Below are 50,200 nucleotides of genomic sequence, written 5' to 3' on the forward strand. Positions count from 1 at the left end.
TGTTCAGGAAGCTGGGGTCGAGGAACAGGCCGGAGACGCTCGTCATCGCGTACCAGCTGGGGGTGCGGCTGGGCGTGCAGGAGGACCGGATGGAGGCGGGCGGCGGCCCGCCTCCACGAGAGGGTCGCTAGCCGCGGGCGCAGCGCGCGTTGTTCAGCGTGAAGTCAGGCGGCTCCGCGTTGGCCGCGTCGTCCCACCTGGCGTTGAACCCGATCCCCGACAACGTGCCGCCGGCCGGGATGGTGGCGTTGTAGCTCTGGTTGACCACCGTCGCGTTCACCCCCGACTGGGAGGCGACGCCGTTCCACAGGTCGGTGAACGTCTGCCCGTTCGCGAACCGCCAGCGCAGGGTCCAGCCCTGTATGGGGGCCGTGCCCTGGTTGGTGATGCTCACGGCCGCCTGGAAGCCGCCCGGCCAGCTCGTGCCGACCGCGTAGGCGATCCGGCAGGTCGTGGCCGGCAGCTCGTCGTCGGAGACGAGGAAGACGTTGTCGTTCAGCTCGGCGGCCGGGATGTCGGTGTTGGCGGCGATGAGCTGGCCCAGCGTCCGCCGGAAGTCGATCCCGTACTGCTGCCTGATCGTGCTCAGCCCCATGTTGTTGCCGAAGTAGAAGCGGTCGGCGTCACGCAGCGCCTGGAACTGCCGCGTCCAGATGGCCAGCTGGAGCTCGCCGAACTCGGTGCCGGGCACGTGCGGCTCGGCGACCATGCCGACGAACGCGTCCACGTTGTTCACGTTCCCGTAGATCGCGCGCAGCCGCGCCGCCGTCGTGGTGCGGCGGACCGACCGCGTGGCTGAGGCGTCGTCGTCGGCCGGGAGCGCCGTCCCGTCGATGTCGAAGAGCTGGAGATGGGTGAGGCTGTCCGGGTCGTTGATCTCGTTGCCGGGGGTCAGCGCCGGGTCGGCGGGGAAGGCGTCGGTGGCCTCGCCGGTGATCGCGGTGAAGCTGGTACGCGGCGCCAGCCCGTACGCCTGCCGCAGCTCGTTGTACGCCGGCATCCCGTGGTCGCGGGCCCGCTCGGTGTCGATCGCGCCGAGGTCCACGACGCCGCGGAAGCACTGGGGCAGCGTGGGACCGTCCAGGCAGCCGGGGTTGCCGGCGACCGGGATCTGGAACAGCACGCTGCGGAGCTGGTTGTCGATCTGGTCGTCGTTCTTGTACTCCGACTCCAGGCCGATGGCCTGCAGCAGCGGGCCGAGCTGGAGCGCGGGCACCAGGTCCGGGTTGAAGAAGGCGACGTTGAGCGGGATCGCGAGCGCCACTTCGTCGTCCACGGTCTCGACCTCGATGCCCTGGTTCGCGAAGGCCTGCAACTGGGCGGCCGAGTAGCGGGCGGCTTCGGTCTCCACCTCGGCCTCGCCGTGAATCTGGCTGTGCGCGCGGTAGCCGACGGTGGCGAACTCGTTGCTGAGGTTGGTGTTCACGCCCGGCTTGTAGCCGGTGTACGGGGGCAGGGTGACGCCCACCGAGGGCAGGAACTCGTTGTAGGTGATGTACTGCTGCTCCGCGATGACCACGCGGCGGGCGATCTGGAACTTGTCCTCCTCCGGCAGGGAGGCGGGCAGCAGCGACACGATCCTGTTGTGCTCGCGGGCGAACAGCGTCTGGGTGGCGGTCAGCGCGATGTTCTCGTTGGCCCGCACGTCACCGGCCACCATCGCGTTGCCGGGCGTGGGCCGCAGCCTGCCGTCCGCGTCCATGGCGGGCGCGGTGGCCGCGTTCCCCCGGCTGGTGCGCCGGGGCAGGTACCCGCCGGGCATCAGCAGGCGAGCGCCGTTGTTGGCGAGGGTGCCGTCCACGGGGCCCTCGCGCAGCCATTCGAGCCGCTCGTTGGTGCCGCCGTAGACGGCCCACGCGTCGAGGTACGAGCTCACCGTGTTGGTCTGCTGGCGTGGGTTGCCGGTGCCGGTGCCCGTGCCCGCGGTGGCCGCCGAGCGGGTGAAGGCGATGCTGCCCAGGTCGTTGACGAAGCTTTCCACCGGGTCGTTCGCGTTGAACGGGATGTTCGCCGCGGTCGCGGTCGGGCCGGCCCCGTCGCGCAGGCCGACCGTGTGGTCGATGAACTGGCCCCAGGTGAAGGCCCACTGGGTGATCCGCCGCTCGGAGAAGAGGTTCTGGTTGACGTCGTTGAAGACGCGGTTGCTGATGAACCGCGAGTTCGGTCCCGTTCTCGGGGCGCCCACCCCGTCGGCGTAACGGGCCGGGGCCACCCGCGAATAGGCGGTGCCCACCTTCCCCCACGTCGGGTTCGCGACGTTGTTGCCGGTGCCGTCGAGCGTCTCGACCTCGAAGGGGACGGACGCGTTCGCCTCGGGTGCGGTGGCCACGCCGCTCAGGACGAGCAGCGTGGCGCAGGCGGCGGACAAGGATCCCCGGCGCAGCCCCCGCCGTTGGCGGGCGCCGGAATGGTGGTGTCGCATCTGGTCTCTCCACCCGGTCTTTTTCGCGAGTCTTTCTCCGCGACGTGAACCGTCTTTCTCATTCGCACGTTGAGAGGAGGACGGGCATATCGCGAGGCGTCAGCACGCGGGGGCTCGGGAGCGCAGCAGGGCCCTGGGTGTGACAATCTTGGAACAGCGGACTCCTGGCCGGAAACCCTGATCTCCGCCACAAACCTCCAGGTCGGGCAGGGCTCAGGCATCTCGCGGCAATGCTGTGCTCCCGATCAACGACCGTCAATGGACATGATCGGGCGAGTCACCCTTGGGGGTGATTAACCCCTGGGGGGAATTTACGCGGACCGGCGAACGCGAAGGCGGCGGCCGAGTTCGGCGGACCGGGGATTCGCCGGGGCCGGAACAACGCGGCAGCGATTCGGGATGAAACTTTCATTCGAGCGGGTGCGCCGGGACGGCATATGGTGCAGCGCATGGCTGATCAGATTTTCGCGCATCCCCGGCTCGCCGCGATCTACGACGTACTCGACCCGGACCGCGGTGACCTGGAGGCGTACGCCGCCATCGCCGTCGAGCTCGGCGCCCGCACCGTGCTGGACGTCGGCTGCGGCACGGGGACGTTCGCGCTGCTGCTGTCCGGTCGCGGCATCGACGTGACGGGCGTGGACCCGGCCGGCGCCTCCCTCGACGTGGCGCGCGCCAAGCCGGGCGCGGAGCGGGTGCGCTGGATCCACGGCGACGCGACGGGCCTGCCGCCGATGCGGGCCGATCTCGCGACCATGACCGCGAACGTCGCCCAGGCGATCGCCGAGCCGGACGACTGGGCGGGCACGTTGCGCGGGATCCATGACGCGCTGCGACCGGGCGGGCATGTCGTGTTCGAGACCCGCGATCCGGTGAAGCAGGCCTGGCTGGGCTGGAACCGCGAGGCGACACATCGGGTCGTGGAGATCGACGGCGTCGGCGCGGTCGAGACCTGGACCGACCTGATCGACGTCAGCGGGCCGCTGGTGACGTTCCGCGGCACGTGGGTGTTCGCGGCGGACGGGCAGGTGCTGACGTCGGACTCGACGCTGCGCTTCCGCGAGCGCGACGAGGTCGAGGCGGTGCTGGCCGGGAGCGGTTACGCGGTGAAGGAGGTCCGCGAGGCACCCGACCGGCCGGGGCTGGAGTTCGTCTTCCTCGCCCAGCGTCTGGAGGACTGAGCTGGCCAGATCGGGAAGTACGTACTATTCTCCTTCAATATTATGAAGGATGTACAGAAATTTGAGACCGATCTGGACGGCACCCTCTACGATCCACGGGCCAGGGCCGCGATGGCCCGGTTCGCCGGTGAGGACGGCGACCTGCCCGCCTTCGAGGCGAGCGCCGCCGTCCGCACCGCCTATCAGTCCATCGAACGCATGCGTGCCCATGGCTCCGAGGGCAGAGGGGTCAGCGCGGGCGCGCTCGATCTGCTGATCCGGCTGAGCGGGAGCGCGGAGGGGATCAGCATCGGCGAGCTCGCCAGGGCCGCCGGTGTCAGCTCCCGCAACGTCACCGGCCTGGTGGACACGCTGGAGAGCGCCGGGCTGGCGCGCCGGGTGCCGGATCCGGGCGATCGGCGTTCCGTGCTGGCCGAGATCACCCCTGCCGGGCGGGCCTGGATCGAGGCGTTCCGCAGGCCGTCGCAGCTCGCCATGCGGGCGATCTTCCAGGGGTTCAGCCCCGCGGAGCTGGTCGCGTTCCGTGACCTGTGCCTGCGGCTGGCCGGCAATCAGCGGCGTCTCGCCGAACACCTCGATCAGAACGGACCGCGCCGATGACCGCGACAGCGCAAGAGCAGACCCGCCGCACCGTGCGCGGCTATCACGAGGCCCGCTTCCGCGGCGAGGTCCCCGCGGCGGCGGAGCACCTGGGAGAGCCGTTCCGGTTCCAGAGCCCGTTCATCGACTCGGACGACAGGACCGGCCATCTGGCGACGTTGCCGGGGTTCGTGTCGATCGTGACCGGCGTCGAGCTGATCAGCGAGCTGTACGGCGAGGCGGAGGCGACCCTCGTCTACGACGTGCACACCGCGACACCCGTCGGCGTCCAGCGCACGGCCGAGCACTTCCGGCTGGCGGACGGCAAGATCGTGTCGATCCTGCTGGTGTTCGACGCCGCGCCCTGGCAGTCGATGAAGGCGCACATCGAGCCCTGAGCGGACGGCTACCCGTGCAGCAGCGCAGCCGGGACGGCGTCGGCCAGCGCCTGGTAGCCGGCCGGGTTGAAGTGCAGGTGGTCGCCCTCGTCGTACGCGCTCAGCAGCCGCCGCGGCTCGGCCGGGTCGCGTACGGCCCGATCGAAGTCGATCACCGCGTCGAACCGGCCGCTGCCGCGGATCCACTCGTTGACCGCCTGGCGGGCCGCCTCCCGGTGTCCCCGGGGATCGTCGTAGGGGTCGTTGCCGCCGAAGGGGGTGATCGTGGCGCCGTACACGAGGAGGTCTCTGGCGTGGGCCCGGACGACGATCTGCTCGTAGGCGGCGGTCAGGTCGTCGGCGACCTGCTTCTGCGCGGTCTGGGTGGCCTCCGCCGTGCCGAGGTCGTTCACGCCCTCGAAGACGATCAGCCACCGGACGCCGCTCAGCGCGAGCACGTCGCGGTCCAGCCGGGCCAGGGCGCTGGGGCCGAGACCGTCGTCGAGCACCCGGTTGCCGCCCGCGCCCTGGTTGGCGACGGCGACCCCGGCGGTGCGCGGGTCGCCGCGCAGCCGGTCGAAGAGCCGGTCGGGCCAGCGGTCGTTCCCGTTGGTGGTGGAGCCCCTGCCGTCGGTCAGCGAGTCGCCCAGCAGGGCGAGCACGGCCGTGGCGCGCTCCGGCCGGACCTCGATGCCGCTGAGCAGGTACCAGTGGTCGACCGGGGTCGCGCCGGCCAGGTCGGGTGCCTCGGTCTGGTTGCCGGGCGCCAGGTAGGAAGTGGTCCTGGAGCCGGGGTGCGAGGTGAGCGCGCCGGAGCGCTGGCCGTCCGCGAGGTGGACGGTGACGGTCAGGATCGAGCCGGAGGCCACGGGCAGGTCCAGCGGGTCGGAGACGTAGTGCGCCCCGACCGGCACGGTCGCGGACGGGCGGCCGGAGAACGTCACCGGCCGCGCGCTGCCGGGCTGGATCGCGCTCACCCCGGCCCGTCCGCCCGCGGGCAGCGCCACGGAGACCTGGGTGATGGGCAGCGGCGCGCCGCCGAACGCGTTGGAGAAGCGCAGCCGCACCTGCGGCCCGCCGGCCGACACGCGGACGGTCTGCCGCAGCGTGCTGCCGGCCAGCATCAGGCCGGCCTCCGAGTATGGTGCGGGCGGCAGATTGCCCGGCTCGGTGAGCTGCGGCATCGCCGTCCAGGAGCTCACCCAGCCCGCCTGCGCGAGAGCGATGTCCAGCGTGCCACGTCCTTCTCTGCCAGGCCGAAACTTTCGGCGAGAGAGTAAAAGGTATCACCGGAGGGCGCTCGTCGAAGGGCGAAGGGTGGCGGCGAATTGTCAGTGCATCCTGGTAAATAACAGGTACGCGATCAGGTCGGATTCGTCTATGTTCGTCCTGACCATGCGACCCCCAAGGAGATGTTCACTGTGCGGAACCCTCTCGAAAGAGCTCCTCTGCGCGTCGGTGTCATCGCAGCCGTCGCCCTGGCAGGCGGCCTGCTGACCTCCTCTCCCGCCGGCGCCACGGCGGTGACCGGCGAACGGGCCGTCGCCGCCGTCACGCTGACGGCCGACCCGGCCGCCGCCGCTCGCCCGCGCAACGGCCGCATCCTGTACCACCGCCTCGGCGGCGGCGCAGGCAGTCTCAAGATCAAGAACGGCTCGTCAAGGGACGGGGTCGTCACCCTGGTCAAGGGCAAGACCAAAGCGGTCAGCATCTACGTTCGCGCGAGGTCGACGGCGAGCATCAGGGACGTCAGGGACGGCACGTACCGGATCTACTTCACCACCGGCTACCGGTTCAGCACGTCGAAGCACAGGTTCACCCGGGCCGCCATCTACCAGCGCTTCAACGACAAGCTGAGGTTCTCCACGACCGCCACCAGGCGGACCATCTGGACGCTGACCCTCAACCCGGTCAAGGGCGGCAACGCGCGCACCAGTTCGGTCAACCCCAAGGACTTCCCCGCGTGAGCTGACCGGCTTACGCACGGACGGCCACGGGCAGGTCAGCCCGTGGCCGTTCGCGTGCGACGGCTATTTGCGCGGTCTGCCGTACAGGCCGACCGCCAGGGAGACGCCGAGGGCGGCGAGCGCGACCTGGATGGCGAGCTCGATCCAGTCGATGCCCCCGGTGTCGGCCACGCCGAGCGCGGCCGCGATCGCGGTGCCGATCAGGGCCGCGACCACGCCGATCACGATCGTCAGCCAGATGGGAATGCGTTGTCTGCCGGGAATGACCAGCCGCCCGAGAGCGCCGATCGCGATGCCGATGATGAGGCCGGAGATGATGCCGGTGATCTCCACGCTGAACTCCCCGCGAGTAGGTGGTCCGCCTACCTGGTCCAACGAAGACGTTCCTGGCCCGGTTCCGGTGTCGGGACGGCCGGGGCTCGTCGCTTCGATACGTTGGGGCATATGGCGACCGCTCCTACCGAAGCCCCTCAAGCCGTACAGACGGTGTCTTCTCGGCTGGCCTGGCTGGACGCGCTGCGCGGCATCGCCGCGCTCGCGGTGGTGGGCGAGCACCTGACGACGTGGGCCATGCCGTGGCTGCGGCCCGTCACGTTCAACCTGGGCGTCTACGGCGTTCTGGTGTTCTTCCTGGTCAGCGGCTACATCATCCCGACCTCGCTGGAGCGCCACGGCGACCTGCGGGCCTTCTGGATCGGTCGCGTCTTCCGCCTCTATCCGCTCTACCTCGCGGTCATCGCGCTGGTCCTGGCCCTGTCCTGGTGGATCCCGGTGCGCGAGGAAGTGCCCAGGGACGCCTCTTCTGTGGCCGCGCACGCGACGATGCTGATGGACGCGGTGGGCGCCGGGGCCGTGCTGAACACCATGTGGACGCTCTCGTACGAGATGATCTTCTACTTGCTGGTGGCGGCGCTGTTCGCCGCCGGGGTGCGGGACGGGCGTGGTCTCCTGCCCGTCGTCTTCGGGCTGCTGTGCGCCGGCGCCGCGCTCGCGTTCTCCGGGGCGCCGCTGTCGGGCGCGTGGCTGGCCTGGTCGTCGCTGATCGTGTTCGCCGCCGGGCTGGCCTGCGTGATCTCCGGACGGGGACGTACGGCCGCCGCCTTCGCGCTGGGCGTCATGGCGCTCGCGCTGGTGCTGCTGAGCAGCCGGGTCCCGTGGTTCGGGGCGGCGATCCTGGCCGTCATGTTCGCCGGCACGGCCGTCCACCGATGGGAACGGGGGAGCGGCCCGCTGTGGCCGCTCGGGCTCGCGGCGGCGCTGGTGACGCTGACCCCGCTCTGGGCGCTCAACGCCGGCTGGTGGTGGGTGCAGCCCGAGGTGTGGGCCCTGACCGTGGTCCTGGCGGGCGTCACCTTCGCCGGCGGCCTGCTCTGGCGCTCCCGCCGCGTCCCCGCCTTCCTCGCCTGGCTCGGCGCGATCAGCTACTCCCTCTACCTGGTGCACCTGCCGATCCTGCTCGTCGTCATGCAACTGGCGGGGGAGATGCGCTGGGCGCCGCTGCACCTGCAGCTCGGCGTCAGCGCGGGCTTCCTCGTGGTGCTGCTGCCGGGGAGCTGGCTGGCCTACCGATTCCTGGAGCGGCCGATGCAGCGGCTCGGCCGCCGCCTGGTCAGGCGCTACGCCGGCGTCGCACGCCCGGCGGCGACGTGACCTCGCACGCGGTCACGGGCGGGGTCACGCACGCGGTCACGGGCGGGGTTACGGCCGGGTCGTGAACGGGCCGCGCGGCGGCGGTCATGACGAGACCGGTGCCGTCGTGCCGGACGTCAGGGCCGCCTGGACGATGCGGATCGCCTCGCCCGCGTCGATGCCGACGCTGGCGATCACGGCCGCGTAGTCGGCGGCGGCCCGGCGGGCCCGCTCCCGCCCCTCCTCTCCGGCGGCCGACACGAACGAGCCCGCCCGCCCGCGCGTCTCGATCAGCCCCGCCTCCTCCAGCTCCCGGTAGGCCCGGCCGACCGTGTTGACGGCCAGGCCGAGGTCGGCCGCGAGGTGGCGGATGGTCGGCAGCCGGGTGCCCACGGCCAGCGTACGGTCCTGGATCTGCCGGGCGAGCTGGGCCCGCAGCTGCTCGAACGGCGGAACAGGCGAGGCCGCATCGATGACGATCATCGGGCCATCATGGCCCGCCGGGCCACCGTCGCGCTCGACGGCGCCCTGAGCCGGATGACGATGCACGCGGCCGCGCCCAGGAGCAGGTACGCGACCGAGGCGACGTTCCACCAGCCGGGCGCGGTGCCGAACAACAGCACCATGGGCAGCGACCACTGCACGCTCGGCATGGTGAGCTCGCGCGCGTCCTCGATGCGCATGATGACGTCGGCGGTCAGCGATTCCTCGTCCTCGGCCACGACCGGACGCCTGAGCAGGTGGCGCAGCTGCATGATGACGAGGGCGGTCACGCCGAGCAGGCCGATCAGCAGGACGATGGCGAGCTGCCGCACGGTGTGGTCGGGAACGGCCAGGGCACTCCCCGCCAGCGCCATTCCGCCGGCGAACGTGGCGATCGCGAAAATGACGTACGGCTGCCCGAGCAGGGCCCGCCAGCCGGGCTGGATCAGGTGAGCCGCCCTGCGGGACAACGTCGCGCCCGCCCGCTGGTCGACGCGCCGCACCCACCCGTCGAGCAGCGACTGGGCCAGCAGCAGCCCGGCGACCAACGCCGTCAGAGCCAGCAGCGGCACCTGGCGGTGCGGCTGGAAGCCGCCGAAGGCGGAGGTGGTGACCCGGTCGTAGACTGCGGCGAGCGAGGCTCCGATGATCAGCACGGCCAGCATGACCTGGGCGAAGAGGTGGGCGTGCCGCCGGACCGCGAGGCGGCTGGCCAGCAGGGCGGTCGGGTGGGTGCCGGCCAGGTCGTGCTGGTCCAGCCACGCTCGCGCCATCCGCAGGTCGGCCGTGCCCGCCGATGGGTCGGCGTCCGGTAGCGGGTCACATGCCATGGCTCCTCCTCTGTCCCAGCTTTTGTAGCAAGCTTTGTAGCAATATAGTGCGTCAAACCTTGCGACAAAGTCAACGGCTGGTGTCCGGATAAGGCCGGACCTGTCGTGTGCCGAGCCAGAACCATGTCCTTCATGACCTCGTCACAGAGGCGTACGCCGCTCTCGCCCGGGACCGCCCAGCTCGACCTGCTGGCCACCGGGGAGTCCGCGATCGACGCCACGTTCGCCACCGCGTACCGCATCCAGCTCGACGACACCTCGTGGGTCGAACACGTGCCGGGATGGCTGAGCGGCGGGCAGCGGCTGCTGGAGGCCCTCCTCGCCGGGGCCGGTTGGGAGCAGCGCGAGCGCTGGATGGTCAACCGGATGGTCGTCGAGCCCCGGCTGACCGCCGAGTACCAGGACGTCGCCGACGCCCCGGAGGCGGAGCTGCGCACGGCCGCCGCGATCCTGTCCCGGCACTACGGGGTGCCCTACGACGGCCTCTGGCTGAACCTCTACCGCGACCACCGCGACAGCACCGGCTGGCACGGTGACTGGTCCACGTGCAGGCGGGACGAATGCGTGGTCCCGGTGATCAGCCTCGGCGCCACCCGCCGGTTCCTGCTCAAGCCCCGGACGGGCGGGCGCAGCGTCACGCTGACTCCGGCGGCCGGCGACCTGGTGGTGATGGGCGGGCGCTGCCAGCGCGACTGGCGGCACTGCGTGCCCAAGCAGACCGCGCCGGCCGGCGTACGGGTCAGCGTGAACTTCTCCAGCCGCCTCCAGGCGACCAAACCGTCCACGACCTGAGCGGGCTGGGCGCTCAGCGGAGTCCGTCGCCGTGGACCATCAGGTGGACGGCGGCCAGCGCCGGCCAGGGCCACTCGCCGGGAGGCGCGCCCTGGTGGTCGATGCCCAGGTCCGCGAGCGCCGCGCCGAGCGAGGCATCGGCCCTCGGGAACGCCTCCCTGGCCCCGAGCCGGAACGCCACAGCATGCCGCAGGTCCACCTCCGCCCAAGTCAGGTCCGGGTCCGTCCAAGCCGGGCCCGCTTCCGGCTGAGCCGGGTCCGCGTCCCGAGCCGGGTCCGCGTCCCGAGCCGGGTCCGCGTCCCGAGCCGGGTCCGCCTCCTGAGCCGGGCCCGCCTCCTGAGCCGGGTCCGCCTCCTGAGCCGGGCCCGCCTCCTGAGCCGGGTCCGCCCAGGGCATGTCGGCCAGGGCGGTGACGCTCGTACCGGGGCGTAGTGCCGGGTGGCCCGCCGCCACGGCCGCCGCCAGCGCCGTGATCATGCGCGCGTCCCGATCGGGCAGGCCGATCGCGGCGAGCGCGTCCGCCGTCACCGCACCGGCGTCGGGGAACATGTGCGTCAGCCCGTCCGGCAGGCCGGGCACCGGCGTGCCCAGGCCGGTCACGATGGCCGCCAGCCACCCGCGCACGGTCTCGCGAGAGCGCCCGCCACGGCTCAGTATCGCCTGGACGCCGGTCTCGAACGGGCTCCACGCCCCCGGCACGACCAGCCCGGGACGCGCCTTGACCAGCGGCCCGAGCACCGGATCCGCCACCAGGGCGCGCACCCCCGCCGACGGGTCGGCGTCCGCGCCGACCAGCCGCCCGGCCTGGTCCACCACGTGGATCAGCCCCTCCCAGTACGGCAGGTGCGCCCGCAGCAGCAGCCACCCCGGACCGCCCGGCGCGATCTCCAGCACCCCGGGCGCGCCCTCAACCCCGACCGTGCGGCGATAGGTGTCTCCGTCGACGGCCTCCACGCCCGGCGCCGCCCGGACCGCCAGGAAGCCGCGCACCGCGTCCCAGTCGTAGCCCGGCTCGACCGGCAGCCGCAACGCCAGCCCGCCATCGGTGACCAGCCGATCCGCACGGTGCCGCCGCCTGCGCAGATCCGACGGCGAGTTGCGGAACACCTCCTGCATGCTCCGGTTGAACTGCCGCAGGCTCCCGAACCCCGACGCGAAGGCCACGTCGAGGATCGTCAGGTCCGTGTCGTCCAGGAGACGGCGCGCGAAATGCGCCCGCCGCGACCTGGCGAGCTGATCCGGGCTCGCCCCCACGTACTTCACGAACAACCGGCGCAGATGCCGCGCCGACAGGCCCACCCGCTCGGCCAGCTCGGCCTCGGTGCCCTCGTCGAGCACGCCGTCGATGATCATCTGCCAGGCCCGGCACACCAGCTCGGGCGATTCCGCCCCGATCGGCGCGGCCAGCCGGTACGGCCGGCAGCGCAGGCACGCCCGGAACCCGTCGGCCTCGGCCGCCGCCGCCAGCTCGTACGTCCGGCAGTTCGTCAGCAGCGGCCGCGCCCCGCATCCGGGCCGGCAGTAGATCCCGGTGGTGACGACAGCAGAGAACGTGGTCATAGCCCACATTTATGCCATCCCTGCGCACGTCGCTCGCCACATCCGGACATCGCCCGCCTCCCGGAACGTGTCCAGATATGGCCAGACCGGTCCCGAGCGCCACCTCCAAGATTGCTGTCATCCAACCCAGCGTCTTCCCCGGCGCCTGAATCCATAGGAGAAATCCATGCTCGCCAAGGTGTTCCCCATCCCGCTCAAGGACGGCATGCAGGCGAAGGCGGAAGAGGTCGTCCGCGAGTTCGCGCCCAAGGGGCCGGGAGCCGAGGACGGCACGCTGTCCTTCCGCGTCTACCGCGACCCCGCCAGGCCCGACTACCTGCTGTTCGTCGAGCACTTCGCCGACCAGGCCGCCTACGACGCCCACACCGGGTCGCCGGCGTACCAGGAGCTGATCGCGGGCCGGTTCGCGGATCTGATCGTCGAGTTCGCCGAGATCGACCATGAGCTGATCGTCGCGATCTGACCCGTGCCGGCAGGCCTGCCCGCACGGCGGCGGGCGGGCCCTTCCACTGGGCGGCCGCTCGGAGTATGAACGAATCACCGCACGCCTGAGCGGGTCCCCCTCGGAGGTGATGGCAGGTGCGCCGTCGGAGCCTGATCCTGTCCGCAGCGGCGCTGTCCGCCGTGCTGCTGGTCCCCGCAGCTCAGTCCTCGGGGGCCTCAACAGCGGCATCCACCCCGGGGGGAGTGCCGGACGACCAGCCGCTGCCCGGCTACACGGTCGACAACCCGCCGCTGGCGCCGGCGACCGTCGGCGGCCGGCCGAGCCGGGTCCTCCAGGGCGTGCACGGTCACGCGGCCTACGACATCGAGGTGCCGCCCCGCTGGAACGGCTCCCTGCTGATGTGGGCCCACGGATACCGCGGCGACACCCGGGTGCTCACCGTGGACCCGCCCGGCTACGGCTTACGCCAGAAGCTGCTCGACCAGGGCTACGCGTGGGCGGCGTCCTCCTACTACGGCAACGACTACGACGTCCGGGCCGGCGTGCGCAGCACCCGTGACCTGGCCGGTCACTTCGGGCGGGTGGTGGGCAAGCCGCGGCGGACGTACCTGGCCGGGGTGTCCATGGGCGGGCACATCACGGCCCGCTCGATCGAGGAATATCCGGGCTACTACGACGCGGCCATGCCGATGTGCGGGGTGGTCGGCGACCAGGAGCTGTTCGACTTCTTCCTCGACTTCCACCTCGTCGCGCAGGATCTCGCGGACGTGCCCGCCTACCCGATTCCCGCCGACTACGCGACCTCGGTCGTGCCGAGGATCCAGGAACGGCTGGGGCTGGCCGGCCAGGGTCCCGCGAACCAGCTCGGCGAGCAGTTCCGCGCCATCGTCGTCAACCTCGGGGGCGGCGAGCGTCCCGGGGCGGCGGCGGCCTTCGCGTACTGGAAGGACTTCCTGTTCGGGCTGGCAGGCCCGGACGAGGGCGGCACGCTGGCGCAGGAGCCGGGCCGGGTGGCCACGAACCTCGGCACCCGCTATCGCCCAGGCTCGCCCGTGAACGTGGACGCGAGCGTGCGGCGGGTCGCTCCCGTGGACCTGGCGGCGCGCAGGACGCAGCGGCTGACCGCCGTGCCCGCCGTCTCCGGGCGGATCGACGTCCCCGTGCTCTCGCTGCACGACCTGGGCGACAACTTCGTGCCGTTCTCCATGGAGCAGTACTACCGGGCGGACGTGTCCCGTCACGGGCGCGGGGCACTGCTCGTGCAGCGGGCGATCCGGGCGGTCGAGCACTGCGAGTTCAGCGCCGCCGAGGTCGGGACCGCCTGGGACGACCTGGTCCGATGGGAACGCGGCGGCCCCCGGCCCGCCGGGGACGACGTGACCGATCCGGCGGTCGTGGCGCATCCGGACTACGGGTGCCGGTTCAGCGACCCGGCGGCCTATTCCACCGGCACGCGCCGGATGTTCGCCGCCTGCCCCTGATCTTTCAGCATGAGTCGAAATACGACGGCCATCAAAGTTTGACAACCATCAAACTTTAGTCTTCAGTAGGTCCCGGCGACACCGTTCGGAAGGGACGAGACGTGATGGTCAAGGCAGTGCGGTTCCACGAACTCGGCGGCCCCGAGGTGCTCCGGCTGGAGGACGTCGAGGTGGGGGAGCCGGGTCCGGGCGAGTTGCGGCTCCGGGTGGACGCGATCGGGCTCAACCGGGCCGAGGTGCTGTTCCGCGGCGGCCACTACATCGAGCCCGTCAAGTCGTTCCCCGCCGGGCTCGGGGCCGAGGCCGCGGGCGTGGTCGAGGCGGCCGGCCCGGGCGTGACCGGCTTCGAGCCCGGTCAGCCGGTCAGCGTGGTGCCGGCTTTCTCGATGAACGACTACAACGTGTACGCCGAGCAGGCGATCATCCCGGCCGCGGCCGTGGTGCACCGCCCCGCGGACGTGGACGCGGTGACGGGCGCGGCGGTGTGGATGCCGTACGCGACCGCGTACGGGGCGTTGATCGAGGCCGGCGGGATGCGGGCCGGCGACACGGTGGTGGTGACCGCCGCCTCCAGCAGCGTGGGCCTGGCCGCCATCCAGGTCGCCAACCGCGTCGGCGCGGTGCCCGTCGCCACCACCCGCACCACCGCCAAGAAGGAGCAACTGCTCAAGGCGGGCGCGGCGGAGGTGATCGTGACCGGCGAGGAGAGCGTCGCCGACCGGGTACGCGCCATCACCGGCGGCCGGGGCGCCAGGTTCGTCTTCGACGCCGTCGCGGGACCGGGCGTCGTGGAGCTGTTCGACGTGGTGGCCCCTGAAGGCACCCTGTTCATCTACGGCGCGCTGAGCGGCGAGCCGACGCCGTACCCGGGGCTGGACGCGGGGATGCCGGCCGTGTCCATGCGCACCTACCTGGTGCACGAGACGACCAGGAACGAGCGGCGGCTGCGCAGGGCCGAGGCCTTCATCGGCGCGGGGCTGCGCAGCGGCGACTTCCGTCCCGTCGTGGACCGCGTCTTCGACCTGGCCGACATCGCCGACGCGCACCGCTACCTGGAGGCCGGCGCCCAGGTCGGCAAGATCGTCGTCACCACGTCTCCGCAGGTCACGTCATGAGCCGAGGTCCCGGACGATGTTGTCCAGCCGGGTCGCCAGGTCGTCCAGGGCCTCGTCGGTCAGCGGGCCGGCGGGAAGCTGCCGCCGCACGTCGTCGCGGCGGGCGATGACGAGCCCCTTGTGCGCGTCGTCCACCTCGGCGGCGGGCAGGACGACGCAGTCACCTCGTACGAAGACCAGCGTGGCGTCGGGGTGCTCCGACGTGAGCAGTTCGCGAACGCAGTTCCGGTCGATGAGCAGCATGGCGTCTCCTGGTCCCCGTGGTCGCCTGGTTTCCGACGCCTGCCCAGCAGCCCGTGATCTAGTCGAGACCGGCTCAGGACGAATGATCGCTAACATGCTGAAATGACGCATACGGCGGCGCTGCCGGTCCTGCCCGTAGGCACTCTGTTCGGGGTCCCCGCCACCCGCGACCTGTCCGCGAGCCGGCTCGTCGTGCTGGGTGTGCCGTTCGACATGGGATACCACCCGACCCGCGTCGGCGCGCGTTCCGGCCCCGCGCACGTTCGGGCGCACTCGGCGCTCGTCGCCGAGCACCTCGACGGGTTCGGGACGAACCTGCTCGCGGACCTGGGCGTCGTCGACATCGGCGACGCCGGCGTCCTGCCCGGCGACGTCGAGCAGAGCTTCCCGGCGATCCAGGCCGCGGTCTCCCACATCCTCGCGGCGGGCGCGGTGCCGCTGACGCTCGGCGGCGACGGCGCGGTCACCCTTCCCCAGCTCCGCGCGCTGCGGCAGCATCGGGGAGCCGACTTCGCCGTGCTCCACTTCGACGCCCACACCGACGCTTACGAGGGCATCTACCCCTACGAGTTCAACAACGCGAACACCTTCGTGCACGCCGTCACCGAAGGGCTGATCGATCCCGCCAAGGCGCTGCACGTGGGGATGCGGGACACGGACTACCGGGGCGATCCGGGCATCGTGGGCGTGGCACGGGACCTCGGCTACGAAGTGATCACCATGGACGAGCTCACGGCCATGGGCGTGCCCGCGCTCGTCGAGCGGATCCGCGCCCGGTTCGCCGGGACGCCCGTCTACCTCTGCTGGGACATGGACGTGTTCGACCCTTCCGCGGCGCCCGGCGTGGTGACCCCGTCCTGGGGCGGCATCTCCGTACGGGAGGGGCTGAGCATTCTGCGCGGGATGCGGGGGCTGGAGTTCGCCGCGTTCGACATCAACACGGTGAGCCCGCCGCACGACCACGCGGGCCTGACCGGCAGCCTGGCGGCCCAGGTGGCGATGGAGTGCGTCTTCCTCCTCAGCGAGGCGGGCGCTGCCTGATCACAGCTCCGCCCTGAGCGCTTCCGCGGCCCGCCAGCAGTCGTGGTAGGTCGAGTAGAGCGGCGCCGGCGCCAGCCGCAGGATGTCGGGATTGCGGGAGTCGGCGATCACGCCGTGGTCCCGGCTCAGCCTCCTGGACAGGGCGTCCGCGTCGGTCACGCGAAGGGACAGCTGGCAGCCGCGGCGCTCCGGCTCGCGCGGGGTGACCAGGGTGCGGCCGTCGAGCAGCCCCTCCAGGTACGCGGTCAGCCGGACGCTGCGGGCGCGCAGCGCGTCCATGCCGATCGTGTCGAAGATTTCGAGCGAGACGCGAACCGGGCTCATGGCGAAGATGGGCGGGTTGGAGATCTGCCAGGCGTCGGCGCTCTTGGGCGGCGTGGCCACCGGGTCCATCAGGAAGCGCGTCCCGGGCTCGGTGCTCCACCAGCCCTCGAAGCGCTGGATCGACGGGTCGTCCAGGTGCCGCTGGTGGACGAAGACGCCGCCGAGGGCGCCAGGCCCGGAGTTGAGATACTTGTACGAGCACCAGGCCGCGAAGTCGGGCCCCCATTCGTGCAGCTTTAACGGGATATTTCCGGCGGCATGGGCCAGGTCCCAGCCGACCATCGCCCCCGCGGCGTGCCCCGCCCGCGTGATCGCCGGGATGTCCAGCGCCGCGCCGGTCAGGTAGTCGACCCCGCCGAGCAGGACCAGCGCGACCTTGCCGCCTTCGGTGGCGAGCCGGCCGAGCGGGTCGGCGGTCCTGATCACCTCGGTGTCCGGGTCGAGGCCGTGGAAGCGGGCCTGGCTGCGGACCGCGTAGCTGTCGGAGGGGAACGCGGACTCCTCGACGAGGATGCGGGTGCGCTCGCCGCGCGGCCGGTAGAAGGAGACCATCAGCAGGTGCAGGTTGACGGTCAGCGTGTTCATCACGACCGTCTCCTCGGGCAGCGCGCCGACCAGCCGGGCGGCGGGCCCGGTGAGCAGCGAGTGGTAGTCCAGCCACGGGCGGCCGCCCTCCAGGTGGCCTTCGACGCCGAACGTGGCCCAGTTGTCCAGGTCGCTCAGCAACGCGTCTCTGGTGGCCTTGGGTTGCAGGCCGAGCGAGTTGCCCGCTAAGTAGGCGCATTCCCGATATTTCCCGCCCTGGGCGGGCGGGACCAGGAACAGGGCCCGATGCCCTGGATCCTCCGCGTCCCGCCGCCGCGCGTCGTCTTCGGACATGCATGCTCCTCACATGTGCGGCCCGACGGGGCCTCCGGCGATGGAGTCGCGGCACGCCAGGCAACCGCGGTCGGGACAGTGCGTGATGCCCTGGTCGGCGGCGATGGCGCGGGTGGCGGCGTCGATGACCTCTTTCGCAGGATAGGCGCGCCACGAGGAGGCGCCCACGGTGGCCGTCCGCGCGAACGGGCCGAGTACGGGCTCCAGCCGCGGGAACCCGGCCGAGCATGAGCCGACCTCGACCATGGACACCCGGCCGTCGTCACCGCGCGCCCACCGCAGGAAGAGGCGTCGCCCTGCTCGCTGTTCGGCCAGGTGCAGCGCCGTCATGCGATCGAGCCCGGTGCCGATGAGCAGGATCGCGCCCTCCCGGCCGGCCAGCTCGCGGATCGGGCCGTACACGTCGGCCGGGCTCTGGGTCGCGATGAGCCCGGCGGCCTGCGGACCGGCCGCGGCGAACGAATTGAGCGGGTGCCGGCCGCGTACGGCGTCGGGGCGGCCGATCAGGGTCGCGGGCAGCACGCCCATGCTGGGGTTGACGAGCCCGCAGCCGGCGTCGTAGACGGGGCCGTCCGAGCCGCCCGGCTCGCCGTCGGGCAGGGCGGCGTAGTCGACGCCGTTGCGCGCGGGCCGCATCCCGGGCGGTGGCGGCACGCCGAAATGGTGCCCGGTGAAGGCGGGAACCATGACCGTGCAGCCGCGGGCCAGCAGCGCCTCCAGCAGCGCGTGCGCACCGCCGTTCAGCGGCGCGGCGAAAGAGCGCAGGGAAGCGTGCAGCATGACCGGACGATCGGTCAGCCCAAGGGTTCCGGCCGCCCTGCTGAGTTGTGCCGGCTGGATCATCGAGGCCCCCTCGACCGGCGAACCGCGCGCCGATCAGCCTGGTGCGCGGTGATCGGCCTTGTGCGCGGTGATCGGTCTGGTGTGCGGCGATCGGCCTTGTGCGCCGCGAGCCGTCAGGGAAGCTGCTGCAGCTCCATCCCGCTCGCCACGGGAAGCGCCTTTTCCGTCGTACCGGGCATGGAGGCCTGTGCCTCGCGGAGCGCGGCGACCACGGCCTGCTCGACCGTGGGGTGCACCCGCAGGACGCTCTGCGCCTGGGTGGTCTCCAGGATCCGGGCGAGGACCGGGTGGGGTGCGCCCAGGTGCAGGCTGCCGCCGTGCTGGCGGGCATAGGCGTGGGTGTTCAGTAAGACGCGGAGACCGGCGCTGCCCAGGAAGCCCATCTCGCTGAGGTCGATCACCACGTGCTCGCCGGGCAGATGGCGGCTCTTCCGCAGATAGGCGTCGAACAGGCCCGCGTTGGTCGCGTCGACTTCGCCCGCCACGGAGATCACGGTCACGCCCGGCAGCCTTTGCGAGGCGAATGTCAAACCTGGCATCAAATGCTCCACCAATCCGACTCGAAAGACGGAGGCACGGGCAACGGCTTGCCTTGAGTGGATGGTAGCGCGGCAACACCATGACGCATAAGGCGAGCGCGCCACTCTTTACAAGCGCTCCTACCGAAAAATTGCCCTGGTAGTTGAAACTCCTGCCCGAGGCCGGGACCAGCGGCTGGACGTGCCATTTCAGGGGAAGAGGGTGGAATTTATGTGGCATCTCCCATTTGACGGTCGACCCTCGTCCGCTGCGCGGAGATGCGGTCCGCGCCCGTCGCCCGGCGGAAAATCATTCGCTACTCCGTGCATCGCTGCGGCACCATGGCCACGGCGGTGTCTGGCATCGGGGAGGGCGGATGACCGTGCTCGGATCAATTGAGGGCTCCGGAGACGGCTCATCTGTGCGGCGGTCGGCTGTCGGGCTGGTGCTGCGCTATTACTGCGGTGAGCTGAAGCGTCAGTGGCGGGTCGCGACACCCGCGATGACGCTGCCGGCGATCGGGAACATCTGCCTGTTCTACCTGGCGCCGCTCGCGGTGGCCGGGCTCGTGGGGCACCTGGCCGGTGGCGGGGAAGGCTCCGTCGCCACGCTGCTGCCCTACGTGCTCGGGTTCGGCGCGTTGCTGCTGGCCGGCGAGGTGCTGTGGCGGATCGGGCTGCACTTCCTGAACCGTACGGACGCCAGGGGCATCGAACGCCTTGGCGTCGTGGGCATGGACGCGCTGATGACCAAGGACACCGCGTTCTTCCACGACAACTTCGCCGGGTCGCTGACCAAGCGGGTGCTCAGCTTCGCCTCCGAGTTCGAGGAGTTCGCCGACACCCTCACCTTCTCGATCATCGCCAAGCTCGTGCCGCTGACCTTCGCCTCGGTGGTGCTGTGGCAATACCACCCGCTGCTGGTCCTCGTGCTCGTGGGCCTGATCCTCGTCACCGGCTTCCTCGTCGCGCCGCTCATCCGCCGCCGCCAGAAGCTGGTCGAGCAGCGTGAGGCGGCCAAGGTGCGGGTGTCGGGACACGTCGCCGACGTGCTGGCCAACATGGAGACCGTGCGCGCGTTCGCCGCCGAGGGCCGCGAAGGCATCGAACATCGGGCCAGGGTCGCCGAGCAGCGCCGGTTGTCGCTGCGTTCCTGGGACTACGGGAACCTGCGGGTCGACACCGTCGTCGCCCCGATCGCGGTCCTCACCAGCGCCGTGGGGCTGCTCCTCGCCGTGGCGCTCAGGGGCGGTCTGGGCGTGGAGGCGATCGTGGTGACGTTCACCTACTACTCCAACACGATCAACATCATGTTCGAGTTCAACCAGATCTACCGGCGGATGGAGAGCACGCTCACCGAGGCCGCCCAGTTCACCGAGCTGCTCCTCTCGCCGCCGACCGTGGTGGACCCGCCCGAGCCGCAGCCGCTGCGCCCGGCCGACGCGGGTGTCCGCTTCGACCGGGTGCGGTTCGCCTACGGCGACGGCCCGCCCCTGTTCGACGGCCTGGACCTGGACATCCCCAGCGGCACCAAGATCGGGCTGGTGGGCCAGTCCGGCGGCGGCAAGAGCACGCTCACCCGGCTGCTGCTGCGCCTCATGGACATCGACGACGGCCGGATCCTGATCGGCGGCCAGGACATCAGCCGGCTGCGCCAGGCCGACCTGCGCAGCCTGATCGCCTACGTGCCGCAGGAGCCGGCCATGTTCCACCGGTCGGTGCGCGACAACATCGCCTTCGCCCGGCCGGGCGCCACGGAGGCCGACATCCTGCGGGCCGCGGAGGCGGCGCACGTCACCGAGTTCGTCGAGTCGCTGCCGGACGGCTTCGGCACCTTGGTCGGCGAGCGGGGCATCAAGCTCTCCGGCGGGCAGCGGCAACGCCTCGCCCTCGCGCGCGCGATCCTGCGCGACGCGCCGATCCTGCTGCTGGACGAGGCGACCAGCGCCCTCGACTCCGAGAGCGAGATCCTCGTCCAGGAGGCCTTGTGGCGCCTGATGCAAGATCGCACCGCGCTCGTGGTGGCCCACCGGCTGAGCACCGTCGTCCGCATGGACCGCCTGGTCGTCCTCAACCGGGGACGCATCGTGGAGCAGGGCACCCACAGCGACCTGCTCCAGGCCGACGGCCCCTACGCGCGGCTCTGGCGGCACCAGTCCGGCGGCTTCCTGATCGAGGACGACGCCGACGACGCCGACGACGCCGACGACTCCGCCGAGAACGGCTTCGCGGACGACGCCTCCGGCGCGCTGCACCGCTGACGACCTCGGCAGCGCGGTCGGCTGCCCGCGCACCGAGGACGCCGGCACGCGGTGGCAGCGCGCGGTGGCGAGGTGGAGCCACCCGGCGGTGGTGGCCCTGTCGGCGGTCCGCTCGATGGAGGACCGGGCCGCGGCGACCCGGCGCATCGACGCTAGAGTCGTCGGCGTGGAACGGATCTTGGAGGCGGCCTCGGCGGCTCTCGGCGAGCAGGTCAGCCGGCCCATCGACCTGGGCGGGAGCACGCGCAGCAGCGTCCTGCGGTGCGTGACGGCCGACGGCGGCACGGTCGTGGTCAAGGCGTACCAGGACGCCGTGGGCTTCGCGGCGGAAGTGGCCGGACTGCCGCTCGGCGGCGGGTACGGTCCCCGGCTGCTGGCGGTGGACCCGTCCTTCCCGCTGGTCGTCATGTCGGACCTCGGCGCCGCGCCGAGCCTGGCCGACGTGCTGCTGGGGGAGTCCGCGCGAGAGGCACGCGAGGGTCTGCTCACGTGGGCACGGACGTACGGGCGGATCGCGGTGGCCGGCGCGGGACGACAGGACGAGTGGGAACGGTCGCGGGCCGCCCATGCGGAGGACGGCAGCGGCTGGCGTCCCTTCCGCGACGCGAGCGACCTGGCGGAGGTGCTGCCCCTCGCGCCTCCGGGGCTCGACGGCGAGCTGGCGGAGCTGGTGGCGAGCTACGGCCGCTACCGCGTGTTCTCCCCGGGCGACATCTGCCCGGACAACAATCTGCTGACCGCGGACGGAATGCGGGTCCTCGACTTCGAGGGCTCCGGTTACCACTCCGCCTTCCTCGAAGCGGCCTACGTACGCATGCCGTTCGCGACGTGCTGGTGCGTCTTCCGGCTGCCGTCCGGGCTGGCGGCGGAGATCGAGGCCGCTTACCGCAAGGAGGTCATCGCCGTCCACCCCGACCTGGCCGACGACCGGCTGTGGGAGACGGGGGTGCGGCTGGCCATGGTCACCTGGACGATCCACATGACCTGGGTCCTGCTGCCGCGGGCGCGCAAGCGGGACCGGCCGATGCATCACACCCGGACGCCGGTGCCGAGCGAGCGCCAGTTGCTGCGCTACCGGTGGAGCCGCCTGCTGGCGGAGCTCGACCGGGACGGATCCGGGTTCGCCGCGGGACCGGGGTGATCGTCGCGGGCGTCTTCAACGGCGGCATCCTGGCCGATCCGGGTCCCGGCGCCTACTACGACTACGCCCCGGCGACCGAGCCGGTGCTCAAGCGGGCCCGCGGGCTGGCCGCGCGCTGCGCCGCGTACGACGTGCCGCTGGCCGCCGCCGCCCTGCAGTTCCCGCTGCGCCACCCGGCCGTGACCGGCGTCGTCGTCGGAGCGCGCAGCCCCGAGGAGGTGGCCGAGGATCTGAAACTGGCCGCCACCCCGATCCCCGACCGCCTCTGGGCCGAGCTGGACCCGCGATGAGACGGCCGGATCCCGCCACGACCTCCACCGACTGATGGACACCTCATGAGCCGTATCGACGCGCACCACCACGTCTGGGACCTCGACGCCCGCCCGCACGCCTGGCTGGACTCCGAGAAGATGGCGCCGGTCCGCCGCACCTTCACCCTCGACCGGCTCGCAGGCCACGCCGCCGCGGCGGGGGTCACCAGGACCGTGCTGGTGCAGGTGCTCCCCGACGTGGCCGAGACCCGGGAGTTCCTGGCCCTGGCCGCCGGATCCGAGGTGGTCGCGGGCGTCGTGGGCTGGATCGACCTCACCGCGCCCGACGCCGCCGGCACCCTGGCCGCGCTGCCTGAAGGCTTGGTGGCCGTCCGCCACGGCGTCCAGTCCGAGCCCGACCCGGCCTGGCTCGCCCGCCCCGACGTCCGGCGCGGGCTCGCCGCCGTCGAGGCCGCCGGGCTGGCCTACGACCTGCTCACGCTGCCGCACCAGCTCCCGGCCGCCATCGGCACCGTGGCCGCGCTGCCCGGGCTGACGTTCGTGCTCGACCACCTGTCGAAGCCGCCCATCGCCGCGGGCGAGCTGGAGCCGTGGCGCACGCGGATCCTGGAGCTGGCCGCCCACCCCAACGTCTACTGCAAGCTGTCCGGGATGGTCACCGAGGCCGACTGGGCGTCCTGGCAGGTGGCCGACCTGCGGCCGTACGCCGAGACCGTCCTGGAGGCGTTCGGGCCCGAGCGGGTCATGTTCGGCTCCGACTGGCCGGTGTGCCTGCTCGCGGCCGAGTACGAGCAGGTCGCGGCGGCCGCGGACGAGCTGTGCGCGGGACTGTCGGAGAGCGAGCGGGCCGACGTCTTCGCGGGGACGGCCCGCCGCGCCTACCGCCTCTCCGACTAGCTCCGCCTCAGGCCGTCTCGACACGGAACGTCGTGCGGTACGTGCGTGACTCCTCCGGGCCGAGCCAGATCATGCTGCCGTCCTGCCTGGCCGCCGCGTCGCCCGACACGTGGTGCGTGGACGGCTCCAGGCCGACCGCGTAGTTGCCGGAGCGCAGGTTCAGCCACTCGAAGAAGCACGGGAACTCCTCCGCCCGCCACTCCACGCTCACCTTCATGCCGAGCCGGTCGTTGACCACCGCCACCCGGTGCAGGCCGTCCTCCGCGGGGGTGAGCGCGTGCTCGTACACCTGCTCCACGAACCCGGGCACCGGGCCTGGGAACGTCAGGTGATCGGCCTTCTGCTCGGCGACGCTGTCGCTCTGCCAGAGCGTCTCGCGGATGTCCGCCTCGAACCTGGCGCCCTCGTCGAGCAGCGGCCAGCCGAGGTTGATGTGGTAGAGGAACATGTGCGGCGTCGGCTCGAACCCCGCGTTCGTCACGGTGTCCACCAGCCGGATCTCGTCGCCGCCCAGGTCGGCCTCGATACGGCGGACCAGGCGCAGGTTCTCCCCGAAGACCGTGGCCTGCCGCACCTCGCCCTCGGCCCACAGGACGCAGCGCTCGCCGTCCCAGCGCTCGCCGTAGCCGGTCAGCCTGGCGGGCAGGTTGCCCGCCCGGCCGTGCAGGCCGTGCCGTACGGACTGCTTGGGCGGATACCGATAGGTGCCGGCCGGCACCTCACCGCCGAACAGCGTGTGGTCGAGCCCCGCCGTGACGATCAGCCCGGAGAACGAGCGCAGCCACGACAGCCCGTCCTCGTCCGCGTTCTCGTGCAGCCCCGGGTGGCGGAAGCCGGTGGGCGAGCGCCAGCCGAACGAGCGCCCGGCGTGCTCGGCCGCCCCGATGTCCATGCACCGGTCGACCAGCACGTCGAAGGCCAGCCCCGAGCCGGTGCGGAACTCCAGCGTACGGATGCCGCGCTCGGCCCCGTCGCCGAGCGTCACCAGCCGGACCCCGCCGGCCGCGCTCAGGTCGCCCGTCAGCTCGGCCAGCTCCCTGCGGGACGGCGTCATGCCATCACCCACCCTCCGTTGACTTCGATGGTCTGCCCGGTGACGAACGAGGCGTCCCGTCCGGCGAGGAAGGACACCACGGCGGCCAGCTCCTCGGGCTTGCCGCGCCGCTGGAGCGACTGCCGCTCCAGGACGAACCGCTCGTACGCCTCAGGGTCCGCGTGGATCTCCTCGGCCGCCGTCGGGAACGCGCCGGGGGAGACGCAGTTGACGCGGATCTCCTTCGGGCCCAGCTCGCGGGCCAGCGCCCTGGTGAGCGCCGCCGCCGCGCCCTTGGTGGCGACGTAGGCGGCCAGGTCGGACCAGCCGCCGTGCATGGTGATCGAGGCGATGTTGACGATCGCGCCCCCGCCCAGCTCGCTCATCTGCCGGGCCGCGTGCTGGGCCGCCAGCCAGTAGGCCCGCTGGTTGACCGCGTGGACGGTGTCGTACTCGGCCAGCGGCACCTCCAGGAAGGGCCTGGCCGGGTAGACGGCGGCGTTGTTGACCAGGATGCCGACCGGGCCGAGCCGCGCGGCCGTCTCGGCGAACGCGGCCTCGATCGCCGCCGGGTCGCGCAGGTCGGTCTTCAGGTTGAGCGCGCCTTCGAGCGAGCCCGCGTCCAGGTCGAGTGCCGCCACCTGGTGGCCGTCGGCGGCCAGGCGGCGGACGATCGCCCTGCCGAGCGCGCCCGCCGCGCCCGTGACGAGCGCCGTGGTCATTGCTTACTCCATTCCTTGTGCAGGTTCCTGAGCAGGTCGCGGGGGTGGTCTCGGGCGAGCAGCCCGTCGCGGATCAGCGCGGAGGACCTCTCCTGCAAGGCGATGTAGCCGGGAAAGCGCGGCCTGATCCAGGCGGCGTCCATCGTGGCCCTCGTGTCGCGGTAGAAGCCGGCGCTCTCCCAGGCGGCCCGTGCGGCGGGCTGCCCGCCGGTGGCCGGGAACAGCCCGGTCTGCACCGGCTCCGACAGCAGCCGGCGCAGGTGGGCGCGGACGGCGTCGCGCAGCTCGCCGATGCGCCGCCCGGAGACGGCCAGCCCGGTGCCGCCGAGCACGCTGCCCGGCTCGCGTCCCGGCCAGGAGGGGGCGTCGGTGAAGGTCAGCGGGTAGGTGGCGTAGCCGTACACGAGGGGGCAGCAGCCGGCCGCGCCGTCTGACAGGGCGTCGAGCACGCCGATCGGGTTGAGCACCGAGAGCTCGCGGTCGGCCAGGGCCAGCAGCTCCGCCATGAGCTCCAGCGCCCGCGTGCCCGCCTCCTCGTCGCGGAAGTCGCCCGAGCACAACGCGCAGAACATGAGGAACGCGTGCGGCCCGCCCAGGCACAGCGCCAACCGCGTGTCCCTGGCGAACTCCGGCAGCTCCGGCCACGTCCCCGGCATTTCCACGCCCGGACGGGCGGCGGCCACCTGGGTGGCCGCGTCGAGCGGCAGCGCCCACTGGCGGCCGTCCAGGTGGTAGCTGTCGAAGCTACGGCCGACCGAGCCGGAGCGCAGGCTCTGCAGCTCGGCCGGCCCGAACAGGTCATCCATCGGGACGAGCGCGTCCACCGCCGCGCCCAGCCCGGGATGGTCGATCACCAGCACGTCGTAGCGCCGGCACAGCTCCGCGATCGGCTCGGACTCGAACCCCTCCAGCGGCTGCCGGTCCCACTCGATCGGCTCGGGCACGTCCCCGTACGGGTTCGCGCCCGCGAGGTCCAGCCGGGTCAGCTCGTCGAGCGGGGCGTAACCGCGCGGGTGGTCCCAGGTCAGTCCTCGCATGCCAGCACGCCCTCCGCCACCAGCTCGGCGGTGCGGTCCGCCGGGTAGCCGAGCTCTTCGAGCAGCTCCCTCGTGTGCTCGCCGACCAGCGGCGCGCCCCTGCGGACGGCCGGCGGGGCGGCGCTGAGCCCGTAGGGGAAGCCGGGCGTGGTGACCGTGCCCTCGGTGCGGTGGTCGTAGGTGACGAACGAGCCGTTGTGCCGCACCTGCGGGTCGGCCACCAGGTCGGCGTAGCCGTACACCGGGCCGGCCCACAGGTCGTGGCGGGCGCAGATCTCCAGCCATTCGGCCGTGGTGCGCTCGGGCAGCCGGCGGGCGACGATCGCGGTGATCTCGTCGCGCCTGGTGTGCCCGTCGGCGTCGCCGTCCATGCCGGCCAGCTCGGGCAGGTCGAACGCGACGGCCAGGGCGTCCAGCCTGGGCATGCCGAGCGCGAGGTGGCCGTCCTTGGTGGCGAAGACGCCGTACGGGGCCCGGATGTAGGTGTGGCCGTGCGGCTCGCGCCCGCGCCGCTGCGGAACCCCGCCGACCGTGAAGATCGACAGCTCCTGCATCTGCACGGCGATGGCCGCGTCCAGCATGTTGACGCTCACCCGCTGGCCCTCGCCGGTGCGCTCGCGGTGCAGCAGCGCGGCCAGCGCGCCCTCGAACGCGCTGTAGGCGGTGATGGCGTCGATGGCGTACGTGCCGGCCGGCGCGGGCGGGTCGCCCTCGCGGCCGGTGCTGAGCATGGCGCCGCTCATGGCCTGGAGCAGCAGGTCCTGGCCTGGTCGCGCCATGTAGGGGCCGGTCTCGCCGTACCCGGACATGGAGACGTAGACGATGCGCGGGTTGAGCGCGCTGATCGTGTCGTAGTCCATGCCGAGCCGCTCGGCCACGCCCGGACGGTAGTTCTGCAGGAACACGTCCGCCGACGCGGCCAGCTTGTGCACGATGTCGCGGCCCTCGTCCGACTTGAGGTTCACGGCGAGGCTGCGCTTGTTGCGGTTGAGCGACAGGAAGGAGGCGTTGACCCGGTTGCCGGTGGCCCCGCCCGCGGGGGCGTGCCGCTGCCACTCGCCGGTGACCGGCTCCACCTTGACCACGTCCGCGCCCAGGTCGCCCAGCCGCATGGCGGCCAGCGGCCCCGCCATCGCGATGGACAGGTCGATCACGCGGTAACCGTCGAGAACGCCCATCAGCGCCCCTCGAACACGGGCTCGCGGCGCTCGGCGAAGGCGGCTCTGCCCTCGGCGGCGTCGGCGGTGGAGAAGCAGACCGTCTGCAGGTCGCGTTCGTACTGGATGGCCTGGTCGAGCGGCATCGAGTAGGCCGCCTTGAGGTTGGCCTTGGCCGTCTGCGCGGCGATCGGCGGCCGGGCGGCGATCCGCCCCGCCAGCTCGCGCGCGGCCTTCACCAGCTCGTCCTTCGGGTACACGTCGGTGACCAGCCCCCAGGCCACGGCGCGCGCGGCGTCGATGGGGTCGCCGGTGAGCAGCATGGTGGCCGCGTTGCCCGGGCCGACCGCATGCGTGAGCAGGGCCGACTGGCCGCTGCCGCCGATCCAGCCGAGCTTGATCTCCGGCGCGGCGAACGTCGCGGTGTCGGCGGCCAGCCGGATGTCGCACGCCATGGCCAGCTCCAGGCCGCCGCCGTAGGCGTAGCCGTTGACGGCGGCGATGATCGGCGTGCGCAGGGCGCGGACGGCGTCGCCGTAGTCGCCGCGGTTGCGGAACTCCCACGGCGTGGCGTACTCGTCGAGCTCGCCGATGTCGCTGCCGACGCAGAACGAGCGCTCGCCCGCGCCCGTGAGCACGGCCGCGCGGATGGCGGGGTCGGCGTCCACCCGGCTCAGGCAGGCGCGCAGCGCGGCGGCCATGTCGGGCGTGATGGCGTTGAGCTTGGCTGGTCTGTTGAGGGTCACGACGGCCACGGGGCCGTCCACGTCGAGGAGGACGTCCAAGGGATCGCTCATTTCTGGCAGCGGATTCTTCAGCGGCGGAGGTTCTAGCAGCAGAGTCGTACGTGTTGCTCGGCGTCGGCGCGGGCCACCTCGACCACGTCGCGCATGGCATCCTCGGCCTTGCGGTGGTGCCGGCGCCTGATCGCCACGGCCACCCGCTCGTGGCCGGGCAGCGTTTCCTTGTTGTGCGCCACCGAGCGGGTGTGCACCTGGCGCACGGACCGCAGGGCGATGCTGATCATGTCGTAGATGTAGAGCAGCAGGTCGTTGCCTGCGGCGGCGAACACCGCCTTGTGGAAGGCCAGGTCCGCCTCGATGAAGGGCTCGGGGTCGTCGGCGGTCGCGTACAGCGCGGCGAGGGCTTCGTCGATGCGCCGGACCGCCGCCGCGTCCGCCCGCTCGGCCGCGACCCTGGCCGCGCCGGGCTCCAGCGCGACCCGCAGGTCGGCCAGCACCTGGATGTCCCCGGGTGCCGGCTCGGGGACGAAACGCCAGGCCAGCACGTCGGCGTCGAGCAGGTTCCAGGACTCGCGGGGGCGCACGATGGTGCCCGCGCTCCTCCTGGTCTCCAGCAGGCCCTTGCCGGCCAGGACCTTCACGCCCTCCCGTACGGCGGAGCGGCCCACGCCCAGCTCACCGACCAGCTCCTCCTCGATGGGGATGGCCGTGCCGGGAGCCAGGGCCCCGCTGACGATGCGGGCGCCGAGGGTCTGAACCACCTGGACATGCCGGGCGGCGTCCCTCTGGGGATCTGTTGCCACGCTCGGCACGCTATCGGGCGAGCCCGGCTTTTCATAGACCTTTCATCCGATGAAGTTCGAGTTTCATCTGATGAAGTCATGAGCACTTAACATTTCGCACACTTGGTAGTACCTTCCTGCAAAGTGGTACTACCAATTGCCGGGCGAGGTGGATCGACATCGGCACAGACCCCGTTTCCGACGCCCTCGCGGACCTGATCCGCGAGCTGGGCGAGGGCGGCAGGCTGCCGCCCGAGCGTGAGCTCGCCGAGCGGCTGAGCGTCAGCCGCACGGCGCTGCGCGACCGCCTGCAGCTCCTCGAAGGGCTCGGCGTGCTGCGCAGGCGCCAGGGCTCCGGCACGTACGTGCAGCGCCTGGCCCCCCAGGGCCTGGAGTTCGCCCTCGACCTGGCCCTGTCGGCCAGCCACCTCAGCATCGAGTCCCTGCACTCGGTACGCGTGGCGCTGGAGCGCCAGGCCGCCAGGGAGGCGGCACGCAAGGGAGACCCCATCGCGATCGCCCACGTGGGCAAGGCGCTGGCCGACATGGAGGCCGCCGTCACCGGCGAGGACATCGACCGCGCCGACTTCGCCTTCCACCAGGCGCTCCTGCACGCCACCGGCAACGCCGCCCTGACCTTCTTCGCCGACGCGATGACCGGCGTCCTGTTCCGCGCGGTGCGCCAGCGCCGCGACCGGCTCAAGACCCACCCGCGCGACAAGGAGGTCTCGGTGGCGGCGCACCGGCCGCTCTACGACGCGCTGCTGGCCGGCGACGAGAACGCCGCCGGCCAGGCCAGCGACGACCACTTCCAGGTCTGGCACGACCTGTTCACGCACCCCCGGATGGAGAGGCCATGACGAAGAGACTGGGACTGATCCACACCTCGGCGACGCTGGTCGACGTGTTCGCGAAACTGTGCGCCGAGCGGCTGCCCGGCGTGGAGACGTTCAACATCGTCGACGACAGCCTGATCAAGAACACCATCGCGGCGGGCCGCCTCACGCCGCAGACCGCGCGCCGCGTCGCCGGGCACATCGGCTCCGCCGAGGCCGCGGGGGCCGACCACATCCTGGTGACCTGCTCCTCGATCGGCGCGGCGGTCGAGGCGGCCGAGCCGCTGACCGGCGTGCCGGTGACCAGGGTCGACCAGCCGATGGCCGACAGGGCCGTCGCGCTGGGCCGCAGGATCGGCGTGCTCGCCACCCTGGCCACCACCCTCGACCCCACCGCCGACCTGGTACGCAGGCGGGCCGCGGCGGCGGGCGCCGAGATCGAGCTGACGGCCAGGCTGTGCGAGGGCGCGTTCGAGGCGCTGATGGGCGGTGACGCCGCGACCCACGACGCCCGCGTGGCCGCCGCGCTCGCCGAGCTGGGCGCGGAGGTGGACGTGATCGTGCTGGCCCAGGCGTCGATGGCGCGCGTGGCCGGCACGGTCGAGTCGAAGGTGCCCGTCCTGGCCAGCCCGCCGCTCGCCATGGACCACCTGGCGGCGGAGCTCTGCCGATGAGCGAGGAGACGTCCGGGGGGCGCGAGCTGACCGTCGCCACGTACCGGATCCTCACCCGGCTGCCGCTGGAGCAGGCGGTCGGCGCGATCGCGGGGGAGCAGAGCACCGGCACGTTCGTCAGCGTGCGCGGTGAGACCGACGAGCTGCGCGCCCGGCACGGCGCCATAGTGCTGGAGCTAACGGAGATCCCCGTGCCCCTCGTGGACGCGCTCCCGGGCGCGCGGGGCGACGGGCCGCTCCGCGCGGCCCTGGTCAGGATCGGCTTCCCGCTGGAGAACACCGGGCCCTCGCTCACGAACCTGTTCCCGGTGGTTTCCGGCAACCTGTACGAGCTGCGCGAGCTGGCCGGCCTCAAGCTGGTGGACCTGGAGCTGCCCGCGGCCTTCGGGGAGGCGTACCTGCCTGCCCGGTTCGCCGTCGAGGGCACGCGGCGGCTGACCGGGCGGCCGGAGGGCGTGCTGATCGGCACCATCGTCAAGCCGAACGTCGGCCTGCGTCCCGCCGACTACGTGGACCTGGTGCGCGAGCTGGGGCTGGCCGGGGCCGACTTCATCAAGGACGACGAGGTCAACGGCGACTGCCCGCCCGCCCCGCTGCCGCAGCGGATCCGCGCCGTGACCTCCGCGCTCGACGAGGTGGAGCGGCGGACGGGTCGGCGGCCGATGTACGCCTTCAACATCAGCGACGAGCCCGACCGGATGCTGCGCAACCACGACCTGGTGGTGGCGGCCGGGGGCACCTGCGTGATGGTCAACCTGAACGTCGTCGGCTTCCCCGCCGTCGCCATGCTGCGGCGGCACGCCCGGGTGCCCATCCACGCGCACGTGACCGGCATCGGGGCGCTGGCCCGGCATCCCGGGCTGGGGATCGGGCACGTGGCCTACCAGAAGCTGGCCCGGCTCACCGGGATCGACCACCTGCACTGCGGGGGGTTCCACAGCAAGTTCTACGTCACGGACGACGAGGTGACGGCCATGGTGGGCGCGGTGCGCGAGCCGCTGCTCGGGGGCTTCCCGTGCCTGCCCGTGCTGTCGTCGGCCCAGTGGGCGGGCACCGCGCCGGTCGCGCTGGAGCGAACCGGCACCACCGACCTGCTCGTCCTGGCCGGGGGCGGGGTGCTGGGACATCCGGACGGGGCGGCGGCGGGCATCACCAGCATCCGGCAGGCGTGGGCGGCGGCGGTGGCGGGGGTGCCGTTGCACGAGGTGGACGAGCCGGAGCTGGCCCGCGCCCTGGAGCACTTCGGCGGGGTGGTGCACAGGTGACGCGCCCGGTGATCGTCTCATGACGCTGTTCGCCTTCGTCGCCGACGACTTCACGGGGGCGACGGACGCGCTCTGGCAGTTCAGGCGGTTCGGCCTGACCGGCTCCCTGGTCACGGACGTGGCCGAGCTGCACTCCAGGGACGACGTCATCGGCCTCGCCACCACCGCCAGGGCGTCGGGCGACCCGGCGGCGGTGGTGCTGCCGGCGTTCCGGGCCCTGGCGGAGCTGGGGCCGCTGGTCATCCAGTACAAGGTCTGCTCGACCTTCGACTCCTCGCCGTCCTGCGGGAGCATCGGCGCGGTCGTGGCGGCCCTGCACCGCGAGGGCCTGGCCCGCCGCCCGGTGCCGGTGCTGGCGGCGCAGCCGGAGCTGGGCCGGTACACGTGGTTCGGCACCCATTTCGTACGGGTGGGGGACGAGGTGCACCGGCTCGACCGGTACCCGCCCATGCGCGACCACCCGGTCACTCCGGCGACCGAGGCCGACCTCCGGCTACGCCTGACCGAACAGGGCGCGGGACCCGTCGGCTGGCTGCCGGCGGATCCGACGGGGGAGGCGTACTCGGCGAGGTCCGGGGACTCCGGGCCTCTTGGGGACGCTGCCTTCGTCGCGGATGCGATGACCGAGGCGCACGTCCGCGCCCTGGGCCGGCTGCTGCTCGCCGACCGGTCCGGCGAGGGCCCGCTGTGGTGCGTCGGCTCGGGCGGCCTCAGCTACGCCCTCGCCTCCGCACAACACACCACGCCTCCCGTCTCCGGGCGGGGGGATGGTGGGGGCGGGGTGCTGGGGCCGGTCGCGCCGGTGCTGGTCGTCTCGGGGAGCAGGTCCGCGATCACCGCCCGCCAGATCGACACGGCCGAACGGGCGGGCTGGCTGGTGCTGGACGCCTCCCCGGACGTCGTCGCGCTCGCCGAGGACAGCCTGCGCGCGGGGCGGCACACCATCGTCCAGACGACCCGCGGCCCGGCCCGCGACCCCGCGGCCATCGGGCGGCTCCTCGGCCGCGTCGCCGCCCACGCCGTACGGTCCGGGCTGGTGCGGCGGCTGGTGGTGGCGGGCGGCGACACCTCGGGCCAGGTGGTGGCCGCACTCGGCGCACGCTCACTGGACGTGGTCGCCACGCTGGCGGCGGGCGGCCCGGTGTGCGTGCTGTCCGCAGAAGACCCGGCGTGCGACGGGCTGGAGGTGGCGCTGAAGGGAGGCCAGGTGGGCGGGACCGACTACTTCCTGCGGGCCGCCGCCGGCACCACCCTGGAACGCTGACCGGCGACCCGGCCCCGCGTACGTGCGGGTCGTCCGGTACGCCTGCCCCGCGTAAGGCGAACCGGTGCACTGGGGCGCGTCCGGTTGGATGGGCGGATGGATTTCCAGCCGATCGAGCGCCCCGCCCAGGCGTTCCAGCAACCGGTGACCGCCGCCCAGCTCCAGGCGGTCTGCCACCGCGTCTTCGGCCCAGCCGGCCGCGTGTCGAAGGCCACCGAGCTGGGCCTGGGCATGTACAACAGCACGTTCCGCGTCACCGTCGAAGGCCAGGAGCGGCCGGTGATCATCCGGTTCGCCCCCGAGCCGGGCCGGCAGTTCCGCTCGGAGCGGGAGTTCATGCGCAACGAGTACGCCACCGTGCCCCACCTCGCCGTGATCGCGCCGCTGATGCCGCGCGTCATCGCGGCCGACTGGTCCCACGACCTGGTCGGCCGCGACTACCTGGTGCAGAGCCTGCTCGACGGCGTCCCGGCCGCCGAACGGCTGCGCACGTACCCGCGCCCGTCCTGGACGGCCTTCTACCGGCGGATCGGCGAGATCGCGAAGACGGTCCACGCCGTACGAGGCCCGGGGTTCGGCACCGTCGCGCACCCCGTCCATGCCACGTGGAGCCAGGCGGTGACCGAGTCGCTGCAGGACATCGCGGCCGACCTGGACGCGGCCGGACTGGAGGCCGCCGACCTCCGCAAGGCCGCCGCGCTGGCCGCCGAGCACCACGCCGTGCTGGACGAGATCACCGAGCCCCGCCTGCTCACCGGCGACCTGTGGACGGTCAACATCATGATCGCCGAGAACGCCCCTGAGCCGGTGATCACCGGGGTGTTCGACCTGGACCGCACCTCGTGGGGAGACCCGGCGGCGGACTGGCCGATCCGGATGGCGTCGGCCAAGCAGGACGAGCGGCTGGCGTTCTGGGAGGCGTACGGGGAGCGGGACCGCAGGCCGGCGGCCGTGTGGCGGTCGCACGTGTATGAGATTCGCCACCTCGGCGCCGTCCGCCTGGAGTATCACCGCCACGGCGACGCCGACGCCGTCGGAAACTCCTATGAGGCCGTGGCAGCGGTGCTCGCCGAGCTCACTTGAGGCAGTGATCAAAAGTGAAGTCGATCACTTTGTGTAATCGGTAACTTTTGTCCGGATCCTGTGACACAACACCCCGTGTCAGCGCTGTCAGAAGGCGTGAAATGTCTGACATTTCAGCAGCTCGAAGGGGTGGTTTACGGGTTCAGTCGGGACCTTGTCGATCAATAGTGAGTGACCTGACCGTTACGCCGAACCGTTTCTGACTGTTACATTTTTACATATATTCTGCGCGTTGATCGCCATCCCGACGTCACGTGGAAATCTCACGATGCGAGATGGGTTTTCGTTGCGGGGGCGCCTCTCCAGTGGGAAGTCCGCGCCCCCGGTCAGCGCGAACGGAGAGTAATGGGCAAGTACCTGCTTCGCAGGTTGGCAATAAACGTGATCTTGGTCGCCATCGCGGCCAGTCTGGCGTACATGCTCGCGGCCACCACCATGAACCCGCGATCCGCGTACGAAGGGCGGCAGCCTCCGGTTGCCGCGTCGGTCATCGACGCCACGCTTGATGCCTACAACCTGAACGACAAGACCCCCGTGCTCGTGCGCTACGCGACCTGGGCGAAGGGCGTCATCACCGGCGACTTCGGCAAGACCTGGAACGGGGGCTCCGTCAACGACGAGATGGGCCGCCGGATCATGGTCAGCGCCCGGTTGCTGCTCATCGGCACGCTCCTCGGCTTCGCCGTGGGAGTGGCGCTGGGGGCGTGGTCGGCGGTGAAGCAGTACAAGCTCAGTGACCGGTTAATCGGGGTCAGCTCATTCGTGATCATGGCGATCCCGGTGTTCGTGCTGGCGACCCTGCTGGCGATCTCCACGTACAACCTCAACAGAGGCCTGGGGTTCACGCTGATCGAGTACACCGGCGAGTACAACCCCCGGCTCTCGGGCTGGGACCAGCTCGTCAACCGGCTGAACCACCTCATCCTGCCGACGATCTCGCTCAGCCTCGGCTCGATGGCCTTCTACAGCCGGATCCAGCGCAACATGATGCTCGACGTGCTCGGCCAGGACTTCGTCCGCACGGCCATGGCCAAGGGCCTGCGCCGCAGGACCGCGCTCATCAAGCACGCGCTGCGCACCGCGCTGATCCCGTCCGCCACCTACTTCGCCTTCGCGTTCGGAACGATGTTCACCGGAGCAACCTTCACCGAGAAGATCTTCTCCTGGCACGGGATGGGCGCCTGGCTGGTCGACTCGATCAACCAGAACGACGTCAACTCCGTCGCCGCGGTGACCTTCTTCGCCGCCGTCTGTGTCCTCGCCGCCGCCTTCCTGTCGGACCTGCTGGTGGCGGCTCTCGATCCTCGGGTGCGGGTGGGCTGACATGCGATCGAAAGTCGTCCTCAGGCGCCTGCTGAGCAACAGGCAGGCCCGCTATGGCTTCGCCGGTCTGATCCTGCTGGTCGGGCTGGCCTACATCGGTCCGTACTTCGGCGCGTACGACTGGACGGACAAGGACTTCCTGGCCTTCCTGTCGCCGCCCGACGGCGACCACTGGTGGGGCACCACCACGATCGGCCAGGACATGTACGCGGTCACGCTGCGCGGCATGCAGAAGTCGATCATCATCGGCCTGCTGGTGGCGCTCATCTCCACCGGCCTGGCCGCGATGGTCGGCGCCTTCGCCGGATATTTCGGCGGCTGGGCGGACAGGGCGCTCATGTGGGGTGTGGACCTGCTGCTGGTCCTGCCCAGCTTCCTGATCATCGCGATCATCTCGCCGCGGCTCAAGGACAGCTCCTGGCTCTGGTTCGTGGCGCTGCTCGCGGCGTTCTCGTGGATGATCACCTCCAGAGTGGTCCGCAGCATGACGCTCTCGCTCCGTGAGCGTGAGTACGTCCTGGCCGCCCTCTACATGGGCATCCCACGCTGGAAGATCATCTTCCGGCACATCGTGCCCAACCTGTCCTCCCTGCTGATCATCGACGCGACGCTCAACGTCAGCGGCGCGGTCATCGGCGAGGCGGCGCTGTCCTTCTTCGGGTTCGGCATCCAGCCGCCCGACGTCTCGCTCGGCACCCTGATCGCGGAAGGATCGCGCAACGCCACCGGCTACCCGTGGCTGTTCGCCTTCCCCGCAGGGCTGCTGGTGGCGCTCGTCCTGAGCGTGAACCTGATCGGCGACGGACTGCGTGACGCACTCGACCCGGGGAGCAACTCGTGAGCATCTTGGAGGTCAGGGACCTCACCGTCACCTTCTCCGGCGGCATCGAGGCCGTCCGCGGCGTCAGCTACGAGGTCGAACGCGGCGAGGTGCTCGGCATCGTCGGCGAGTCCGGCTCGGGCAAGTCCGTGACCTCGCTCGCCGTCATGGGCCTGCTGCCGCAGAACGCCGTGGTCAGCGGCTCGGTCAAGCTGCACGGCCGCGAGCTGCTCGGCATGAAGGAAGACGAGCAGATCAAGGTACGCGGCAAGACGATCAGCATGATCTTCCAGGATCCGCTGTCGGCGTTCACGCCCGTCTACACCATCGGCGATCAGATCGCCGAGGCCGTCCGCGTCCACCAGAAGATCGGCAAGGACAAGGCCGCCAAGCGCGCCGTGGAGCTGCTCGACCTGGTCGGCATCCCCAACCCGAGCCTGCGGGCCAAGGCGTTCCCGCACGAGTTCTCCGGCGGCATGCGGCAGCGCGCGATGATCGCCATGGCCATCGCCAACGACCCCGACCTGCTGATCTGCGACGAGCCGACCACCGCGCTCGACGTGACCATCCAGGCGCAGGTCCTGGAGGTGCTCAAGACCGCGCAGCAGGAGACCGGCGCCGGCATCGTGATGATCACGCACGACCTGGGCGTCATCGCGGGCATGGCCGACCGGGTTCTCGTCATGTACGCGGGCCGGCCGGTCGAGCAGGGTCCGGTGGACGACATCTACTACCGGCCGCGGATGCCGTACACGATGGGTCTGCTCGCCTCGATCCCCAGGGTCGACGGCGAGGAGGGGCCGCTCGTGCCCATCGAGGGCAACCCGCCCTCGCCCTCGTCGCTGCCGCCAGGCTGCCCGTTCGCACCGCGCTGCCCGATGAAGGTGGACATGTGCGACGACGAGGAGCCGCCGCTGACGCCGTTCGGCGGCGGGCGCCACGTGGCCTGCATCCGTTCGCACGAGATCGAGCACAAGGGCCTGACCGGCGCGGACGTGTTCCCCATCCCGGTCATCCCGCCGAACGAGGTGGTCCGCGTCCCGCGCGCCGAGCGCGCCACGGTGCTGGAGCTGGACGGCATGATCCGGCACTACCCGCTGATGAAGGGCGCGATCTTCAAGCGCCGCGTCGGCACGGTGTTCGCGGTCGACGGCATCAGCTTCGACATCGCGGAAGGCGAGACGCTGGCCCTGGTCGGCGAGTCCGGCTGCGGCAAGACCACCACGCTGCAGCAGATCATGCAGCTCGAACCGCCGCAGGGCGGGCGCGTCGTGGTGCTCGGCAAGGACAGCGCCAAGCTGGGCAAGTCCGGGCGCAAGTCGCTCCGGGGCGACGTGCAGATCGTCTTCCAGGACCCGATGGCCGCCCTCGACCCGCGCATGCCGGTCGGCGACATCGTCGCCGAGCCGCTGCGCGCGCACGGCAAGAAGGAAGTCGCCGCCAAGGTCGCTGAGCTGCTGCACCTGGTCGGGCTCTCGCCCGAGCACGCGGAGCGCTACCCGCAGCAGTTCTCCGGCGGCCAGCGCCAGCGCATCGGCATCGCCCGCGCGCTCGCGCTGGAGCCGAAGCTGCTGGTGCTGGACGAGCCGGTGTCGGCGCTCGACGTGTCCATCCAGGCAGGCGTGATCAACCTGCTGGAGGAGCTGAAGAACAGGCTGGGGCTGTCCTACCTGTTCGTGGCCCACGACCTGGCCGTCGTCCGGCATCTGGCCGATCGCGTGGCCGTCATGTACCTGGGCAGGATCGCCGAGATCGGGACGGTCGAGAACGTCTACGACCATCCCGCGCACCCGTACACGCAGGCTCTGCTGTCGGCGATCCCCCTGCCCGACCCCGAGATGGAACGCACCCGCATGCGGATCCTGCTCGAAGGCGACCTGCCCAGTCCGGCCGACCCGCCGTCTGGATGCAGGTTCCGCACCCGCTGTCCCAAGTTCGTCCAGCTCAGCGAGGCGGAGCGGCGGCGGTGTGTGGACGAGGAGCCCTCGGTTGCCCGGCTGGCGAACGCCGTCGATCACGGCGCAGCCTGCCATTACGCGGAGGAAGTCGAGGTCATCACGGCCTCGGACAATCAGGAGGAAGAGTGAACGTTCGATACCGTGCGGCCGCCGGGCTCTCGGTCCTGGCCCTGGCCGTCGCGGCCTGCGGCGGCGGTGGCGGCAGCGAGGCCAAGAAGCCCAATGCCGAGCAGTCCCAGCAGGCGCAGCAGCAGATGGCGGAGACCCCGGCCTTCAGCATCAACCCCGTCCCATATGACCAGGTCAAGGACGGTGGCACGCTGACCCTGGCGATCGGGCAGTGGCCGACGCAGTGGAACGGCAACCACGTGGACGGCAACCAGGCCGACACGGCGACGATGCTCGACCCGATCATGCCGCAGCTCATGATGGCCGACGAGAACGCCACCTTCACGCCGAACCCGGACTACGTCACCGACGTGAAGAACGAGACCGTGGACGGCAAGCAGGTCGTCACCTACACGCTGAACGACAAGGCCCAGTGGTCGGACGGCAAGCCGATGACCTGGAAGGACCTTGAGGCCGCGTGGAAGGCCAACAACGGCGAGAACAAGAAGTTCAAGCCCGCCTCCACCGACGGCTGGAACAAGATCGAGTCGATCAAGCAGGGTGACACGGAGAAGATCGCCGTCATCACCTTCAGCAAGCCGTACCCGGAGTGGCAGGGCCTGTTCAACCGCGGCACCTCGCACCTCTTCCCCGCCGAGCACCTCGCGACGCCGGACGCGTACGACAAGGACTACAACCAGAAGATTCCGGCCACCGCCGGTCCCTTCAAGGTGGAGAAGCTCGACGAGGGCACCAAGACGCTCACCCTCGTGCGTGACGACAAGTGGTGGGGCAAGAAGACCAAGCTCGACAAGCTGATCTACCGGGCCATCCCCGACCCGGCCGCCGAGGTGAACGCGTTCGCCAACGGCGAGCTCGACGCCGCGGAGATCGCCGCGGGCGCCCCCGCCGACCTGAAGCGGGCCAAGGAGGTCCCGGGCGCGGAGATCCGCAAGGCGCTCAGCCCGAACTGGCGGCACATCACGGTCAACAACCAGAGCGCGTTCCTGAAGGACAAGTCGGTCCGTCAGGCGGTGCAGTACGCGATCAACCGTGACGTGATCACCCAGTCCGACCTGAAGGACATGGAGTGGCCGCTGCAGACGCTCGGCAACCACGTCTTCATGAACAACCACAAGGGCTACGTCGACAACTCCGGCGACCTCGGCAAGTACAACCTGGAGAAGGCCAAGCAGCTGCTCGACGCGGCCGGCTGGAAGCAGGAGGGCGAGTACCGCAAGAAGGACGGCAAGGAGTTCGCGCTGAGCTTCGTCATCCCGACGGCGACGCCGACCGCGCAGACCGAGGGTGAGCTCACCCAGGCGATGCTGAAGGAGGCCGGGATCAAGGTCACGATCCGCCCGGTCCCCGTCGACAAGTTCTTCAACGACTTCATCATCAAGGGCGACTTCGACCTCGTCCCGTTCTCCTGGATCGGCACGCCGCTGCCGCTGGGCTCGCTGCCGCAGATCTACAAGACCGGCTCCGAGAGCAACTTCCCGAAGGCCAGCGACCCGGCCGTGGACGCGGCCATCGAGGCCGCGGTGGACGAGACCGACCCGGCCAAGGCCATCGACCTGGCCAACGCCGCGGACAAGCTCATCTGGGACATGGTGCACACCATCCCGCTGTACCAGCGTCCCGAGATCTGGGGCGTCAAGAAGACGGTCGCCAACTTCGGCGCCCGTGGCTACAAGTACTACGACTGGACCGCGGTCGGCTTCACCGGCTGATCTCTCCAGCAGCTGAAGACCCCCGGCCGATTCCCGGCCGGGGGTCTTCCCTCATCTGCCGGCGGCGAACTCCCGCACCGTCGTCGGCGGGCGGCCACCGTAGCGCTCGATGCTCTCCGTGACCCGGTAGAGCGGGTGGTCCCCGGACCCGATCAGACGGAAGATCGCCCACAGGTGCGTGAGGTGCTCCACCGTGTACGGGTCCCGGTAGTTCTCCATCGCCCACGCCTCCCACTCCTCCGGCGGGACGTCGGCGTACTCGAGCCCGAGGTCGCCGGCCGCCTCGCCGATCGTGACCATCTGCCCGGTCACCAGGCACACCGGGTCGGCGGGCGCCGGATCGAGCAGCAGCCCCGCCCCCACCCTGGCCACGTCGGCGCCGGCGACGAGCGGGATCCGCGTGTCCCGCGGCCCCAGCGGCAGCGGCAGCCGGCCGCCCGAGCTCGCCGCCGCCAGGTTCTCGAAGAACACCGCGGCCCGCAGGTGCACCGCGCCCACCCCGGCCCAGTCGAACACCTGCTCAGAGACCCAGTGGCGGCGCATCCGCGGCGTGAGCGCCTCCGGCGAGGCGTCCAGCTGCGACACCTCGACGACGCGCTCCACCCCCTCCTCCTTGGCCGCCGCCGCGAACACGCCGGTCGCGTCGAGCAGCCCGGCGGTGACCGGATAGGTGAAGAACGCCCGCCTGATCCCGCGCAGGGCGGGGCGGACCGACGTGATCTCCCGCAGGTCGCCCGTCACCACCTCCGCGCCGAGTTTGCGCAGCTCCTCGGCCCGGTGGTCGTCGGAGTGCACGAAGGCCCGTACGGACTCGCCGCGCTGCAGCAGCAGGTCAACGACGTGCCGTCCGGTCGAGCCCTGCGGCCCGCCGGCCGCGCCTGTGACGAGGATCATCGCTCCGCCTTTCCCGGCAGGGTGAGGGTGAACAGGCCGAGCCGCTCCAGCTCGCGCAGGAACGGCTCGGCGGTGAAGGCCTCGGCCGGGCTGTACACGCCGGCGGCGTCCGGGCCCCGGCCGTCGGCCAGGCGTACGGCCGCCTCGACCGAGGCCAGCGCGCTCATGCGCCACAGGTCGTGCCCGCGGGCCTGGCCGGCCTGGCCGCCGTCCGCCGTGATCACCTGGGCGGCGACGGTGAAGTCCGAGCCCGCCCGGGTCTCGGCGTCCACGTTCTCGCTGGTGAACGCCTGCTCCTCCGCGAACGTGTGCGCCGTGAGCTGTGCCTCCACCTGCTGCGTCCTTACGTGCCTGGGCACGGTGACGACCTCGGAGAACGGGACGGGGGCGATCATCGTCCGCGGCCCGAGCGGCGGCGGGAACGGGAAGACGGCGTTGCGCGGCTCGACATAGCCGACCTGCTGGGCGCCGCCGGCGTAGGTGATCCGCCGGGTGTCGGCGAACAGCAGCTCGGCGGTCTGCTTCGCCGCCGTGGTCAGGCGCCAGCCGGTCACCGCGTAGGCGGTGATCACCCGGTCGATGTCCGTCAGGCCCTCGGCCACCGCCCCGGCGAGCAGGTCGCCGAGCCCGCCGTAGAAGCTCATGGCCGTGACCATGGTGATGCCCGCCTGCTTCGCGGGCTCGGACATCGAGTCGAACATCCACTTCGTGTGATGCTGCTCCAGCGCGTGGTCGACGTAGTGGCAGCCGCCCTCCGCCGCGGCGAGGGCGACGGGCTTGCCGGTGTGCGTGAAGGGGCCCGCGCAGTGGATCAGCACGTCCGCCTGCTCCGCGAGCACGCGTAACGCGGCAGGGTCGTCGAGCGCGGCCTGGTGCACGCGGACGCCGCCGAGCTCGTCCGACAGGGCTTTCAGCGCGCCCGCGTCGCGGCCGGCCAGGATGACGTCCCGGCCGCGGGCACGCAGCTCGGCCGCGGCCAGGCGACCCGTGTGGCCGGTTGCGCCGTAGACGGCGATGTACGGTGAGGACACGGCTCATCTCCATGATTCATACTGTGGGTACGTAACTAACTCTGAAGTTACGTACCGCGAGTATGCAAGTCAATGGGGAGCACGATGATCCGCCGTACCCAGGCAGAGCGTTCCGACGAGACGACGGCGCGGCTGGTGCGGGCCGCGCGTGAGCTGTTCGGGGCCGGCGGCTACGCGGAGACCTCGATCGACGCGATCGCCGCCGCGGCCGGGGTGACCAAGGGAGCCGCCTACCACCACTTCGGCGGGAAGGTGGCGCTGTTCCGCGCGGCTTTCGTGGCGGAGCTGGAGACGGTGGACGGCGAGCTGCTGAAGGTCGCCGCCGAGGAGCCCGACCCGTGGGCGGCGCTGCGGCGCGGCTGCCACACGTTCCTTGCGCGCTGCCTCGATGCCGGGTTCCGGCAGATCGTGCTGCTGGACGCCCCTTCGGTGCTGGGCTGGGAGGCGGTGCGCGAGATCGAGTACGAGCACATGCTGCGCGTCCTGCTCGGCGGCCTGCGGCTGGCCGTGGCGGAGGGTCAGGCGCCGGACGGCGACCTGCCCGTACGCGCGCAGTTCGTCTTCGGCGCCTTGTGCGAGGCCGGCATGCTGCTGGCGCGCTCCGCCGACCCGGCGGCCGACCTGCCGCGGCTCGCCGCGGAGGCCGACCGCTTCCTGGAAGCGCTCAGGCTGTGATCAGCCGTGCGAGTCGGTGACCGAGCCCTTGAGGGTGGCGAAGCAGGACGGGCCGTTCTGGCCGTCGAAGCGGACGGAGTCGAAGAAGTCGCGGAACGAGCTGAAGAAGTTGCCCTTGTCGCGCGGGATCGTCACCGCCGCGCAACCGCCGTAGTCGGCTTCGGAGAACAGATGGATGAACGAGTCGGTACGGTTCCAGTCGGACTTGGCCCGGTCGGCCATGCCCAGGGCGGCCAGATCGGGCGTGTCGTCCTGGATCTGGATGATGTCCCCTGTGCCGTCGAGGCCGGAGAACATGCAGTAGTAGCCATCCTGGCAACGGTCGTAGCCGGCGGCCGCCTGGGCGGGACTCGCCAGGACGGCCAGGGCGGCGGCAGCGATCGGTAACGCCAACAGGTGAAGCTTCTTGCCCATCATTCCTCCATGGGTGAAACTTTCTTTCGATCGAACATACATGGATCGATCTTGCCGGGAAAGGGGGTGGGGCCTCCGCGAGCTGAATCCCGGCGTGAAACTTTCACCCGTCTCAGGCTGTTCTGCCTGGTGCGGGGGTGCGGTTCGCGCGGCTCCGGCCGCTGGGGCCGGGCGGTGACCTAGAGTCCGATGTGGGAGCGCTCCCAAATCCTTCGAGCCGACCCGGAGCAGCGTGCCATGAGCAACTTGCGCAACCAGTGGGCGATCAGGGCGGCCGTGCCGTTGCTCGTCGCCGCCGCGCTGGTCGTCCCGCCCACTCCTGCCCTGGCCGCCGCGCCGTACCAGGACCCGGCCCTGCCCGTCCCCACCCGGGTGGCCGACCTGATGTCCCGGATGTCGCTGGATGAGAAGCTCGGCCAGATGACGCAGGCCGAGCGCGGCTCGGTCAGCGGCTCCGACGTCACGACGTACCGGCTCGGCTCCGTGCTGTCGGGCGGCGGCTCCGCGCCGTCCCCGAACACGGCCGCGTCCTGGGCCGACATGTACGACTCGTTCCAGAACGCGGCCCTGGCCACGCCGCTGGGCATCCCGATGATCTACGGCGTGGACGCCGTGCACGGCCACAACAACGTCAACGGCGCCACGATCTTCCCGCACAACATCGGGCTCGGCGCGACCCGTGACCCCGCGCTGGCCCAGCGGATCGGCCGGGCCGTCGCGGAGGAGGTGTCCGGCACGGGCATCGACTGGAACTTCGCCCCCTGCCTGTGCGTGGCCCGCAACGACCGGTGGGGCCGCACGTACGAGTCCTTCGGCGAGACGCCTGACCTGCCCTCCTCGATGTCCGCGATCGTCACCGGCCTGCAGGGCACGGCGCTGAACGGGTCAGGCTCCGTGCTGGCCACCGCCAAGCACTACCTCGGCGACGGTGGCACCGCGGGCGGCGCCGACCAGGGCGACGCCCAGGTGTCCGAGGCCGACCTGCGGGCCGTGCACCTGCCGCCGTTCAGGGCCGCGGTGGAGCGCGGCGTGGGCTCGGTGATGGTCTCCTACAGCAGCTGGAACGGCGCCAAGCTGCACGGCCACCAGTACCTGATCAGCACGGTGCTCAAGGGCGAGCTGGGCTTCTCCGGGTTCGTGGTCTCCGACTGGAACGGCATCGACCAGATCGACGGCGCCGCCGGCACCTCCGGGCTGGACGTCCGCACCGCCGTCAACGCGGGCATCGACATGGTCATGGTGCCGACGACGTGGCGGCAGTTCATCGACCTGCTGCGGGCCGAGGTGCAGGCGGGCCGCGTGACGACCGCCCGGGTCGACGACGCGGTCCGGCGCATCCTGACCAAGAAGTTCGAGCTGGGCCTGTTCGAGAAGCCGCTGACGGACCGGTCGTACACCGCGACCGTGGGCAGCGCCGCCCACCGCGCGCTGGCCCGCGAGGCGGTCGCCAAGTCCCAGGTCGTGCTGAAGAACAGCGGCAACCTCCTGCCCCTGGCCGCCACCGGCGGCAAGATCTTCGTGGCGGGCAAGAGCGCCGACAACATCGGCTACCAGAGCGGCGGCTGGACGATCTCCTGGCAGGGCTCCTCGGGCACCATCACGCCCGGCACCACCATCCTCCAGGGCATCAGGAACGGCGCGGGCTCCGGCACGACCGTCACCTACAGCCAGAACGGCAGCGGCATCGACTCCTCCTACCGCGCCGCCGTCGCGGTGGTCGGCGAGACCCCCTACGCCGAGGGCCAGGGCGACCGCACCGGAAGCCTGGGCCTGGACGCCGCCGACCTGAGCACCCTCGCCACCCTGCGCGCCTCCGGCGTCCCCGTCGTCGTGGTGCTGGTCTCCGGGCGCCCGCTCGACATCGCCGCCCAGCTGCCCGGCTGGAACGCGCTGGTGGCCGCCTGGCTGCCGGGCACCGAGGGGCAGGGGGTGGCCGACGTGCTGTTCGGGACCGTGCAGCCGGGTGGCAAGCTGCCCATGACCTGGATGAGCAGCGCCTCCCAGCAGCCGATCAACTCGGGTGACGGCAAGACGCCGCTGTTCCCGTACGGGTTCGGGCTGACGTACGAGCCCGCGCAAGGGGACACCAGCCCGCCCACCACGCCCGGCACCCCGGCCGCCGCGGCGGTCACCTCCTCCTCCGCGACCCTGACCTGGACCGCCTCCACCGACAACGTGGGCGTGACCGGCTACGACGTCGTCCGCGTGCAGGGCACGGCGGAGACCACCGTGGCCACGCCCGCGACCGCCTCGGCCGCGCTCACCGGCCTGTCGGCGAGCACGGCCTACACCTTCGCCGTGTACGCCAGGGACGCGGCGGGCAACCGCTCACCGCGCTCGGCGACGGTGTCCGTGACCACCGCCGGCTCGGGCGGCGGGACCGGCGGCTGCGCGGCCACCGCGGCCACGCAGAGCCAGTGGGGCAACGGCTACGTGATCCAGGTGAACGTCACCAACACCGGCACGACGGCGCTGAACGCCTGGACCGTCACCTTCACCCTGCCGCCGGACCACGGCCTCACCGGCTCCTGGAACGGGACCCTGACCGCGAACGGCCAGACGATCACCGCACGCAACGCCGCGCACAACGGGGCGCTCGCACCTGGCGCCAGCACCTCGTTCGGCTTCCAGGCCGGCCGGCCCAACGGCGACACCCGCGTGCCGCCGGGCTACACCTGCGTCTGAGGGAGACGCCTTCATTGTCTGTCAGGTGCGCCTGACCGTACCGGCGGGAGACGCCTTCAGAGGCTGTCACCTGCGCCTGACCGCATAGGCGGGCCGCCTGTCACCTGGAAATCTGGAGCGTCACGCCGGCGGCCGGGCGAGTTTGGCGGCCACGGCGTCGAGAACCCAGTCCAGGCCGGTCGCGAAGGACGTCTCGGCGTCCACGTGGGTGGCGTCGTGCACGGCCTTGGCCAGCGCCGGGAAGCGGCCCGTGGCCAGGATCCTCGTCATGTACGGGCCGTAGGTGCGCTGCCATTCGTCCTTGGACAGGCCCGTGGCGCGCTCGGCCCGCAGATTCGCGATCTCGCGCCTGATCGCGCCGGTGAAGTAGGAGCTGACGGTCTCCACGGCGCGCATGACGGTGTCGACGTCGGCGAGGCCGTCGAAGGCGATCAGCGTGGCCTCGCTCACGGCGAGGGCGTTCGGGCCCAGGGCCGGACGGCCGCCGAGCAGGTCGGCCAGCCATTCGTGACGGAGGGCGGCCTGCCTGGTGCGGTGGGCGAGGCCGCGCAGCGCCTCCCGCCAGTCGCCTGGCCGCTCCTCGGGGAGGATCTCGGCGTTGACCTCGTCCACCATGAGGTCGAACAACTCCTCCTTGGTGGAGATGTATCCGTACAGCCGCATCGGGCCGGCGTCCAGCCGGGCGGCGACCTTGCGCAACGACACCGCCTCCAGCCCGCCCTCGTCGGCCAGCGCGATGGCGGCGGCGACGATCCGCTCCCGGTCGAGCGGCGCAGGGCGAGTCGGCGGCTCAGGCCGGTCCCACACAGTCATGGTTGCATCGTACTGTTGCGATACAGTGTATTTGTCAAATACAGTATATCGACATGAGACATCGTATCGCTGTGGTCGGCGGCGGCCCCGCCGGTCTTACCTTTGCCCGCGTCCTGCACCGCCACGACCACCCCGTCACCATCCTCGAACGCGACTCCGCCCCCGACGCCCGCCCCCCCGGCGGCACGCTGGACCTGCACGACCAGCTGGGCCAGCTCGCGCTGGACAAAGCGGGGCTGCTGGCGGAGTACCACGCGCTGTCCCGTCCCGAGGGGCAGGCCATGCGCATCCTGGACACGGACGGGACCGTCCTCCGCGACTGGCGACCCCGTCCGGACGAGCGGGCCAATCCCGAGATCGACCGCGGGCAGCTCCGTGACCTGCTGCTCGGCCCCATGGACGTGCAGTGGGGGCGGGGCGTGACGGAGGTGGTGCCGGGGACGCGGGATGGCGTGCTGGTCCGTTTCGCGGACGGGCGGGAGGAGACGTTCGACCTCGTGGTCGGCGCGGACGGCGCCTGGTCCCGGGTCCGCCCGGCGCTCTCGTCCGCGACGCCGCACTACACCGGCGTCACCTATGTCGAGACCTCCCTGGACGACGTCGACACCCGCCACCCCGACCTCGCCCGGCTGATCGGCGACGGATCCATGGCCGTGTACGGCGTGAACCGCGCCCTCGTCGCCCAGCGCAACAGCGGCGGCCACGTCAAGGTGTACGCCCAGTTCCGCGCGCCACTGGACTGGCACACGAACCCGGACCGGCATCTGGGCCTGAACGGCCGCGCGGGCCAGGACGCAGGCACGGGTACGGGCCGTGACGTGGGCACGGGCGTGGGCACGGGCCGGGACACAGGCATGGACGACAGCATGGACGCAAGCACGGACGCCGGCCTGGACCTGGGCGACGTCGAGGCCGTGCGATCAAGCCTGCTGGCCCTGTTCGACGGCTGGGCCGCTCCCGTCCTCGACCTCCTCTGCCACGGCACCGCTTTCGCCCACCGCCCCCTCTACGTCCTGCCCGCGTCCCACACCTGGACCCACGTCCCCGGCGTGACGCTCCTGGGCGACGCCGCCCACCTGATGCCCCCATTGGGGGTGGGCGCGAACCTCGGGATGCTGGAAGGCGCCGAACTCGCCGAGTCCGTCGTCGCCGCCTCCAGCCCTGGCGACCTGGACAAGGCCGTCCACGCCTTCGAGGAACAGATGTGGGCACGGGCCAGCAATCGGGCGAAGTTCACGATGGCCGGTCTGGACCGCCTCGTGAGCCCGGACCCCGCCCAAGCCATCGCCCTCTTCGACGAAGTTCAGTCCTGACCGCCAAGAGCGAGAGCACCAGAGACCTCTCGGCGATCCACCTTCTCGCGACTACGTTGAGCGCGGTCTGACCAGGCCGTTCAGCCAAGCTCTTCAGAGCGAGCCGCAGGAAGCGCCGGGCCCACTCCACCAGCCTCCCGGGTGACGTCGCGGTCGAGCTGCCCGGCAGCCGTGCCCACGACCCATCATGAGCAGGCCGAACGTGCCCACGACCAGGTGACACTTCCTTCATGCCACCCTTTCGGATCGCAGGAACGGGAAGGCTGGAGCGGCGGTCCCTGTGAAGCCTGGCGAGGCGTCGGTGGCGTAGGGCGGCGGCCGCTGCAAACGCGCAAGGCGTCCGCCGCCCGTCAGGTGCGGTTCGTCAGCGATCGACGTGCGATCAGCGGTCCACGTGCGATCAGCGATCGACGTGCGATCAGCGATCGACGTGCGATCAGCGGTCCACGTGCGATCAGCGATCGACGTGCGATCAGCGATCCATGTGCACTCAGCGATCCACGTGCAAGCGGTCGAACTCCACGAGCGGCGTGGCCCCGGCGAAGTTGCGATCCACCTCGGCCCGTTCGGCCGCGCTCGGGTTCGCGTTGGCGCAGCTCACACTCGCGCTGGACCCCGACATCAGATCGGAGCAGAGCCCGGTCCGCCGGTCGGGCAGCCCGAGGATGTGGCCGATCTCGTGGGCGGCGATGCGTACCGGATGGTAGCCCTGGGAGGTGGCCTGCCGGCCGATCCAGATCGTGCCGCGGCCCAGGCTGGTGGGCAGCGCCCGCGGCCAGCCGTTGTCGGCGTACACCACGAAGTTCGCGGGCGTCCCTGCGACGAGCCGGACATTACTGACGCTGGAGTTCCAGACTTGCGCCGCCTGGTCCACCGCGCTCACGAACTCGGCCGCCCGGGTGGCGTCGTACCTGAGCACCCTGACCAGGGCGGCGGCCTGCGCGGGCGAGGTGACCAGAAGGAAGGTGAGGGTGAGGATGAGGGAGAGCGCGAGACGAAGAGGTCTTGGCACGGAGCCTCCTCCGGAGTTGGGGGTGCCGTCACGGTACGCGCGCCCCCTCGTCCAGGAGAGATGTCAGATCGCCTCTATCACGGTGATATGGGCCCTCATCGGCAGTTGGCCTGCCAGCCGCTCAGCACGCGACATCACGATCGCGCACGCACCTGAACGCGGAAGGGAAACTGTCAGTGTTCAAGGGCACACTCTATGCATGCCCGATGAGCCCCTCGAACTCGGCGAGATCTCCGTCTCCGACTGGCATGCCCACACCGACAAGGTCGCCGAGGCCGGCTTCCTGACCATCGCCAGGCGGCTGCCCTCACTCGTCAGCCAGGCCATGCGGATGGCCTGGAGCGCGAGCCCCCGCGACACCCTGGCCACCATCATCCTCAACCTGCTCGGCGGGGTCTTCACCGCGTTCGGGCTGCTGGCGACCACCGGCGTGCTGACCGCGCTGTTCAGTGAGGGCCCGACCCCCGACCGTGTGATGGCGGCCCTGCCCAGCCTGGCCCTGGTGGGGGCCGCGGCGGTGCTGCGCACCACGGTGCAGGCGGGTGCGGGCTGGGCCCAGTCGCGCCTCACCCCGCAGATCGCCCGGCTGTCCGAGGAGCGCCTCTACGGCCTGACCAGCCGCGTGGAGCTGGTCTCCTACGACGACCCCGAGTTCCACGACTCCCTGGAACGTGCCAGAAACCGCGGCCTGGCCACCGCCGACTGGGTGGTGACGACGGCCGTCGACGTGGTGACGGCCCTGGTCGGCCTGGCCGCCGTGGCGGGCGTGCTCGGCGTCCTGCACCCGGTGCTGCTCCCGCTCCTGCTGCTGGCGGTGCTCCCCGACGCCTGGGCCGCGGTCCGCAGCGCGCGCATGCGCTACGCGACCGTCTGCAGCCTGATCCCGGCCCGCCGCCGCAAATGGATCATCGCCGAGCTGCTGGCCGAGCGTGACCCGGCGGCGGAGGTCCGCTCGTTCACGATGCGCGGCTTCCTGCTGCGCATGTACGACGCGGTCGCCAAGGCCGAGCAGGACGTCATGCTCTCGCTCGCCAAACGGCAGACCTTCGCCCGGCTGGTCGGCGAGGCGCTCGGCGGGCTCGGCGCCGCCCTGGTCTACGTCGCGCTCGGCATCCTGGTGGCCACGGCGGCGATCCCGCTCGCCGTCGCCGGCACCGCCGTTCTCGCGATCAGGTCGGGGCAGAGCTCGCTCAGCAGCCTCATGTTCGCCACCAACCGCCTCTACGAGCAGGGCCTCTACTTCACCGACTTCCTGGAGTTCTGCGCCGACGCCGAACGCCGCCTGACCCGCCCGCGCCCGGCCGCCGTCCCCGAGCGGTTCGAGCGCATCTCCGCCCAGTCGGTCTCCTTCACCTACCCCGGCGCCGAGGAGCCCGCGCTGCGCGACGTGTCCGTCGAGATCAAACACGGCGAGGTGATCGCGTTCGTCGGCGAGAACGGCTCCGGCAAGACCACCCTCGCCAAAATCCTGTCCGGCCTGTACGAACCCGACACCGGCACCGTCCACTGGGACGACACCGACCTGACCACCGTCAGCCCCGAAG

49 protein-coding genes (1 of these 49 running past the window's edge) are annotated in these 50,200 nt (G+C 71.4%); 28 read left to right on the forward strand and 21 right to left on the reverse strand.

Annotation, left to right across the window (positions count from 1 at the left end; translation table 11 throughout):
- Positions 1-131: the 3' end of a LuxR C-terminal-related transcriptional regulator gene (locus ABEA43_RS13540; RefSeq protein ID WP_345561652.1), read on the forward strand. It extends 853 nt beyond the left edge of the window; 131 of the gene's 984 nt are visible here — the last part of the coding sequence; its start codon lies off the left edge, out of view; the stop codon is at positions 129-131.
- On the opposite strand, the gene ABEA43_RS13545 is transcribed toward ABEA43_RS13540, so the two are convergent.
- Positions 128-2,422 (reverse strand): peroxidase family protein, encoded by a 2,295-nt coding sequence (locus ABEA43_RS13545; protein ID WP_345561654.1) that lies wholly within the window; start codon positions 2,420-2,422, stop codon positions 128-130. The two genes, ABEA43_RS13540 and ABEA43_RS13545, sit on opposite strands and share 4 nt — an antisense overlap.
- A gap of 449 nt (positions 2,423-2,871) precedes the next feature.
- On the opposite strand from ABEA43_RS13545, the gene ABEA43_RS13550 reads away from it, so the two are divergent.
- Genes ABEA43_RS13550 through ABEA43_RS13560 form a run of 3 tightly spaced genes read left to right on the forward strand, consistent with a single transcriptional unit; the run spans position 2,872 to position 4,580 of the window.
- Positions 2,872-3,603: a class I SAM-dependent methyltransferase gene (locus tag ABEA43_RS13550; RefSeq protein ID WP_345561656.1), complete on the forward strand. Its 732-nt coding sequence runs from the start codon at positions 2,872-2,874 to the stop codon at positions 3,601-3,603.
- Positions 3,604-3,645: 42 nt separating this feature from the next.
- The gene (locus tag ABEA43_RS13555) at positions 3,646-4,203 is read left to right on the forward strand and encodes a MarR family winged helix-turn-helix transcriptional regulator (protein ID WP_345561658.1); all 558 of its coding nucleotides are present in this window, start codon (positions 3,646-3,648) and stop codon (positions 4,201-4,203) included.
- Positions 4,200-4,580, forward strand: coding sequence for a hypothetical protein (locus ABEA43_RS13560; protein WP_345561660.1), 381 nt, complete (start codon positions 4,200-4,202; stop codon positions 4,578-4,580). The genes ABEA43_RS13555 and ABEA43_RS13560 overlap by 4 nt, the downstream gene beginning before the upstream one ends.
- Positions 4,581-4,588: 8 nt before the next feature.
- On the opposite strand, the gene ABEA43_RS13565 is transcribed toward ABEA43_RS13560, so the two are convergent.
- A complete protein-coding gene (locus tag ABEA43_RS13565; RefSeq protein WP_345561663.1) occupies positions 4,589-5,761 on the reverse strand; it encodes an SGNH/GDSL hydrolase family protein in 1,173 nt (390 codons plus the stop codon).
- A gap of 219 nt (positions 5,762-5,980) precedes the next feature.
- Here ABEA43_RS13565 and ABEA43_RS13570 point away from each other — a divergent pair, with 219 nt between their 5' ends.
- Positions 5,981-6,526 (forward strand): hypothetical protein, encoded by a 546-nt coding sequence (locus ABEA43_RS13570; RefSeq protein WP_345561665.1) that lies wholly within the window; start codon positions 5,981-5,983, stop codon positions 6,524-6,526.
- A 63-nt stretch (positions 6,527-6,589) separates the two neighbouring features.
- Here the strand turns inward: ABEA43_RS13570 and ABEA43_RS13575 are convergent, their stop codons facing one another.
- Positions 6,590-6,859: a GlsB/YeaQ/YmgE family stress response membrane protein gene (locus tag ABEA43_RS13575; RefSeq protein WP_345561667.1), complete on the reverse strand. Its 270-nt coding sequence runs from the start codon at positions 6,857-6,859 to the stop codon at positions 6,590-6,592.
- 111 nt (positions 6,860-6,970) lie between these two features.
- Between ABEA43_RS13575 and ABEA43_RS13580 the strand changes: the two genes are divergently transcribed.
- A complete protein-coding gene (locus ABEA43_RS13580) occupies positions 6,971-8,176 on the forward strand; it encodes an acyltransferase family protein (protein WP_345561668.1) in 1,206 nt (401 codons plus the stop codon).
- Positions 8,177-8,260: 84 nt separating this feature from the next.
- Here ABEA43_RS13580 and ABEA43_RS13585 read toward each other — a convergent pair whose 3' ends face one another.
- The gene (locus ABEA43_RS13585; RefSeq protein ID WP_345561670.1) at positions 8,261-8,638 is read right to left on the reverse strand and encodes a GntR family transcriptional regulator; all 378 of its coding nucleotides are present in this window, start codon (positions 8,636-8,638) and stop codon (positions 8,261-8,263) included.
- Entirely contained in the window at positions 8,635-9,468 is an 834-nt protein-coding gene (locus ABEA43_RS13590; RefSeq protein WP_345561671.1) for a hypothetical protein, read from the reverse strand. The genes ABEA43_RS13585 and ABEA43_RS13590 overlap by 4 nt, the downstream gene beginning before the upstream one ends.
- A 132-nt stretch (positions 9,469-9,600) precedes the next feature.
- On the opposite strand from ABEA43_RS13590, the gene ABEA43_RS13595 reads away from it, so the two are divergent.
- Entirely contained in the window at positions 9,601-10,260 is a 660-nt protein-coding gene (locus tag ABEA43_RS13595; RefSeq protein WP_345561672.1) for an alpha-ketoglutarate-dependent dioxygenase AlkB, read from the forward strand.
- Positions 10,261-10,273: 13 nt separating this feature from the next.
- On the opposite strand, the gene ABEA43_RS13600 is transcribed toward ABEA43_RS13595, so the two are convergent.
- Positions 10,274-11,821, reverse strand: a complete 1,548-nt coding sequence (locus ABEA43_RS13600) for an AlkA N-terminal domain-containing protein (protein ID WP_345561674.1) — start codon at positions 11,819-11,821, stop codon at positions 10,274-10,276.
- A gap of 166 nt (positions 11,822-11,987) precedes the next feature.
- On the opposite strand from ABEA43_RS13600, the gene ABEA43_RS13605 reads away from it, so the two are divergent.
- The 3 genes from ABEA43_RS13605 (at position 11,988) to ABEA43_RS13615 (ending at position 14,862) form a co-directional block, all read left to right on the forward strand.
- A complete protein-coding gene (locus ABEA43_RS13605; RefSeq protein ID WP_345561676.1) occupies positions 11,988-12,284 on the forward strand; it encodes a putative quinol monooxygenase in 297 nt (98 codons plus the stop codon).
- 116 nt (positions 12,285-12,400) lie between these two features.
- Positions 12,401-13,747: a hypothetical protein gene (locus ABEA43_RS13610; RefSeq protein WP_345561677.1), complete on the forward strand. Its 1,347-nt coding sequence runs from the start codon at positions 12,401-12,403 to the stop codon at positions 13,745-13,747.
- A gap of 104 nt (positions 13,748-13,851) precedes the next feature.
- Positions 13,852-14,862: a zinc-dependent alcohol dehydrogenase family protein gene (locus tag ABEA43_RS13615; protein WP_345561744.1), complete on the forward strand. Its 1,011-nt coding sequence runs from the start codon at positions 13,852-13,854 to the stop codon at positions 14,860-14,862.
- Here the strand turns inward: ABEA43_RS13615 and ABEA43_RS13620 are convergent.
- The gene (locus ABEA43_RS13620; RefSeq protein ID WP_345561678.1) at positions 14,857-15,105 is read right to left on the reverse strand and encodes a hypothetical protein; all 249 of its coding nucleotides are present in this window, start codon (positions 15,103-15,105) and stop codon (positions 14,857-14,859) included. The two genes, ABEA43_RS13615 and ABEA43_RS13620, sit on opposite strands and share 6 nt — an antisense overlap.
- A gap of 102 nt (positions 15,106-15,207) precedes the next feature.
- On the opposite strand from ABEA43_RS13620, the gene ABEA43_RS13625 reads away from it, so the two are divergent.
- Positions 15,208-16,146: an arginase family protein gene (locus ABEA43_RS13625; protein WP_345561680.1), complete on the forward strand. Its 939-nt coding sequence runs from the start codon at positions 15,208-15,210 to the stop codon at positions 16,144-16,146.
- On the opposite strand, the gene kynU is transcribed toward ABEA43_RS13625, so the two are convergent.
- From kynU to ABEA43_RS13640, 3 genes are all read right to left on the reverse strand, one after another.
- Positions 16,147-17,349, reverse strand: coding sequence for a kynureninase (gene kynU, locus ABEA43_RS13630; RefSeq protein ID WP_345561682.1), 1,203 nt, complete (start codon positions 17,347-17,349; stop codon positions 16,147-16,149).
- Between the two features lie 9 nt (positions 17,350-17,358).
- The gene (locus ABEA43_RS13635) at positions 17,359-18,129 is read right to left on the reverse strand and encodes an AAC(3) family N-acetyltransferase (protein WP_345561685.1); all 771 of its coding nucleotides are present in this window, start codon (positions 18,127-18,129) and stop codon (positions 17,359-17,361) included.
- 176 nt (positions 18,130-18,305) lie between these two features.
- Positions 18,306-18,731, reverse strand: coding sequence for an STAS domain-containing protein (locus ABEA43_RS13640; RefSeq protein WP_345561686.1), 426 nt, complete (start codon positions 18,729-18,731; stop codon positions 18,306-18,308).
- 356 nt (positions 18,732-19,087) lie between these two features.
- Between ABEA43_RS13640 and ABEA43_RS13645 the strand changes: the two genes are divergently transcribed.
- The 4 genes from ABEA43_RS13645 to ABEA43_RS13660 all read left to right on the forward strand — a co-directional run bounded on the left by ABEA43_RS13645 (position 19,088) and on the right by ABEA43_RS13660 (position 23,281).
- Complete coding sequence (locus tag ABEA43_RS13645; protein ID WP_345561687.1) at positions 19,088-20,971, forward strand: ABC transporter ATP-binding protein; 1,884 nt, start codon at positions 19,088-19,090, stop codon at positions 20,969-20,971.
- Positions 20,972-21,035: 64 nt separating this feature from the next.
- Positions 21,036-22,112 carry a hypothetical protein gene (locus ABEA43_RS13650; protein ID WP_345561688.1) on the forward strand — a complete coding sequence of 359 codons (1,077 nt, stop codon included), beginning with the start codon at positions 21,036-21,038 and terminating at the stop codon, positions 22,110-22,112.
- Entirely contained in the window at positions 22,109-22,402 is a 294-nt protein-coding gene (locus ABEA43_RS13655; protein ID WP_345561689.1) for an aldo/keto reductase, read from the forward strand. The genes ABEA43_RS13650 and ABEA43_RS13655 overlap by 4 nt, the downstream gene beginning before the upstream one ends.
- Before the next feature lie 45 nt (positions 22,403-22,447).
- Positions 22,448-23,281 (forward strand): amidohydrolase family protein, encoded by an 834-nt coding sequence (locus ABEA43_RS13660; protein WP_345561690.1) that lies wholly within the window; start codon positions 22,448-22,450, stop codon positions 23,279-23,281.
- A gap of 7 nt (positions 23,282-23,288) precedes the next feature.
- Here ABEA43_RS13660 and ABEA43_RS13665 read toward each other — a convergent pair whose 3' ends face one another.
- Genes ABEA43_RS13665 through ABEA43_RS13690 form a run of 6 tightly spaced genes read right to left on the reverse strand, consistent with a single transcriptional unit; the run spans position 23,289 to position 28,776 of the window.
- Positions 23,289-24,335: an aldose 1-epimerase family protein gene (locus ABEA43_RS13665; RefSeq protein WP_345561691.1), complete on the reverse strand. Its 1,047-nt coding sequence runs from the start codon at positions 24,333-24,335 to the stop codon at positions 23,289-23,291.
- Entirely contained in the window at positions 24,332-25,036 is a 705-nt protein-coding gene (locus ABEA43_RS13670) for an SDR family NAD(P)-dependent oxidoreductase (RefSeq protein ID WP_345561693.1), read from the reverse strand. Before ABEA43_RS13670 ends, ABEA43_RS13665 begins: the two co-directional genes overlap by 4 nt.
- Positions 25,033-26,073, reverse strand: a complete 1,041-nt coding sequence (locus ABEA43_RS13675) for a hypothetical protein (RefSeq protein ID WP_345561694.1) — start codon at positions 26,071-26,073, stop codon at positions 25,033-25,035. Before ABEA43_RS13675 ends, ABEA43_RS13670 begins: the two co-directional genes overlap by 4 nt.
- Positions 26,061-27,251 carry a CaiB/BaiF CoA transferase family protein gene (locus tag ABEA43_RS13680; protein WP_345561695.1) on the reverse strand — a complete coding sequence of 397 codons (1,191 nt, stop codon included), beginning with the start codon at positions 27,249-27,251 and terminating at the stop codon, positions 26,061-26,063. The genes ABEA43_RS13675 and ABEA43_RS13680 overlap by 13 nt, the downstream gene beginning before the upstream one ends.
- Positions 27,251-28,027, reverse strand: a complete 777-nt coding sequence (locus ABEA43_RS13685) for an enoyl-CoA hydratase/isomerase family protein (protein WP_345561696.1) — start codon at positions 28,025-28,027, stop codon at positions 27,251-27,253. Before ABEA43_RS13685 ends, ABEA43_RS13680 begins: the two co-directional genes overlap by 1 nt.
- Before the next feature lie 32 nt (positions 28,028-28,059).
- Positions 28,060-28,776, reverse strand: coding sequence for a FadR/GntR family transcriptional regulator (locus ABEA43_RS13690; protein ID WP_345561697.1), 717 nt, complete (start codon positions 28,774-28,776; stop codon positions 28,060-28,062).
- Positions 28,777-28,934: 158 nt separating this feature from the next.
- Between ABEA43_RS13690 and ABEA43_RS13695 the strand changes: the two genes are divergently transcribed.
- The 9 genes from ABEA43_RS13695 (at position 28,935) to ABEA43_RS13735 (ending at position 39,819) form a co-directional block, all read left to right on the forward strand.
- Positions 28,935-29,615, forward strand: coding sequence for a FadR/GntR family transcriptional regulator (locus ABEA43_RS13695; protein WP_345561745.1), 681 nt, complete (start codon positions 28,935-28,937; stop codon positions 29,613-29,615).
- Positions 29,612-30,265, forward strand: a complete 654-nt coding sequence (locus ABEA43_RS13700) for an aspartate/glutamate racemase family protein (protein ID WP_345561699.1) — start codon at positions 29,612-29,614, stop codon at positions 30,263-30,265. The genes ABEA43_RS13695 and ABEA43_RS13700 overlap by 4 nt, the downstream gene beginning before the upstream one ends.
- Positions 30,262-31,530: a RuBisCO large subunit C-terminal-like domain-containing protein gene (locus tag ABEA43_RS13705; RefSeq protein ID WP_345561701.1), complete on the forward strand. Its 1,269-nt coding sequence runs from the start codon at positions 30,262-30,264 to the stop codon at positions 31,528-31,530. The genes ABEA43_RS13700 and ABEA43_RS13705 overlap by 4 nt, the downstream gene beginning before the upstream one ends.
- Before the next feature lie 19 nt (positions 31,531-31,549).
- Positions 31,550-32,794 carry a four-carbon acid sugar kinase family protein gene (locus ABEA43_RS13710; RefSeq protein ID WP_345561703.1) on the forward strand — a complete coding sequence of 415 codons (1,245 nt, stop codon included), beginning with the start codon at positions 31,550-31,552 and terminating at the stop codon, positions 32,792-32,794.
- A 96-nt stretch (positions 32,795-32,890) separates the two neighbouring features.
- Positions 32,891-33,877: a phosphotransferase family protein gene (locus ABEA43_RS13715; protein WP_345561705.1), complete on the forward strand. Its 987-nt coding sequence runs from the start codon at positions 32,891-32,893 to the stop codon at positions 33,875-33,877.
- 345 nt (positions 33,878-34,222) lie between these two features.
- Positions 34,223-35,200, forward strand: a complete 978-nt coding sequence (locus tag ABEA43_RS13720; protein ID WP_345561706.1) for an ABC transporter permease — start codon at positions 34,223-34,225, stop codon at positions 35,198-35,200.
- 1 nt (position 35,201) lies between these two features.
- Positions 35,202-36,041 (forward strand): ABC transporter permease, encoded by an 840-nt coding sequence (locus ABEA43_RS13725; RefSeq protein ID WP_345561707.1) that lies wholly within the window; start codon positions 35,202-35,204, stop codon positions 36,039-36,041.
- Positions 36,038-38,107: a dipeptide ABC transporter ATP-binding protein gene (locus ABEA43_RS13730; protein WP_345561709.1), complete on the forward strand. Its 2,070-nt coding sequence runs from the start codon at positions 36,038-36,040 to the stop codon at positions 38,105-38,107. Before ABEA43_RS13725 ends, ABEA43_RS13730 begins: the two co-directional genes overlap by 4 nt.
- Complete coding sequence (locus ABEA43_RS13735; RefSeq protein WP_345561711.1) at positions 38,104-39,819, forward strand: ABC transporter family substrate-binding protein; 1,716 nt, start codon at positions 38,104-38,106, stop codon at positions 39,817-39,819. Before ABEA43_RS13730 ends, ABEA43_RS13735 begins: the two co-directional genes overlap by 4 nt.
- Before the next feature lie 51 nt (positions 39,820-39,870).
- Here the strand turns inward: ABEA43_RS13735 and ABEA43_RS13740 are convergent, their stop codons facing one another.
- Positions 39,871-40,713, reverse strand: coding sequence for an NAD(P)H-binding protein (locus ABEA43_RS13740; protein WP_345561713.1), 843 nt, complete (start codon positions 40,711-40,713; stop codon positions 39,871-39,873).
- Positions 40,710-41,744, reverse strand: a complete 1,035-nt coding sequence (locus ABEA43_RS13745; RefSeq protein ID WP_345561714.1) for a saccharopine dehydrogenase NADP-binding domain-containing protein — start codon at positions 41,742-41,744, stop codon at positions 40,710-40,712. Before ABEA43_RS13745 ends, ABEA43_RS13740 begins: the two co-directional genes overlap by 4 nt.
- A gap of 84 nt (positions 41,745-41,828) precedes the next feature.
- Here ABEA43_RS13745 and ABEA43_RS13750 point away from each other — a divergent pair, with 84 nt between their 5' ends.
- On the forward strand, positions 41,829-42,419 hold the full coding sequence (locus ABEA43_RS13750) for a TetR/AcrR family transcriptional regulator (RefSeq protein WP_345561716.1): 591 nt from the start codon (positions 41,829-41,831) through the stop codon (positions 42,417-42,419).
- On the opposite strand, the gene ABEA43_RS13755 is transcribed toward ABEA43_RS13750, so the two are convergent.
- The gene (locus ABEA43_RS13755) at positions 42,420-42,812 is read right to left on the reverse strand and encodes a peptidase inhibitor family I36 protein (protein ID WP_345561718.1); all 393 of its coding nucleotides are present in this window, start codon (positions 42,810-42,812) and stop codon (positions 42,420-42,422) included.
- Positions 42,813-43,070: 258 nt separating this feature from the next.
- On the opposite strand from ABEA43_RS13755, the gene ABEA43_RS13760 reads away from it, so the two are divergent.
- Entirely contained in the window at positions 43,071-45,518 is a 2,448-nt protein-coding gene (locus ABEA43_RS13760; protein ID WP_345561720.1) for a glycoside hydrolase family 3 N-terminal domain-containing protein, read from the forward strand.
- Positions 45,519-45,638: 120 nt separating this feature from the next.
- Here the strand turns inward: ABEA43_RS13760 and ABEA43_RS13765 are convergent, their stop codons facing one another.
- A complete protein-coding gene (locus ABEA43_RS13765; RefSeq protein WP_345561722.1) occupies positions 45,639-46,331 on the reverse strand; it encodes a TetR/AcrR family transcriptional regulator in 693 nt (230 codons plus the stop codon).
- Between the two features lie 53 nt (positions 46,332-46,384).
- Between ABEA43_RS13765 and ABEA43_RS13770 the strand changes: the two genes are divergently transcribed.
- Positions 46,385-47,644 carry an FAD-dependent oxidoreductase gene (locus ABEA43_RS13770; protein ID WP_345561724.1) on the forward strand — a complete coding sequence of 420 codons (1,260 nt, stop codon included), beginning with the start codon at positions 46,385-46,387 and terminating at the stop codon, positions 47,642-47,644.
- Between the two features lie 490 nt (positions 47,645-48,134).
- Here ABEA43_RS13770 and ABEA43_RS13775 read toward each other — a convergent pair whose 3' ends face one another.
- Positions 48,135-48,656 carry a snapalysin family zinc-dependent metalloprotease gene (locus tag ABEA43_RS13775; protein WP_345561726.1) on the reverse strand — a complete coding sequence of 174 codons (522 nt, stop codon included), beginning with the start codon at positions 48,654-48,656 and terminating at the stop codon, positions 48,135-48,137.
- Between the two features lie 199 nt (positions 48,657-48,855).
- Here ABEA43_RS13775 and ABEA43_RS13780 point away from each other — a divergent pair.
- A partial coding sequence (locus ABEA43_RS13780) for an ATP-binding cassette domain-containing protein (RefSeq protein WP_345561727.1) occupies positions 48,856-50,200 on the forward strand: 1,345 nt, incomplete at its 3' end.

Source organism: Nonomuraea rosea, from assembly GCF_039539705.1.
Classification (GTDB): Bacteria; Actinomycetota; Actinomycetes; order Streptosporangiales; family Streptosporangiaceae; genus Nonomuraea; species Nonomuraea rosea.

Coding starts and splice junctions, on each gene's coding strand:
- ABEA43_RS13545 (WP_345561654.1), bottom strand. CDS start 2,422: ATGCGACACCACCATTCCGGCGCCCGCCAACGGCGGGGGCTGCGCCGG.
- ABEA43_RS13550 (WP_345561656.1), top strand. CDS start 2,872: ATGGCTGATCAGATTTTCGCGCATCCCCGGCTCGCCGCGATCTACGAC.
- ABEA43_RS13555 (WP_345561658.1), top strand. CDS start 3,646: ATGAAGGATGTACAGAAATTTGAGACCGATCTGGACGGCACCCTCTAC.
- ABEA43_RS13560 (WP_345561660.1), top strand. CDS start 4,200: ATGACCGCGACAGCGCAAGAGCAGACCCGCCGCACCGTGCGCGGCTAT.
- ABEA43_RS13580 (WP_345561668.1), top strand. CDS start 6,971: ATGGCGACCGCTCCTACCGAAGCCCCTCAAGCCGTACAGACGGTGTCT.
- ABEA43_RS13585 (WP_345561670.1), bottom strand. CDS start 8,638: ATGATCGTCATCGATGCGGCCTCGCCTGTTCCGCCGTTCGAGCAGCTG.
- ABEA43_RS13590 (WP_345561671.1), bottom strand. CDS start 9,468: ATGGCATGTGACCCGCTACCGGACGCCGACCCATCGGCGGGCACGGCC.
- ABEA43_RS13595 (WP_345561672.1), top strand. CDS start 9,601: ATGACCTCGTCACAGAGGCGTACGCCGCTCTCGCCCGGGACCGCCCAG.
- ABEA43_RS13600 (WP_345561674.1), bottom strand. CDS start 11,821: ATGACCACGTTCTCTGCTGTCGTCACCACCGGGATCTACTGCCGGCCC.
- ABEA43_RS13605 (WP_345561676.1), top strand. CDS start 11,988: ATGCTCGCCAAGGTGTTCCCCATCCCGCTCAAGGACGGCATGCAGGCG.
- ABEA43_RS13615 (WP_345561744.1), top strand. CDS start 13,852: ATGGTCAAGGCAGTGCGGTTCCACGAACTCGGCGGCCCCGAGGTGCTC.
- ABEA43_RS13620 (WP_345561678.1), bottom strand. CDS start 15,105: ATGCTGCTCATCGACCGGAACTGCGTTCGCGAACTGCTCACGTCGGAG.
- ABEA43_RS13625 (WP_345561680.1), top strand. CDS start 15,208: ATGACGCATACGGCGGCGCTGCCGGTCCTGCCCGTAGGCACTCTGTTC.
- kynU (WP_345561682.1), bottom strand. CDS start 17,349: ATGTCCGAAGACGACGCGCGGCGGCGGGACGCGGAGGATCCAGGGCAT.
- ABEA43_RS13635 (WP_345561685.1), bottom strand. CDS start 18,129: ATGCTGCACGCTTCCCTGCGCTCTTTCGCCGCGCCGCTGAACGGCGGT.
- ABEA43_RS13640 (WP_345561686.1), bottom strand. CDS start 18,731: ATGCCAGGTTTGACATTCGCCTCGCAAAGGCTGCCGGGCGTGACCGTG.
- ABEA43_RS13645 (WP_345561687.1), top strand. CDS start 19,088: ATGACCGTGCTCGGATCAATTGAGGGCTCCGGAGACGGCTCATCTGTG.
- ABEA43_RS13660 (WP_345561690.1), top strand. CDS start 22,448: ATGAGCCGTATCGACGCGCACCACCACGTCTGGGACCTCGACGCCCGC.
- ABEA43_RS13665 (WP_345561691.1), bottom strand. CDS start 24,335: ATGACGCCGTCCCGCAGGGAGCTGGCCGAGCTGACGGGCGACCTGAGC.
- ABEA43_RS13670 (WP_345561693.1), bottom strand. CDS start 25,036: ATGACCACGGCGCTCGTCACGGGCGCGGCGGGCGCGCTCGGCAGGGCG.
- ABEA43_RS13675 (WP_345561694.1), bottom strand. CDS start 26,073: ATGCGAGGACTGACCTGGGACCACCCGCGCGGTTACGCCCCGCTCGAC.
- ABEA43_RS13680 (WP_345561695.1), bottom strand. CDS start 27,251: ATGGGCGTTCTCGACGGTTACCGCGTGATCGACCTGTCCATCGCGATG.
- ABEA43_RS13685 (WP_345561696.1), bottom strand. CDS start 28,027: ATGAGCGATCCCTTGGACGTCCTCCTCGACGTGGACGGCCCCGTGGCC.
- ABEA43_RS13700 (WP_345561699.1), top strand. CDS start 29,612: ATGACGAAGAGACTGGGACTGATCCACACCTCGGCGACGCTGGTCGAC.
- ABEA43_RS13705 (WP_345561701.1), top strand. CDS start 30,262: ATGAGCGAGGAGACGTCCGGGGGGCGCGAGCTGACCGTCGCCACGTAC.
- ABEA43_RS13710 (WP_345561703.1), top strand. CDS start 31,550: ATGACGCTGTTCGCCTTCGTCGCCGACGACTTCACGGGGGCGACGGAC.
- ABEA43_RS13715 (WP_345561705.1), top strand. CDS start 32,891: ATGGATTTCCAGCCGATCGAGCGCCCCGCCCAGGCGTTCCAGCAACCG.
- ABEA43_RS13720 (WP_345561706.1), top strand. CDS start 34,223: ATGGGCAAGTACCTGCTTCGCAGGTTGGCAATAAACGTGATCTTGGTC.
- ABEA43_RS13725 (WP_345561707.1), top strand. CDS start 35,202: ATGCGATCGAAAGTCGTCCTCAGGCGCCTGCTGAGCAACAGGCAGGCC.
- ABEA43_RS13740 (WP_345561713.1), bottom strand. CDS start 40,713: ATGATCCTCGTCACAGGCGCGGCCGGCGGGCCGCAGGGCTCGACCGGA.
- ABEA43_RS13750 (WP_345561716.1), top strand. CDS start 41,829: ATGATCCGCCGTACCCAGGCAGAGCGTTCCGACGAGACGACGGCGCGG.
- ABEA43_RS13760 (WP_345561720.1), top strand. CDS start 43,071: ATGAGCAACTTGCGCAACCAGTGGGCGATCAGGGCGGCCGTGCCGTTG.
- ABEA43_RS13765 (WP_345561722.1), bottom strand. CDS start 46,331: ATGACTGTGTGGGACCGGCCTGAGCCGCCGACTCGCCCTGCGCCGCTC.
- ABEA43_RS13770 (WP_345561724.1), top strand. CDS start 46,385: ATGAGACATCGTATCGCTGTGGTCGGCGGCGGCCCCGCCGGTCTTACC.